The organism is Bradyrhizobium sp. HKCCYLRH3097 (assembly GCF_051167875.1).
In the GTDB taxonomy this organism is placed as follows: domain Bacteria; phylum Pseudomonadota; class Alphaproteobacteria; order Rhizobiales; family Xanthobacteraceae; genus Bradyrhizobium.
The window spans coordinates 282,971-338,458 of sequence record NZ_JBNPTX010000003.1; the positions used below are offsets into that span (position 1 = coordinate 282,971).

Annotated in this window: 55 protein-coding genes and 1 pseudogene (2 of these 56 only partly in view); 13 read left to right on the forward strand and 43 right to left on the reverse strand. The window is 66.2% G+C overall.

Annotation, left to right across the window (positions count from 1 at the left end; genetic code table 11):
* Positions 1-165: the final stretch of an MFS transporter gene (locus tag ACQR0U_RS10270; protein WP_434872136.1), read on the forward strand. 1,146 nt of this gene lie to the left of the window's left edge; the window shows 165 of its 1,311 coding nt (coding positions 1,147-1,311); the start codon falls outside the window, past its left edge; it ends in the stop codon at positions 163-165.
* 4 nt (positions 166-169) lie between these two features.
* Here ACQR0U_RS10270 and ACQR0U_RS10275 read toward each other — a convergent pair whose 3' ends face one another.
* The 7 genes from ACQR0U_RS10275 to ACQR0U_RS10305 all read right to left on the reverse strand — a co-directional run bounded on the left by ACQR0U_RS10275 (position 170) and on the right by ACQR0U_RS10305 (position 8,143).
* The gene (locus tag ACQR0U_RS10275; RefSeq protein ID WP_434872137.1) at positions 170-1,882 is read right to left on the reverse strand and encodes a thiamine pyrophosphate-binding protein; all 1,713 of its coding nucleotides are present in this window, start codon (positions 1,880-1,882) and stop codon (positions 170-172) included.
* A gap of 28 nt (positions 1,883-1,910) precedes the next feature.
* The gene (locus ACQR0U_RS10280; RefSeq protein ID WP_316192820.1) at positions 1,911-2,849 is read right to left on the reverse strand and encodes an AEC family transporter; all 939 of its coding nucleotides are present in this window, start codon (positions 2,847-2,849) and stop codon (positions 1,911-1,913) included.
* A gap of 37 nt (positions 2,850-2,886) precedes the next feature.
* Positions 2,887-4,440 (reverse strand): AMP-binding protein, encoded by a 1,554-nt coding sequence (locus tag ACQR0U_RS10285; protein ID WP_315752390.1) that lies wholly within the window; start codon positions 4,438-4,440, stop codon positions 2,887-2,889.
* Positions 4,441-4,521: 81 nt separating this feature from the next.
* Positions 4,522-5,154 carry a hypothetical protein gene (locus ACQR0U_RS10290; protein ID WP_315752389.1) on the reverse strand — a complete coding sequence of 211 codons (633 nt, stop codon included), beginning with the start codon at positions 5,152-5,154 and terminating at the stop codon, positions 4,522-4,524.
* Positions 5,151-5,681: a c-type cytochrome gene (locus ACQR0U_RS10295; protein WP_315752388.1), complete on the reverse strand. Its 531-nt coding sequence runs from the start codon at positions 5,679-5,681 to the stop codon at positions 5,151-5,153. Before ACQR0U_RS10295 ends, ACQR0U_RS10290 begins: the two co-directional genes overlap by 4 nt.
* Positions 5,682-5,748: 67 nt before the next feature.
* The gene (locus tag ACQR0U_RS10300; protein ID WP_434843159.1) at positions 5,749-7,527 is read right to left on the reverse strand and encodes a PQQ-dependent dehydrogenase, methanol/ethanol family; all 1,779 of its coding nucleotides are present in this window, start codon (positions 7,525-7,527) and stop codon (positions 5,749-5,751) included.
* A gap of 91 nt (positions 7,528-7,618) precedes the next feature.
* The gene (locus ACQR0U_RS10305; protein WP_315825301.1) at positions 7,619-8,143 is read right to left on the reverse strand and encodes a copper chaperone PCu(A)C; all 525 of its coding nucleotides are present in this window, start codon (positions 8,141-8,143) and stop codon (positions 7,619-7,621) included.
* A 140-nt stretch (positions 8,144-8,283) separates the two neighbouring features.
* Here ACQR0U_RS10305 and ACQR0U_RS10310 point away from each other — a divergent pair, with 140 nt between their 5' ends.
* A complete protein-coding gene (locus ACQR0U_RS10310) occupies positions 8,284-8,997 on the forward strand; it encodes a GntR family transcriptional regulator (RefSeq protein WP_315752384.1) in 714 nt (237 codons plus the stop codon).
* A 100-nt stretch (positions 8,998-9,097) separates the two neighbouring features.
* Entirely contained in the window at positions 9,098-9,784 is a 687-nt protein-coding gene (locus tag ACQR0U_RS10315) for a GntR family transcriptional regulator (protein WP_315825303.1), read from the forward strand.
* Positions 9,785-9,905: 121 nt separating this feature from the next.
* On the opposite strand, the gene ACQR0U_RS10320 is transcribed toward ACQR0U_RS10315, so the two are convergent.
* The 29 genes from ACQR0U_RS10320 to ACQR0U_RS10460 form a co-directional block, all read right to left on the reverse strand.
* Complete coding sequence (locus ACQR0U_RS10320; protein ID WP_315752381.1) at positions 9,906-11,273, reverse strand: sensor histidine kinase; 1,368 nt, start codon at positions 11,271-11,273, stop codon at positions 9,906-9,908.
* Complete coding sequence (locus tag ACQR0U_RS10325) at positions 11,248-12,705, reverse strand: sigma-54-dependent transcriptional regulator (RefSeq protein WP_315713484.1); 1,458 nt, start codon at positions 12,703-12,705, stop codon at positions 11,248-11,250. Before ACQR0U_RS10325 ends, ACQR0U_RS10320 begins: the two co-directional genes overlap by 26 nt.
* An 8-nt stretch (positions 12,706-12,713) precedes the next feature.
* A complete protein-coding gene (gene hypE / locus ACQR0U_RS10330) occupies positions 12,714-13,754 on the reverse strand; it encodes a hydrogenase expression/formation protein HypE (RefSeq protein ID WP_434843160.1) in 1,041 nt (346 codons plus the stop codon).
* Positions 13,751-14,878, reverse strand: coding sequence for a hydrogenase formation protein HypD (hypD, locus tag ACQR0U_RS10335; RefSeq protein WP_315752379.1), 1,128 nt, complete (start codon positions 14,876-14,878; stop codon positions 13,751-13,753). The genes hypE and hypD overlap by 4 nt, the downstream gene beginning before the upstream one ends.
* Entirely contained in the window at positions 14,875-15,111 is a 237-nt protein-coding gene (locus tag ACQR0U_RS10340; RefSeq protein ID WP_316169838.1) for a HypC/HybG/HupF family hydrogenase formation chaperone, read from the reverse strand. Before ACQR0U_RS10340 ends, hypD begins: the two co-directional genes overlap by 4 nt.
* Positions 15,111-17,378: a carbamoyltransferase HypF gene (gene hypF, locus ACQR0U_RS10345; RefSeq protein ID WP_434843161.1), complete on the reverse strand. Its 2,268-nt coding sequence runs from the start codon at positions 17,376-17,378 to the stop codon at positions 15,111-15,113. Before hypF ends, ACQR0U_RS10340 begins: the two co-directional genes overlap by 1 nt.
* A complete protein-coding gene (hypB, locus tag ACQR0U_RS10350; RefSeq protein ID WP_316184049.1) occupies positions 17,375-18,352 on the reverse strand; it encodes a hydrogenase nickel incorporation protein HypB in 978 nt (325 codons plus the stop codon). Before hypB ends, hypF begins: the two co-directional genes overlap by 4 nt.
* Positions 18,352-18,693, reverse strand: coding sequence for a hydrogenase maturation nickel metallochaperone HypA (hypA, locus tag ACQR0U_RS10355; RefSeq protein ID WP_315713490.1), 342 nt, complete (start codon positions 18,691-18,693; stop codon positions 18,352-18,354). The genes hypB and hypA overlap by 1 nt, the downstream gene beginning before the upstream one ends.
* Entirely contained in the window at positions 18,686-19,792 is a 1,107-nt protein-coding gene (locus ACQR0U_RS10360; RefSeq protein ID WP_434843162.1) for a nickel-dependent hydrogenase large subunit, read from the reverse strand. Before ACQR0U_RS10360 ends, hypA begins: the two co-directional genes overlap by 8 nt.
* Positions 19,789-20,289: a [NiFe]-hydrogenase assembly chaperone HybE gene (gene hybE, locus ACQR0U_RS10365; RefSeq protein WP_315752373.1), complete on the reverse strand. Its 501-nt coding sequence runs from the start codon at positions 20,287-20,289 to the stop codon at positions 19,789-19,791. Before hybE ends, ACQR0U_RS10360 begins: the two co-directional genes overlap by 4 nt.
* Positions 20,286-20,498: a rubredoxin gene (locus ACQR0U_RS10370; protein WP_315752372.1), complete on the reverse strand. Its 213-nt coding sequence runs from the start codon at positions 20,496-20,498 to the stop codon at positions 20,286-20,288. Before ACQR0U_RS10370 ends, hybE begins: the two co-directional genes overlap by 4 nt.
* On the reverse strand, positions 20,495-21,358 hold the full coding sequence (locus tag ACQR0U_RS10375) for a hydrogenase expression/formation protein (protein WP_315752371.1): 864 nt from the start codon (positions 21,356-21,358) through the stop codon (positions 20,495-20,497). The genes ACQR0U_RS10370 and ACQR0U_RS10375 overlap by 4 nt, the downstream gene beginning before the upstream one ends.
* Entirely contained in the window at positions 21,355-21,801 is a 447-nt protein-coding gene (locus ACQR0U_RS10380) for a hydrogenase accessory protein (protein WP_315769264.1), read from the reverse strand. Before ACQR0U_RS10380 ends, ACQR0U_RS10375 begins: the two co-directional genes overlap by 4 nt.
* Positions 21,802-22,038: 237 nt before the next feature.
* Positions 22,039-22,329: a HypC/HybG/HupF family hydrogenase formation chaperone gene (locus ACQR0U_RS10385; RefSeq protein ID WP_315736711.1), complete on the reverse strand. Its 291-nt coding sequence runs from the start codon at positions 22,327-22,329 to the stop codon at positions 22,039-22,041.
* 22 nt (positions 22,330-22,351) lie between these two features.
* Positions 22,352-22,939: a HyaD/HybD family hydrogenase maturation endopeptidase gene (locus ACQR0U_RS10390; RefSeq protein WP_315825313.1), complete on the reverse strand. Its 588-nt coding sequence runs from the start codon at positions 22,937-22,939 to the stop codon at positions 22,352-22,354.
* A 14-nt stretch (positions 22,940-22,953) separates the two neighbouring features.
* Positions 22,954-23,697 carry a Ni/Fe-hydrogenase, b-type cytochrome subunit gene (cybH, locus tag ACQR0U_RS10395; protein WP_316226173.1) on the reverse strand — a complete coding sequence of 248 codons (744 nt, stop codon included), beginning with the start codon at positions 23,695-23,697 and terminating at the stop codon, positions 22,954-22,956.
* 13 nt (positions 23,698-23,710) lie between these two features.
* Positions 23,711-25,501: a nickel-dependent hydrogenase large subunit gene (locus tag ACQR0U_RS10400; protein WP_315713498.1), complete on the reverse strand. Its 1,791-nt coding sequence runs from the start codon at positions 25,499-25,501 to the stop codon at positions 23,711-23,713.
* Positions 25,502-25,522: 21 nt separating this feature from the next.
* On the reverse strand, positions 25,523-26,614 hold the full coding sequence (locus tag ACQR0U_RS10405; protein ID WP_315713499.1) for a hydrogenase small subunit: 1,092 nt from the start codon (positions 26,612-26,614) through the stop codon (positions 25,523-25,525).
* Positions 26,615-26,847: 233 nt separating this feature from the next.
* Entirely contained in the window at positions 26,848-28,287 is a 1,440-nt protein-coding gene (locus ACQR0U_RS10410; RefSeq protein WP_316226174.1) for a nickel-dependent hydrogenase large subunit, read from the reverse strand.
* Positions 28,284-29,300 (reverse strand): HupU protein, encoded by a 1,017-nt coding sequence (locus ACQR0U_RS10415; protein ID WP_315752484.1) that lies wholly within the window; start codon positions 29,298-29,300, stop codon positions 28,284-28,286. Before ACQR0U_RS10415 ends, ACQR0U_RS10410 begins: the two co-directional genes overlap by 4 nt.
* Before the next feature lie 15 nt (positions 29,301-29,315).
* Positions 29,316-30,437: a HoxN/HupN/NixA family nickel/cobalt transporter gene (locus ACQR0U_RS10420; RefSeq protein ID WP_315752367.1), complete on the reverse strand. Its 1,122-nt coding sequence runs from the start codon at positions 30,435-30,437 to the stop codon at positions 29,316-29,318.
* Between the two features lie 176 nt (positions 30,438-30,613).
* Positions 30,614-31,930: a trypsin-like serine protease gene (locus ACQR0U_RS10425; protein WP_434843163.1), complete on the reverse strand. Its 1,317-nt coding sequence runs from the start codon at positions 31,928-31,930 to the stop codon at positions 30,614-30,616.
* Positions 31,931-32,077: 147 nt separating this feature from the next.
* The gene (gene phoB, locus ACQR0U_RS10430) at positions 32,078-32,785 is read right to left on the reverse strand and encodes a phosphate regulon transcriptional regulator PhoB (protein ID WP_315713503.1); all 708 of its coding nucleotides are present in this window, start codon (positions 32,783-32,785) and stop codon (positions 32,078-32,080) included.
* A 16-nt stretch (positions 32,786-32,801) separates the two neighbouring features.
* The gene (phoU, locus tag ACQR0U_RS10435) at positions 32,802-33,518 is read right to left on the reverse strand and encodes a phosphate signaling complex protein PhoU (protein WP_315713504.1); all 717 of its coding nucleotides are present in this window, start codon (positions 33,516-33,518) and stop codon (positions 32,802-32,804) included.
* Positions 33,519-33,548: 30 nt separating this feature from the next.
* Complete coding sequence (gene pstB, locus ACQR0U_RS10440; RefSeq protein WP_315713505.1) at positions 33,549-34,370, reverse strand: phosphate ABC transporter ATP-binding protein PstB; 822 nt, start codon at positions 34,368-34,370, stop codon at positions 33,549-33,551.
* Positions 34,367-35,248 carry a phosphate ABC transporter permease PstA gene (gene pstA / locus ACQR0U_RS10445; RefSeq protein ID WP_315713506.1) on the reverse strand — a complete coding sequence of 294 codons (882 nt, stop codon included), beginning with the start codon at positions 35,246-35,248 and terminating at the stop codon, positions 34,367-34,369. The genes pstB and pstA overlap by 4 nt, the downstream gene beginning before the upstream one ends.
* Before the next feature lie 3 nt (positions 35,249-35,251).
* A complete protein-coding gene (gene pstC, locus ACQR0U_RS10450; RefSeq protein WP_315713507.1) occupies positions 35,252-36,250 on the reverse strand; it encodes a phosphate ABC transporter permease subunit PstC in 999 nt (332 codons plus the stop codon).
* A 97-nt stretch (positions 36,251-36,347) separates the two neighbouring features.
* Positions 36,348-37,358: a phosphate ABC transporter substrate-binding protein PstS gene (gene pstS / locus ACQR0U_RS10455; protein ID WP_315713508.1), complete on the reverse strand. Its 1,011-nt coding sequence runs from the start codon at positions 37,356-37,358 to the stop codon at positions 36,348-36,350.
* Between the two features lie 949 nt (positions 37,359-38,307).
* Positions 38,308-39,237: a LysR family transcriptional regulator gene (locus ACQR0U_RS10460; protein ID WP_315752365.1), complete on the reverse strand. Its 930-nt coding sequence runs from the start codon at positions 39,235-39,237 to the stop codon at positions 38,308-38,310.
* Positions 39,238-39,354: 117 nt separating this feature from the next.
* Here ACQR0U_RS10460 and ACQR0U_RS10465 point away from each other — a divergent pair, with 117 nt between their 5' ends.
* The 9 genes and pseudogenes from ACQR0U_RS10465 (at position 39,355) to ACQR0U_RS10505 (ending at position 47,812) form a co-directional block, all read left to right on the forward strand.
* Complete coding sequence (locus ACQR0U_RS10465) at positions 39,355-39,681, forward strand: Dabb family protein (protein ID WP_315713510.1); 327 nt, start codon at positions 39,355-39,357, stop codon at positions 39,679-39,681.
* Positions 39,682-39,749: 68 nt separating this feature from the next.
* Positions 39,750-40,652: pseudogene (locus ACQR0U_RS10470) on the forward strand (NAD(P)-dependent oxidoreductase); the annotation flags it as partial.
* A 13-nt stretch (positions 40,653-40,665) separates the two neighbouring features.
* Positions 40,666-41,550 carry an intradiol ring-cleavage dioxygenase gene (locus ACQR0U_RS10475; protein WP_315713511.1) on the forward strand — a complete coding sequence of 295 codons (885 nt, stop codon included), beginning with the start codon at positions 40,666-40,668 and terminating at the stop codon, positions 41,548-41,550.
* Positions 41,551-41,613: 63 nt separating this feature from the next.
* Complete coding sequence (locus ACQR0U_RS10480; RefSeq protein ID WP_315825470.1) at positions 41,614-43,008, forward strand: FAD-linked oxidase C-terminal domain-containing protein; 1,395 nt, start codon at positions 41,614-41,616, stop codon at positions 43,006-43,008.
* Positions 43,005-44,528 (forward strand): sugar ABC transporter ATP-binding protein, encoded by a 1,524-nt coding sequence (locus tag ACQR0U_RS10485; protein WP_434843164.1) that lies wholly within the window; start codon positions 43,005-43,007, stop codon positions 44,526-44,528. The genes ACQR0U_RS10480 and ACQR0U_RS10485 overlap by 4 nt, the downstream gene beginning before the upstream one ends.
* Complete coding sequence (locus ACQR0U_RS10490) at positions 44,521-45,471, forward strand: ABC transporter permease (RefSeq protein WP_315752362.1); 951 nt, start codon at positions 44,521-44,523, stop codon at positions 45,469-45,471. Before ACQR0U_RS10485 ends, ACQR0U_RS10490 begins: the two co-directional genes overlap by 8 nt.
* Positions 45,468-46,445, forward strand: coding sequence for an ABC transporter permease (locus tag ACQR0U_RS10495; protein ID WP_315752361.1), 978 nt, complete (start codon positions 45,468-45,470; stop codon positions 46,443-46,445). Before ACQR0U_RS10490 ends, ACQR0U_RS10495 begins: the two co-directional genes overlap by 4 nt.
* Positions 46,446-46,483: 38 nt before the next feature.
* Positions 46,484-47,458 (forward strand): sugar ABC transporter substrate-binding protein, encoded by a 975-nt coding sequence (locus ACQR0U_RS10500; RefSeq protein WP_315713515.1) that lies wholly within the window; start codon positions 46,484-46,486, stop codon positions 47,456-47,458.
* A gap of 66 nt (positions 47,459-47,524) precedes the next feature.
* A complete protein-coding gene (locus tag ACQR0U_RS10505; RefSeq protein ID WP_315752359.1) occupies positions 47,525-47,812 on the forward strand; it encodes a YciI family protein in 288 nt (95 codons plus the stop codon).
* 156 nt (positions 47,813-47,968) lie between these two features.
* Here the strand turns inward: ACQR0U_RS10505 and ACQR0U_RS10510 are convergent, their stop codons facing one another.
* The 7 genes from ACQR0U_RS10510 to ACQR0U_RS10540 all read right to left on the reverse strand — a co-directional run bounded on the left by ACQR0U_RS10510 (position 47,969) and on the right by ACQR0U_RS10540 (position 55,157).
* Entirely contained in the window at positions 47,969-48,862 is an 894-nt protein-coding gene (locus ACQR0U_RS10510; RefSeq protein WP_316169849.1) for an NAD(P)-dependent oxidoreductase, read from the reverse strand.
* Positions 48,859-49,263 (reverse strand): carboxymuconolactone decarboxylase family protein, encoded by a 405-nt coding sequence (locus ACQR0U_RS10515; RefSeq protein WP_315713518.1) that lies wholly within the window; start codon positions 49,261-49,263, stop codon positions 48,859-48,861. Before ACQR0U_RS10515 ends, ACQR0U_RS10510 begins: the two co-directional genes overlap by 4 nt.
* Before the next feature lie 210 nt (positions 49,264-49,473).
* Positions 49,474-50,934: an aldehyde dehydrogenase family protein gene (locus ACQR0U_RS10520; RefSeq protein ID WP_315769591.1), complete on the reverse strand. Its 1,461-nt coding sequence runs from the start codon at positions 50,932-50,934 to the stop codon at positions 49,474-49,476.
* 360 nt (positions 50,935-51,294) lie between these two features.
* The gene (locus ACQR0U_RS10525) at positions 51,295-52,272 is read right to left on the reverse strand and encodes a HEAT repeat domain-containing protein (RefSeq protein ID WP_315825319.1); all 978 of its coding nucleotides are present in this window, start codon (positions 52,270-52,272) and stop codon (positions 51,295-51,297) included.
* A gap of 2 nt (positions 52,273-52,274) precedes the next feature.
* Complete coding sequence (locus ACQR0U_RS10530) at positions 52,275-52,508, reverse strand: 4Fe-4S dicluster domain-containing protein (protein ID WP_006609939.1); 234 nt, start codon at positions 52,506-52,508, stop codon at positions 52,275-52,277.
* Between the two features lie 21 nt (positions 52,509-52,529).
* Positions 52,530-54,272: a fumarate reductase/succinate dehydrogenase flavoprotein subunit gene (locus ACQR0U_RS10535; protein ID WP_434843165.1), complete on the reverse strand. Its 1,743-nt coding sequence runs from the start codon at positions 54,270-54,272 to the stop codon at positions 52,530-52,532.
* Between the two features lie 111 nt (positions 54,273-54,383).
* Positions 54,384-55,157 (reverse strand): ferredoxin--NADP reductase, encoded by a 774-nt coding sequence (locus tag ACQR0U_RS10540; protein ID WP_316165899.1) that lies wholly within the window; start codon positions 55,155-55,157, stop codon positions 54,384-54,386.
* Between the two features lie 254 nt (positions 55,158-55,411).
* On the opposite strand from ACQR0U_RS10540, the gene ACQR0U_RS10545 reads away from it, so the two are divergent.
* Positions 55,412-55,488, forward strand: partial view of a gamma-butyrobetaine hydroxylase-like domain-containing protein gene (locus ACQR0U_RS10545; RefSeq protein ID WP_315713523.1) — the 5' portion only. 214 nt of this gene lie beyond the right edge of the window; only the first 77 of its 291 coding nucleotides appear in the window; its start codon is at positions 55,412-55,414; its stop codon lies off the right edge, out of view.

A 55,488-nucleotide genomic window follows, 5' to 3' on the forward strand; every position in this document is an offset into this window, starting at 1 on the left:
GCCGACCTCGCCTGGCTGTTCGGCGCCGGCTTCGCGCCGCTGGCGGCATTGGTGCTCGCCGCCCATCTCGGCCTGCTGTCGGCCGGCGGCTATCTCTTGTCCGGCGCCGTCTGCACCCTGCTCGCGCTGTGGCTCAGCGCACCGCGGCAGATCCAGCAGGTGTAGGGCGCTACGAGCCCCGCCACTTCCGCTCCGCCTCGTCCCACGCCGCGAGCGGCTGCAGGTCCGGCACCCAGGCGAGGCCAGTCTTGGCATCCGACGACACCGCTTCCGGCGTAACGACCATGTCGAGCAGCGCCGGGCGGTTGGCCAGCGCGCGCTGGATCGCGGGGCCGAGCTGCTCCGCGGTCTCGACGCGCTCGGCATGCATGCCGAAGGCGCGCGCCAAGGCGGCGTGATCGGCGAATTGCAGCCTGGTGCCGACGACCTTGCCATGTGTCACCGCCTGGTCGTGCACCTCGATCTGCCAGGCGCCGTTGTTGGCGACGACGATCAGCACCGGCGCCTTGTGGCGCACGGCGGTGTCGACCTCAATCGCGTTGAAGCCGAAGGCGCCGTCGCCGGTCGCGACCACCACGGGCTTGTCCGGAAAAGCGAGGCTCGCGGCGATGCCATAGGGCACGCCGATGCCGATGCAGCCGAACGGGCCGGGATCGAGCATCAAGGGCGCGCTCAGGCCGACGCGGGCAAAGGACAGGAAATCACCGCCGTCGGTGATGACCACGGCGTCATTGCCGATCGCGTCCTGAATGGCCGAGAGCACGCGATTCGGATGCAACCGGCCGTCGGAGCCGGCCGGCGCCATCGCCATGCTCTGCTTCAGCTTGGCCGCGCGCTCCTGATGCGCCGCCCGCAGTCTTGCAGCCCATTGCCGATCGACGGCCGACTCGCGATTGCCCGCCAGCGACACCATCGCGTGCAAGGTCTCCGCTGGTGTCGCCAGGATCTCGGCCGCACCGCGACGGTTGTCGCGCAGCTCGCTGGCGGTGTCGCTGATGCGGACGAATTTGGCGTCCTTGAACACAGCCGGGGAGCCGTAGGCGAGCTGGAAGTCGAGCCGGCGGCCGACCGTCAGCACGACATCGGCATCGCCCATCACGGCGCCGCGCATGGCGCCGACCACCGAGGGGTGATCGTCGGGCACGAGCCCCCTGCTCTCGCCGGTGTCGAGATAGACGGCGCCGAGCCGGTCGAGCAGCGCGATCAGCTCAGGGCCGGCGCCGCGCGCGCCGCGGCCGGAGATGACGAGCACGCGGCGCGCCGACCACAACAGCTCGACCGCCTTCTCGACCTCGGCCGGATCAGGCCGCGCTGCCGAGCGCGGCTTCGGCGCGAGATGCTCCTCCAGTTGCAGCGCCTTGGGCACGATGCCGCGCAAAGTATCCACCGGGAAATCGATGAAAACGGGCCCGGGCTCGCCGCCGTCGCCGAAGGCGCGGGAGATCGCCTCGTCGAGCTCCTGCAGCACCAGCGACGGCTCGCGCACGGTGCGCGCATAGCGCGTGATCGAGCGCACCAGCTGAGTGTGGTCCATGTCCTGCAGGCCGCCGCGGTTCTCCTGCGGCCGCGGATTGCCGCCGGACATCACCAGCACCGGCGCGCGTGAGACGTGGGCATTGGCGATGCCGGTGATCGCGTTGGTCATGCCCGGCCCGGCGGTGACCAGCGCGACGCCGAGCTCGCCGGTGAGCTCCGTATGCGCCTGCGCCATGTGCACGGCGGCGCGCTCGTCGCGCACGTCGATGATGCCGATGCCTTCCGCGTCCAGCCGCATCCAGATCGGCATGATGTGGCCGCCGCACAGCGCGAACACGCGGCTGACGCCGCGGCGCTTGAGCAGGCGGGCGATCAGATCGGCGGCACTGTCGGGAGAGATCTTCATCTGACGACTCCTGCGGATGGTGACGTGATCAGCCCGGCGCGAGCCAGGCCACGAGCAGCGAGACGGTGAGAACGGCAAAGATGTGCGAGACGAGAATCGAGCCCGAGGTGACGCCGGCCTCCAGGCCGTAGAGCTTGGCGATCGTGAATGGTCCCGAGCCGATCGGCAGCGCGCTCAGGATCACGGCCGAATGCGACCACAGCGGCGGCATCGAGAACACGTGAAAGGCGAGCAGCGCGGTCACCGCCGGCTGCATCACGAGCTTCAGCGAGACGAGGATGACGATCGAGGTCGCATCGCGCGTCGCGACGCGCTCCTGTGCCAGGAACAGCCCGATGCAGACCAGCGCGGCCGGCGAGGCTGCGCCGCCGAGCAAGGTCGTGAAGCTGAGGAATGGCGCCGGCAGTGAGAATCCGCTGAGGCCGACCGCGAGTCCGGCGACGGGCGCGATGAACAGCGGGCTGGTCAGCAGCGAACGCGCCACCTTGGCGACCGTCGCGCCCAGCGTGGCGCCCTTCTGCAGATCCATCTCGACGACCACGATCGCGAACAGGAACAGCACGCAGGCCGTGAACAGGGTGGCGATGATCGAGGCCGGCGCGCTGTCCGGACCGAACACCAGGAGGCACATCGGAATGCCCATGAAGCCGACATTGCTGTAGCCGGCGTCCAGCCCCTCGATGCCGGCGTTGGCAACGCGACGGCCGCGCAGACGGCTGATCACGAAGCCCGTCGCGAACGTCGCGGCGATGCCGCCGCAGAACGCGCCGATGAAGCCGAACTGGCTGACCTGCTCGACGCCGATCTTGGACATCGCGGTGAAGATCAGCGCCGGCAGCGCCAGATAGACGGCAAAACGGTTGAGATTGTCGGTCGCGGTGCGATCGAACACGCCGAACCAGCCACACAGGAATCCGGTCAGGATCAGCGCGAAGATCGGAAGGGCGGAATTGAGGACGGCCTGCATCGCAACTACATATCAGACCGTAAGCCATTGCAGCGACTCACTGCGAGAATCTCTTCTTCAGCTCGCGATGCAGGATCTTGCCCGTCGCGTTGCGCGGCATCTCGGCGTCGGTGATGAAGGCGTAGGAGCGCGGCCGCTTGAAGCCGGCGAGTCGTTCTTTCGCCCATTCGACCAGGTCGCTCTCCTTCACCGCCATGCCGTCGCGCGCCACGATCACGGCATGAACGCGCTCGCCCCATTTGTCGTCGGGCAGGCCGATCACCGCGATGTCCTTGACACCCGGATGCGCGCCGACCTGCGCTTCGACCTCGGAGGGATAGATGTTCTCGCCGCCCGAGATGATCATGTTGCTCTTGCGGTCGGCGAGATGGATGTAGCCGTCGGCATCGCGGCGCGCCATGTCGCCGACCGAGCAGTAGTCACCGCGGAACGCCTCCGCGGTCTTCTCCGGCAGGCGCCAATAGCAGTCGAAGGTGTGCGCGTTCGACGAATAGAGCTCGCCCGCCTCGCCGTCCGGCACCTCGTGGCCGGCCTCGTCGAGGATGCGGATCGGTGCGGCGCCGACACACTCGCGCCCGACCGAGCCGGGCTTGGTAAACTGCTCATGCGGATGCAGCATGGTGACCCAGCCAGTCTCGGTCGCGCCATACAGCTCATAGAGCCCGGACTTCGGAAACATCTCCATCACCTCGCGCTTGGTCTCCGGGCGCGCCGGCGCCGAGGAGATCATCAGCTTGGTGACGGCGCTGAAATCATGCTGCGCGCGCACCCCGCGTGGCAGGTCGAGCATCATGATGTAGTGCGTCGGCACCAGCGAGGTGAAGGTCGAGCCGCCGTCGGCAAGCGTCGTCACGGCGTGTTCGGGATCGAAACTCTTGCGCGAATAGATCGAGTTGACGCCGCCGATATAGCCGAACGCGCCGAAGAAGTTCAGCGAGTTGGCATGGCACATCGGCATCACCAGCAGCGCGCCGTCGTTGCGGCTCAGCTTCAGTTCGATCTCGGTGACCATCGACAAGAGGACGGCGCTGCGATGGCTGCGCAGCACGCCCTTGGGCTTGCCGGTGGTGCCGGAGGTGTACATCAACGTCCAGGGATCGGACAGCGCGACCTGCTGGTCCGGCTCGCGGTCCGCAGCCGCGGCGATGACGTCCTCGTAGCCGCGATAGCCTGCCGGACGCGGCCTGGTGCCAAAGTGGATGAAGCGGTCGTCGGCGATGCCGAGATCCTTGCGCGTCTCCTCGACCAGGCCCACGAGTTCGTCCTGCACGATGACAGCGGCCGCTTCGGCATTCTGCACGATGAACTGCATCTCGGGCGCGGTGAGGCGGAAATTGATCGGCAGCGCCACCAGGCCGGCCTTGGCCGTGGCCGCATAGATCTCGCACCATTCGACACAATTGTAGGCAAGGATCGCAACCCGATCGCCCTTGGCAAGGCCGAGCCCGAGCAGCGCGTTTGCGAGCCGGCACGCGCGCTCGTTCCACAGCGCAAAGCTCATCGCACGTTCGAGATCTCGGGCACCTGTGCGCTCCGGCGACATGCGCGCATGGGCCGACAGCATCTGCCCGAAATTCAAGAGATCCCTCATCGTCGTTTCCTCCCGGCAACCGGGTTCACGACGCCGACTGGCGCGCGCCTCCAGCGGAGCGCGATGAAGGTCGGCGGCGGATTAGTTGATATCCTTGGTGATCCGCACCAGCGTCTGATCGACGAAGCTCTTGGCGTCCTGATCCGGCTTGCGGAACAGCTCGCGCTCGACCGTCAGCGTCCGGCCGGGCACCGTCTTCTTGCAGACCTCGCGCAGGAACACGCCCCCGACGGGCTGCTCGCCTGCGGTCGGCTGCTGCTCCTTGCACTCCCAGCCCTCGGCGCCATAGCGCGACTTCACCTGGTTGCCGAGCAGGAACGCCTTCTTGCGAATATAGAGCCGCGCCTTCGGATCGGTCTCGATCGTCAGGCCGGTGACGGTGCCCTTGTCGTCGACCAGGACCGTCAGCAGCACGGGATGACCGGCCACCTTTGTGCCGTCCTGGCTGGTCTCCGGATCGAAATCGAAGCGCACCGCATGCCGCGCCTGCTCGTCCGCGGGACAGTCGCGCCACGCCGACCACGCATTGAGCTTGCGATTCGGGTCCTTGGCGCAAGTCAGATTGACATAGCCCTCATTGGGCAGGTCGCCGACCGCCATGCCGACGGTGATGTCACGCAAATCGTAGTTCGGCACGGCCTGCGCGGAGGCCGCGTGCATCACGAACGACAGCACGAACGTGGCGAAGATCGCAGCGCAGGTTGACCGCTTCATTTCGATGGCTCGCTTGCAGGCTTGGTGGCATTTGCCTTGTAGATATCGCAGACCCGCGACGTGTTGCCGAAGAAGGCGGTGCACTCGTCGTAGGTCGGCTCGCCGCGCCCCTTGATGTGGGCGAGCACGTAGTCCGCGACCGCCTCGATGTCGTTCGGCCGCAGGAATACGCCGCCTTCGGGCGGCATGCGCTCGCCGACATCCTGGCGGCTCATGCCGTAGCACTTCGCCGTGTCGTAGGAGCCGCGCGCGAAGTACGGCATGCCCGTCCCGGGCCGGCCGCAGGTCACGGTCTCGATGATCTGGTCACGAGTGAGTTGCGTCCTGCGCAGCGACAGCGCGTCACCGCCATAGCCACCACCGCCATTGCCGTGCCATTTGTGGCAGCCGACGCAGTTCGCGCGCTTGAACACGGCCTTGCCGGCCTCGGTCGGATCCGCCGACGCCGCGGACTGCGCCAACGCGAGCGAAGCGGAGCCGAGGACGAGAGCCGACGTTACGGCGAACGTGATCGCACTGAGTTTCATCTGATTTTCTTGTCGAACAGGGGATGGGGGGCGGAGCGGAGGCCATGCCTCCGCTCCGCAGCCGACTTCACAGCGAGAAGACGTAGAGCATCGAGCCGGGCTGGATTTTCTTCAGCTCGGGCGTGGATTCGATGAACCACTTGTCCCAGGCGCCGCCGAGACCGACCAGGATCGCGACATACTGCTTGCCGTCGACCGAGAACGTCACGGGAGGCGCATTGACGCCGCCACCGGTGTTGAACTCCCACAGCTTCTGCAGGGTCTTGGCATCGAGCGCCATCACCTCGCCCGAGGGCTGGCCGGTGAAGACGAGATCGGGCGTCGACAGCATGCCACCGAGATTCGGGAACGGCGTCTCCATCTTGCCGGCGATCTTGCCGGTGGTGACGTCGATCGCGGTCACGCTGCCCGTGATCTTGAACGGCTGGCTCGGTCCGCCGCCGGTCCAGAACTCGCGCGGCTTCAGCTTGTCCTTGGTCGCTTCTTCCACGGTGATCCGGTTGCAGCTCTCGATGACGGGGATGTACCAGAGCTTCAGGTCCGGATTGTACGAGGTCGGCGGCCAGTTCTTGCCGCCCATGTTGCCTGGGCAGATGTCCGCGACCTTGTTCTCACGATGCGGCGACACCGACGCATTGTAGCGCTGCACCGGGTTCTTCGGGTCGTACTCGATCGGCTTGCCGGTCTCGGCATCGAGCCCCTTGGTCCAGGTCACCTTCTTGACGAAGGGCAGGCCCCAGATGAACTTGCCGCTGGTGCGGTCGATCGCATAGGCAAAGCCGTTGCGGTCGGCCTCGAGCGCGAGCTTCAGGGTGGAGCCGTTCGGCGCGGGCACATCGACCAGGACGTTCTCGGCGACGCTGTCATAGTCGAAGGGATCGTTCGGCGTGTGCTGATAGTGCCACTTGATCTTGCCGGTGTTGGCATCGAGCGCCAGCGAACTGTCCGTGTAGAGGTTGTCGCCCGGACGATAGGCGTTGTCCCAGTCCGGACCGGGATTGCCGACGCCCCAGATGATGGTGTCGGTCGCCGGGTCGTAGGTGCCGGTGACCCAAGTCGAGCCGCCGCCGGCCGCAGCCGCGTCGTTGCTGTCCTTCCAGGTCTCGCTTCCCGGCTCGCCCTTCCCCGGAATGGTGTGGGTGCGCCAGACCTCCTTCTGCGTGCCGAGATCGGTTGCCGCGATCCAGCCGCGGATGCCGTATTCGGCGCCGGCCACGCCCGAGATCGCCATGTTCTTCACGATCAGCGGCGCGCCGGTGATCACTTCGCCCTTGTCGGGATCGGCGACCTGACGCTGCCAGGCGACCTGTCCGGTCTCCTTGTTGGTCGCGATCAGACGGCCGTCGAGCGTGTGCGAAATGACCAGATTGCCCCACAGCGCGACGCCGCGATTGTCGACGCCGCAGCAGGCGATGGCGCCGGCCCAGTCGTGATCCGTCTTCGGATCCATCTTCCAGACCAGTTGGCCTTTGCCGCCGCGCGCGTCGATCTTGTAGACCGAGCCCCAGCCGTCGGTCACGTAGATCATGCCGTTCTCGACGATCGGCGTGCCTTCGAGACCGCCGTGGCTCCAGATGCCGCCGCCCTCGACGCCGCCGAGATGCATCGTCCAGGCGACCTTCAGGTTCTTGACGTTATCCTTGTTGATCTCTTTCAGCGCCGAGAACCGTGTGCCCGAGTAGTTCTTATGATGGTGCAGCCAGTTGCCGGCTTCCTTGTCGGCGTTGAGAAGCCGTTCGGGGGTCATCTCGTCGGCGGCCTGCGCCGGCGATGCAAGCTGGAAACAGGCGAAGGCTGCGCTGGCCAGCAGCACCGCCCGCAGGGTCGACCTGACGTTAGTCCTCATCGTTTCCTTCTCCCATTATATTGATTATGAGTTGGAGCGAATACCGCTCCGCCAAGCGCGACGGCGGAGGGCAGCAGGCGACAAACACGCTTCAAGGGGACTTGCGAACCTCGACCTCCGTTTCGATGGATCCTGCTTTCTGGAACACGATCGTGCAGGTGAAGCGCTGGCCTGGCTCGAGCGGCTCCCGCGTCTGCAGCAGCATCACGTGATAGGCGGTCGGCAGCAGCACCAGCGTGCTGCCCGCGGCAATTGGAATGTTGGGAATGGAGCGCATCGCCGGCGCGCCTTCGCCGCGGTCGACGGTGTGCCGCTCCGAAAAATTTGCGATCGGACAACGCACGCGCATCAACGCTTCCGGCGCGCTCGTGTCATTCTTGATCGTGATCAGCAACGGGATGTCGCGTCCCACCTCGGGCGCCGCCGGCACCCACGCATCCGACAGGGTCAGGCCTTCTCCGGCCACCCCGAGCGCAGGCGCCATCGCTGCAACCGACGCCACAGAGGCCGCCAGCAATGCGCGCGAGACCGCCGGCATCACGCCGGCGCGCACGCTGCCCTCCGAGCGCGCGGACCAAACCTGATCGCGCTCCAGACTGGTCGGATCTTCCGACAACGGAGTCCCTCCCCTATATGGCCGCCTCTTTAACTTGCCCTAGGGCGGCGCCCTTTTTTGAATTCGTACTCTGAATTCGAATACGTCGCAAATGGATTTTCTGTCTTGACATGCTAATGTCCGGCAAAATGTGATGACCCATGCGAATCGTGCCCGCCGCTCCCTCTCTGGTCGACCAGGTCGTCGAAGCCATCACTGACGAGATCGTCAGCGGCGTTCTCGCGCCGGGCTCGCGGCTGATCCAGGACGATCTGGCCCAGGCTTACGGAGTGTCGCGCCAGCCGGTTCAGCAGGCGCTGATCCTGCTGCGCGGCTGCGGGCTGGTGCAGAGCGCGCCGGGCCGCGGGTTGATCGTGGCGCCGCTCGACCCCGGCTTCGTCCGGGACCTCTATGAGATGCGGGCAGTGCTCGAAGGCCTCGCGGCGCGACTGGCCGCCGAGCGGGCGAGCGATCGCGCTGCGCGCGAAGGTCCGGCCTACATCGCGGCCGGCTACGAGGCGGTGAAGAGCGAGCTCGTCAACCGCAAGATCGAGACCGACATCGCCTTCCATCGCTTCCTCGGCGACCTCTCCGGCAACGCGCTGATCGGCGAGACGATGGCACCGCATTGGCCGTGCCTGAAGCGGGTGATGTCCGACGTGCTGCAGAAGGAGCAGAGCATGTCACGGATGGTCTGGGACGAGCATGAGGACATTCTTGCAGCCGTCATCGAGGGCCGCAGCGCCGAGGCCGAACGGCTGAGCCGGGAGCACATTTCGCGCGCGGCCAGCGTGTTCATCCATCACCTCGAAATCCAGCAGGACAGCAAGTCCAAGCAGCGGCGGACGCTCACTGCGCGGAAATTCCCGCTATGACTCCGTTCAAACCGACAGCGGCCGCAATGCGAGCGCTGGGCTCCGGCACGGCAGCCTCGCATTCGCGACCGGACATCACACCTGATCCCGTGGAGGCCGTGTGCCGCCGCTGAAGACCCAGCCGAGCCTGACCGAACGCGTCTACGAGCGCATTCTCTCCGACATCGTCGGCGGGGAGTTGCCGGAATCTGCCCGCCTCATCCAGGACGATCTGGCCCGCGACCTCGGCGTCTCGCGCCAGCCGGTGCAGCAGGCCCTGCTGCTGCTGCGCAATCAGGGCTTTGTGCGCGAGGCGCCGGGCCGCGGCCTGGAAGTCGCGCCGATCGACACCGACTTCATCCGCAACCTCTATGAAATACGCGCGGTCGCCGAGGGCCTCGCCTGCCGGCTCGCGGCGACCCGCGGCGCCAAGCGAGCGGCCGAGGAAGGCCCGAATTTGATCGAGCAGGGCCGGCGCGCCGAGCGCGAGCATTCGGTCGAGAAGCTGATCGAGGCCGACGTCAGGTTTCATGAATTCCTCTACGAGATCTCCGGCAACTCCGTCATCCAGGACACCACCCTGCCGCATTGGCTGCATCTGCGCCGGCTGATGGGCGAGGTGCTGATGCGCGACGAGACGCCGCGGCGGATCTGGGATCAGCATGAGGACATCCTGCGGGCGGTGATCGCGGGCGATGCGCAGACAGCCGAGGATCTTGCCAGGCAGCACATCACGCGAACCGCAACCGTGCTGCTGGCGCGGTTGACCAATCAGCGCGAGCGCGTGCCGGTCGCAACGGCGTCCTGATCACCTCGGGCTTGGCTTCTGCCCGCAACATCCGACGGCACCGCCGTCAGGAACCCCAGCATCGTTTCGAAGGGATACCCAGCATCCCACTTCAGCGTCGGCAGCAGCGCCGCCGCTATGGTCAAGCCGCCGGCAAGCTGAAAGAGAACGTGGCGCCGCCCTGCGGCTCGTTGCTGGCCAACAGCTCGCCGCCGTGCTCGCGGACGATGCCGTAGCTGATCCACAGCCCGAGCCCCGTCCCCTCCCCGACGCGCTTGGTCGTGAAGAACGGCTCGAAGATGTGGGTCAGATGATCCTTGTCGATGCCCGGGCCGTTATCGGTGATGCGAAAGGCGATCTCGCTGCCCTGGCGCGCCACCGCGACCAGAAGGCGCGGCAGGTCGGTCGATCGCATCGCGTCGATCGCGTTCTCCACGAGGTTGACGATCACCTGATGCAGCTGGCCTTCGTTGCCCAAGATCCACAGATCCGGCTCGACCTCGATCTGGATGTCGACACGATGCTGCTTGGTGCGCCCTGCCCACAGCACGGCCGTATTGATCAGTCGCTCGATGTTGACGCGCTCGACCTCGCCGAGCTTCGAGAACGACAGGCGGCGCAGGTTCTTGACGATCTCGCTGATGCGCACCGCGCCTTCCAGCGTGCCGTCGATCAGCGGCCCGAAATCCTCGAGGATGGCGTCGATCCTCAGATCCGAGCGAAGCGCGGCGATGTCCTCGCTGACCGGCTGCTCATGGATGGCATCGAGATAGCCGACCAGCGAGGTGCGGTAGCGCATCAGGGTGTGGATGTTGCCATAGACGAAGCTGATCGGATTGTTCAGCTCGTGGGCCACGCCGGCGACGAGCCGGCCGAGGCTCGCCATCTTCTCCTGCTCGACCAATTGCCGCTGCGCCCGCTGCAACTCCTGATGCGCCTTGTGCAGGGCCTCATAGGCGCGGCGCAGCTCGCCGATCGGACGGCCCGTCAGCACGACGCCGATGAAGCGGCCGCGATGGTCATGCCGCGGCGAGCTGTTGATCGCGAACAGATCGGAGCTGACGCCGGCTGCCGCGGCAAAGCGCAATTCACCGTCGACCACATCGGCGCTGCTGCGCGGCTTCAGCAGCGAGGCGAGCTTGGGCCGATGATCGGGATCGATCATCTCGGCGATATCGCGACCGGCGATGTCGGCCAAGGCCCGTCCCGATGTCTGCAGGAATGCGGAGTTGGCCTGCTGTACCGTGCCCCTGGCGTCGCAGACGACCAGGATGTCGGAGACGGACTCGATCACGTTGGTGACGAAGGCCTGGGCTTCCTCGAGCTCGGCGTTCTTGTGCTCGAGATCGACCTCGTAGCGCAGCAGGTCGGAATAGACCTCGTCCATCTTGCGGATCACTTCGATCCACACGCCTTCGCGCTCGCTGTCGAGTTCGAGCGTGCTGCTGCTCGCGATCAGCTTGAGCAGCGTGTCAGCCCCGGACTCAGGAGAGTGAGTGGCCTTTGCCATGTTTCTTCAGATCGTATCTCGACAATTTGTTCCGGAGCCCCACCCTTGACAGGCCGAGCTCGCTGGCGACGCGACTGATGTTACCATCATATTTCTCCAGACAGTGAACGATGATGGTCTTTTCAAGATCCTCGACCCTGTCCTTCAGGCTCCCGGAACCGTTGAGCTTGCCATTGGCGATCGCGGGCGCGGCGCGGCGGCCGTTGCGCCGGCCGGCGAACGGCGGACAGCGCAGTTCGTCGGCATCGGCCAGCACGGCCATGCGCTGGATCTCGTTCTGCAACTCGCGAACATTGCCGGGCCAGTGATAGCGGGAGAATTCCTCCAGCGCCGCCGGTGCGAACCGCAGATGCGGCCGGTTGAACGATGTCTTCACCGCCGACAGCACGCCCTCGGCGATCAGCGGAATGTCCATCGGACGCTCGCGCAAGGACGGCATGTGCACCGGAAACGCGGCGAGCCGGTAGTACAGATCGCGGCGGAAGCGGCCGGCTTCGACTTCGGCCTCGAGATCCCGGTTGGTGGCCGCGACCACGCGCACGTCGACCTGGCGCACGCGCTGCGCGCCGAGCGGCCGGATCTCGCTCTCCTGCAGCACGCGCAGCAACTTGACCTGAAAGGCAGGGGATGTCTCGCCGATCTCGTCGAGAAAGATGGTGCCGCCGTCGGCGACCTCGAACAGGCCGATGCGGTCCTGATAGGCACCGGTGAACGCGCCCTTCTTGCAGCCGAACAGCTCGCTCTCGAGCAGCTCATCGGGCAGCGCGCCGCAATTCTCGACCACGAAGGCCTTGGTGGCGCGCGCAGAGCCATAGTGAATCGCACGCGCCAGGAGCTCCTTGCCGGTGCCGGATTCGCCGGTGATCAAGACCGAGATGTCGTAGTCGGCGGCGCGCCGGCCGAGCTCGATCACGTTGCGCATCGGGCTCGCCGCCGAATGCACGATGCGGTCGAAATCATAGAGCTGCTTGGCGGCGCCGCGCTTGACCGACACCACCTTCTTGATGTGGGCCGGCGTGGCCTTCACGTCGACGCCGGCGGTCTCCGTCTCCTTCTGCAGCCGGTACAACTGCACGGCCTCGCGGACGATCTCGATCAGGCGATCCGGCTGCCAGGGCTTTGTGATGTACTGATAGATGCCGGCCTCGTTGAGGCCGGCGATGATGTCCTCGGAGTCCGAATAGCCGGAGATGATCATCCTGACAGGGTCGGGCCACATCTCGCGCACGCGCTTCAGGAAGCTGACGCCGGATTCCTGCGGCATGCGCTGGTCGCAGATCACGGCGTGCACGATCTCGCCTTCGAGCAGCTTCTCCGCGTCGTTCGTGTTGCCGGCACACAAGACCTCGAAGTCCTGGTTGAGGACGCGGCGCAGCGCCTCCTGCGACCGGACCTCGTCATCCACGACCAGTATCGTTCCCTGGATCCCCATCGCGCGTCTCAGCAGATCCGCGGCAACTGCTCGCCGGACAGCCAGTCGACGATGCGGCCGCCGCCGAAGCTCGTCGCCATCTGGACGAAGCGGTGATCATCGGCCACCGCTTCGCCGATGTCAGCCGCATCGCGGCCGAGCGGATGCGCCCTCATGGCGGCGAGCACGGCGCCGGCCAGCTCCGGCGCGACGATCGCGACGAGCTTGCCCTCATTGGCGACGTGGAGCGGATCGAGCCCGAGCAGCTCGCAGGCGGCAGCGACCGCAGGCTTCACCGGAATCGCTTCCTCCTGCAGACGGAAGCCGAGATTGGACTGCTGCGCGATCTCGTTCATCGTGGCCGCAACCCCGCCGCGCGTGGGATCGCGCATCAGCCGGATGCCGGCGCCGCCGGCTGCAACCATGTCGGCGACGAGCCCGTGCAGCGAGGCCGAGTCGGAGATGATCTCGGTGTCGAAGGTGAGGTTCTGCCGCCGCGACATGATCGCCACGCCGTGATCACCGAGGCTGCCGGACAACAGCACGCGGTCGCCGGGCCTGGCCTTGTCGGCCGAGAGATCGAGGCCGTCCGGCAGCACGCCGACGCCGGCGGTGGAAATGAACACGCCATCCGCCTTGCCGCGCTCGACCACCTTGGTGTCGCCGGTGATGATCGCAATGCCCGCCTCGCGCGCCGCCTCGCCCATCGCATCGGCGATCCGTTTCAGGTCGGAAAACGCAAACCCCTCCTCGATGATGAAGCTCGCCGACAGATACAGCGGCCTGGCGCCGGCCATGGCGATGTCGTTGACCGTGCCGTGCACCGCCAGCGAGCCGATATTGCCGCCGGGGAAGAACAGCGGCGAGACCACATAGCCGTCGGTCGTCATCACCATGCGGCCGGCGGCGACGCCGAACGCCGACTGGTCGTTGCCACGCGCCAGCCATTCATTGCCGAACGCCTCGTGGAACAGGCCGGCAATCAGTTGCGCCATCGCGCGACCGCCGGCGCCATGCGAGAGATCGACGCAGCCGTTCTTCATGTCGAGCCGGCGCTGATGCATGCTCATGATGCAAGCCTCCGCTGATGGTCGCGGAAGCGGCCATAGGTCCAATGCGCCGCGCAGGCGCCTTCCGACGACACCATGCAGGAGCCGATCGGCGTCTCCGGCGTGCAGGCGGTGCCGAACAGCCGGCAGTCCACCGGCTTCTTCAGGCCGCGCAGAATGGCCGGACATTCGCAGGCCGGATTGTCGGCCACAACCAGCTCGGACATGGCGAAGCGCAGCTCGGCGTCGAGATGCGCGAAGGCGGGCCGCAGTTTCAATGCGCTCGCCGGAATGCTGCCGAGGCCGCGCCATTCGAACTGGTCGCGCAGTTCGAAGATCTCGGCGACCTCGCGGATGGCGCGCTGGTTGCCGCTGGCGGTGACGGCGCGACGGTACTGGTTCTCCACCTCGTGGCGGCCGTCATTGACCTGCTCGATCAGCATCAGGATCGCCTGCATCATGTCGAGCGGCTCGAAGCCTGCGATCACGACGGGCTTGCCGTCATCGCGCGCGAACGGCGCGTAGGGCTCGGTGCCGATCACGGTCGAGACATGCGCCGGCCCGACGAAGCCGTCGATCTCGACCGTGTCGTCGCTGTCGAGGATCGCGCGCATCGCCGGCGGCGTCAGCACGTGGTTGCAGAACACGGTGAAGTTCGACAGCTGCTTCTTCTCGGCGGCCCGGATCATCACGGCGGTCGGGGGCGTCGTGGTCTCGAAGCCGATGGCGAAGAACACCACCTCGCGACCAGGATTCTGCTCGGCCAGCGCGATCGCATCCAGTGTCGAATACACCATGCGGATGTCGGCGCCGCGCGCTTTCGCCTTGAGCAGCGAGGACCCGCGCGAGCCCGGCACGCGCATCAGGTCGCCATAGACGCAGAGGATGACCTCGGGCCGTTCGGCCAGCGCGGTCGCCATATCGATGCGCCCGGCCGGCAGCACGCAGACCGGACAGCCGGGGCCATGGATCATGCGCACATTGTCGGGCAGCATGTCCTCGAGGCCATAGCGCGCGATCGCATGGGTATGGCCGCCGCAGAACTCCATGAAGCGATAGGCGCGCGCCGGATCGGCCTTGGCGCGGATGGCGCGCGCAAGACCTGTCGCCAGCTCCTTGTCGCGAAACTCGTCGGCATATTTCATGGTCTGACCTCCGCCACAGCCTCGCCCATCTGCCGGAGCAGGTCGAGCGTCTCGCGCGCCTCCTCCGGATCGATCTTGGCCAGCGCGTGGCCGACATGAAGAATGACGTGGTCTCCGACGGCGATCTCCTCGATCAGCGCGACCGAGACCTCCTTGCTGACACCGTCGATCGAGACGATCGCCATGTCATCGGCCAAGAGCTTGATCACCTCGGCGGGAATGGCCAGGCACATCAGACGGTCCCTCCAGACATCATGTTGTTTTGTGTGAGATGCAGACCGGCCACCCAGGCCTGCCCGAGGCTGAGGCCGCCGTCATTGGGCGGCAGACGGCGCGGCAGGAACGGATCGAGCCCTGCGGACCGGCAGCCGCGCACGATCTGTTCGGCCAGATGCGCATTGAGAAAACAGCCGCCGCTCAGCACGATCGTACCGATGCCGGTGGCACGCGAGGCTCTCACGATCCAGTCGACGCAGGCCGCGGCCAACGTGCCGTGAAACAGCCCCGCCGCTTCGACGGCGTCGAGATCACGCGCGATCAGATGCGCGAGCAGCGGCCGCAGCGACAGCACGCCATCGGCAATGGTCCAGCCGCGCTCCAGCGCCGCCGGTTCGCGCACCAGCGCCTCCAGCTTCATGGCCGCCTCGCCTTCGTAGCTCTGCACCGTACTGACACCTAGCAGTCCGGCCACGGCATCGAACAGCCGGCCGGCGCTGGTGGTGACCGGAGCATCGGCACGATCCAGCAGCATGGAGATGTTGCGCGACTGTGTCTGGGCCGCGAAACGCCGCCCGATCTCGTCACCGCGACCGATGTCGTGCAGCACGGACGCCGCCATCCGCCACGGCTCGCGTGCGGCCCGGTCGCCGCCCGGCATCTTCAACGGAGCGAGATGGCCGAGGCGCCGGAAGCCGGTGCCGTCGCACGACAGCAGTTCACCGCCCCAGGCGCCGCCATCGCTGCCATAGCCGTAGCCATCCAGCACCAGCGCGAGGGCGGGGCTGGTCACGCCATGCTCGGCCATGACCGAGGCCGCATGCGCCTGGTGATGCTGCACCGGCAGCGTCGGCAGACCGTGTGCCTGCGCGAACCGCGTCGACGCCATGTCCGGATGCAGGTCATGCGCGATCGCGACCGGCTGGACGTCGAGGATGGCGGTGAGATGCGCAATCGTCTCCTCGAAGAAGCGGATCGCCGCCGCCGTGTCGAGATCACCGAGATGCTGCGACACGAACGCCTCGTCGCCGCGCGTCACCGTGACCGTCGCCTTCAGGTGAGCGCCGACCGCGAGCACCGGCGGCATGGTGCGCGCGAGCCGGATCGGCTCCGGAACATAGCCGCGCGCACGCCTGACGAAGCGGGGAACGCCGGCCACGACGGCAAGCACGGAATCGTCGGCGCGGATGACGATGTCCCGGTCGTGGGTGACGATCAGGTCCGCAATGTCGGCAAGATCCGCGAGCGCCTCGGCGTTGTCGGTCAGCAGCGGCTCCCCGCTCGGATTGGCGCTGGTGCAGACCAGCGCCCATGGTCTGTCGGCAGCCGCACGGCGGCCCGCCTCCAGCACATGGAAGATCAGATGATGCAGCGGAGCGACCGGCAGCATCACCCCGATCTTTGCGAGGCCTGGTGCGACCGAGGACGCAACACGCTGGCGTGAGCGCAATAGCACGATCGGCCGCGCCCCCCGCTCCAGCAGCGCGCGCTCAGGCGCATCGATCTCGGCAATCTCAGTTGCGGCGTCGGCCGTGGCCAACATCACGGCAAACGGCTTGCCGTCGCGCTGCTTACGCGCGCGCAGTCGCCGGACGGCCTGCTCATCCTGGGCGTCACAGAGCAGCTGATAGCCGCCGAGACCCTTGATGGCGACGATCCTGCCATTCGCGAGCGCGGCTGCGATATCATCGATGCCATGGCTGAGCCGCGGACCGCAGCGCGGACACGAGATCGCCTCGGCATGAAAGCGGCGCCCTGCAGGATCTTCGTAGTCGGACCGACACGCCTCACACATCGGAAAGTGCTTCATCGCCGTGGACACGCGATCGTAAGGCAGGCGCTCGGCGATGGTGAAGCGGGGGCCGCAATGGGTGCAGTTGACAAAAGGATAGAGATGGAAGCGGCTGCCGGGATCGAACAGCTCGGCCAGGCATGCGGCACAGGTGGCGGCGTCCGGCACGATCCGCGTCGTGACGCGCCCGCCCACGCTCCCGGCGATCCGGAAGCCCGTGCCGATACCGGCCGCGATCGGCTCGACGGCGATGTCGTCGATGCGCGCCAGCGGCGGCGTCTGCCGCGGCAGGGACTCGACGAATTCGGCGACCTCGTCGCCCTCGACCTCGATCAGCACGCCATCGGCATCGTTGGCGACGAAGCCGCCGAGCCGATGGCGGGTTGCCAGACCATAGACATAGGGACGAAAGCCGACGCCCTGCACGGCCCCGCGGACGCGGAGCCGGAGGCACGTATGGTTCGCCGCCGATGTCCGGCCGGGCGTGCTCATCCCCGCACCGCGTTCGCTGCGCCCGCCCGCATCCGCTCAGACTGCTTCCTGATCCAGGCGTAGAACGCCGAAAGGCCCTCGCCTGTCTTCGCGGAGATCGTCAGTACCTCGATCTTCGGATTGACTCGGCGGGCATATTCGATCGTCTGCGCAAGATCGAAATCGAGCACCGGCGCCAGATCGATCTTGTTGATGAGCATCAGCGATGACGCTGCAAACATGTCGGGATATTTGAGCGGTTTGTCCTCGCCCTCGGTGGTCGAGAACACGACGATCTTGCAGGCCTCGCCGAGATCGAAGGCGGCCGGACATACGAGGTTGCCGACATTCTCGATGAACAGCAGCCCGCCGCGCAGTGACGGCAGCCGGCCAAAGGCTTCGCCGACCATGGCCGCGTCGAGATGACAGCCCTTGCCGGTGTTGATCTGGATCGCCGGCACGCCGGTGGCGCGGATGCGCTCGGCATCGTTGGAGGTCTGCTGGTCGCCCTCGATCACCGCGACGGGCCGACTCTGCTTGAGATCGGAGACGGCGCGGACCAGCAGCGAGGTCTTGCCGGCGCCCGGGCTGGAAACGAAGTTGAATGCCAGCACGTCATGCGCGGCGAAGCGCGCGCGGTTTTCTGCCGCGAGCCGGTTGTTCTTGCCGAGAATGTCGCGTTCGATCTGGATGATGCGCCCGCTGGAAAGGCCGGCAACCTCCTGCCCGGCCGGATTGGCCGAACAGTCGACGTGGTCGGCAGCATGATCATGTTGATGATCATGCGCGCGACCGTGATCATGCGGGTCATCATCGTGATGGTGACCATGCTCGTGAACATGATCATGATGATGATGGCCGTGATGGTGATGATGTCCGGACTGATCATGGCTGTGATCATGTCCATGAGCCTGATGATGCTTACCGTGATCGTGATGATGATCACCGGATTCGACGGAGGGCTTGCCGTCGCTGCAGCCACACACCGTGCACATTACTCGACCTCCAGCTCCTTGACCCGCATGTCCTCACCGCCCGTGACCTGCAGCTGATGACTGCCGCAGGCCGGACAAGACTGATAGCGTTGACTGATCTCGACGCCGCGCGAGCAGCCCAGGCACCATGCCGTGCCCGGCTGTTCGATGATCTCGAGCGCTGCCCCCTGCAACAGGGTCTTCGCTGTCACCGCCTCGAAACAGAATCGCAGCGCCTCCGGCGCGACATGGCTGAGCGCACCGATCTCCAACCACACGGTCTTCACCGTGGAGAAAGCGCCCTTACGTGCCTCCTGCTCGACGATCTCGACGATGCCTTCGCACAACGCCATCTCATGCATCGGCCATCCCCCGGAACGCCAGGTGATAGCCGACGCAGGGATCGAACGATCCGACCATCGTATGGATGGCCTGGCGATCGACGGTGCCGCGCAGCGCAACCCCCGTGAGGCTCCTCACGACAGGACCGCGCGGGTGAAAATTCCATTCCGTCGGCGCCAGATACTCGAAACGCGAGACCGCGCCGTGCGCATCCAGCTCGATCGCGTGATGCAGCCGGCCGCGCGCGCATTCGACTGCGGCGGCGCCGCGCCGCGACCCGAGCGCGTAGCTTGCGACGGCATGCGGGTCGGCCGCCTGGTCCTCCGCCTCGCCGGTCTCGATCCAGCGGAACAGCTCAGCAATCTCAGCTATCTTGGCTGAGAGACGTTCGACGGAACCAGCCGATGCCAATTGATGGCGCTCCGCATAGCGGGCCCAGACTCCGGTCTCCGGAACCCGGCCGTCGAGCTCGGGAGCCTCAGCAAAGGCAGATCCCACGTCGATCAATTGCGTGACGATGGCGCCATCATCGGCGGCCGACAGGATGTCATGCTCGGCCGGCATGTGCCTCCATCCTCCATCATCGGCGGCCTTCCGGGCCGCGTCCATCATCGATGCAAGCGGAGTTCCCGGCAGAACCGGCTCCGCTGGCAAGCCTATGCCCAGAGCCACCATGCCCGTCTTGATCTGAGACAAGGTTGCAGCGCGAGATTGCTGCGGGGCATCAGCGCCGGAATGCATCTGCAGCGACGCAACCGCTTGCAACAACCGTTGTGTCAGCGGGGCCGCACTGCGATTGTCCGCCATTGAAGCAATCAGCAGACCGCGCATGAGTTCTGCGAAGCGTTCCGTCAGCACGGCCTCGATCCGACGATGATGCGTCGACGGCTTCGCCTGCTCGCCGCGCGCCGCTTCCAGCGCCGAGAGCAGCGCGACCTGATGCGCACCGGCGCACAGCGAGAACAGCCGCGGCAGCGCCGCAAGCAGCATTTCGGCCGGCTTGCCGGCGAACAGCCGTCCCAGCGGCGGCCGCGTGCGCGGCTGAATGTCGACGCCTGTGATCCGCCGATCGGCGACCGACAGCGTCACGTCGATGCGGTTGCGAAAGCCGAGGGTCATGCGCGGCCCTCGGAGAGGGTGCCGCGCAGGAACGCGCGGCGATCGATCGTCGACGCCTTCGCGGCGCGTTCGGACAACGCCTCGTCCTCAGGTGCCGCCATCAGCGCGGCCAGCGCGGCCTCCGCCGCCGCACGCGCCGCGGCCATGTCCGCGAACTCGAACATCGGCGAGAACAGCGAGCAGCTCGCGATCCGCCCGATCCCGGCGATATCGCCGATCGTGAACTCGAACGAGCCGGCCGGAAGCACGATCTTGACGACGGATCCCGCGGAGTCCTGGGCGGCCGGAGTGACCACGTTCATGAACCAGGGCGTGACGACGATGCCGAGGATGCGGCCCTCAACCACCGAAAATCCGATCGCCTCGACGTCGAGCGCGTCGTGATAGATCGGCAGCTCGCGCATCGCACGCGCGCCGATCCCACGATAGACGCCGGCGAGACGCTCGCCCCACGCGACCGGCGTGACGTCAGACGTGCCCTGCGCGTCCGCGCTCATTGCTCGACCACCATGAACTTGGTCTTCGGCGCGTCGCAGTTCGGGCAATGCCAGTCGTCCGGCAGCGCCGCGAACGGCGTGCCCGGCGCAATCTGCGCGACGCCGTCACCGTCGGCCGGATCGTAGCGCGTCCAGCAGATGCCGCACTCCAACAGCGCGTCATCAGCGAGATCGCTGCGGACACCGTAATTCTCGAAGCCGCCGTTCATGTGAAATAGGCCTCGATGATCTGGGTCAGGCGCTCGGCCGAATCCTCGAAATCCTCGGCCGCGGCGAGCGCGACCACCGGCACGCCGCCGACTTCGAGGGTGTCGAGAATGATCGTATCCATGGCGTTGAAGAATTGCACCGACCAGACATGGCGGATGCCGGTCGCGAGCACGCGGCAGGTGCCGTAGCCGCGCGACATCAACTGGATCGGGCCGTTGCCGAGCGTCTGCTGCAGGAAGCTCATGTCGGCCGGGCTCATCGGCAGCAGCGTGAAGTTGATGGTCTGCGAGCGCTGGCCCGGTCGCCAGGACAGCGCGCGCTCGCGGATCTCGGCGAGCACCGGCAGCGCGTTCATCGTGCCCTCGGGCACCGGTCCGATCGCGATGTCATTTGCGGTCAGGTCGGCGGCCGCGCGCGACACGATCTCCGGCACGGCGCCGACTTCGATGTAGTCGTGGCGCTCATCCGCTTCCAGCCGCACCCGCCAGATGCCGGCGAGCACCGATTCCTGGATCTGGGCGAGCGTCCCGTCGGGAAGAGCCACGACGCCCGCGACCTCGCCCTCGCCCAGCACGTCGTCGATCAGCCGCCGCTCGAGATCGTTGAGGCCTTCGAGACGGAATAATTGCGTCAGTGCGCCGGCCGTCTGCGCCGCGGTGGCGGATGCAATCGTCGACAGCAGTTCGACCGCGCGCGGACAGCTCCGCGCCAGCGCCTCCGAGTCGAGCGAGGCCAGCTTGGCCAGCGCTCCGGAGGCGGTCAGCCCCTTGTGGGAGGTATCGAGCGCCTCTTCGCCGATCGGAAAGATGTTGACCGGCTCCTCGGCTCCTTCAGGCGCGATCCAGAATCCCGGCTTCATCGCTCGACTCCCGCAGGCTGATGGACTGGGACGATGCTGGCGACGACCGCCGCCGTCGCGCCCTGCGGCCGGTCGATCAGCCGCGAGATGCGATCGACATAAACAGACCAGTCCTGGATCTTGGCAATCAGGCCGAGCGTCTCTCCCCCGCGGCACAGGATCAGGCTCGGCTGCACACGCACGCCGAATCGCGCCCCGATCTCGGCCTCCGCTTCGCGCGCGACGACCGCGCCGCGCAGCCGGCCCTGAAACGCCGTGATCAGCTCCGGCAGCACGATGGCCACGTCCAGTGCCTCTGGAAACCGCGCGGGATCCCCGGCCGACAGCAGCACGGCGACAAGCCCGGCGCAATCAGCCTCGGAGAGAAAGGCATCGACGGTGCCCGTATCGACCTCCGGCAACCCGCCTCGCGCGCGCGCGGGGTCACGCTGCTGCATTTCCATCGGTGTTTCTCCCTGACCAGTTATCGTTGCCATATTCCCCATGATCAGCAATCGACGTGCCAGACGCCCACGCCGGGCCAGGAATGCTCAAGGCATTGAAATATATTAAGTTTTTATTGCAACTAAAGGATTGCGCGAGAAATTGGAAAGGTGCTTTCCAGGCAAGGCCTGCAAACTTACTTCGTCTATGGAAATCTTGTTATCAGTAATTTGGCGCCGCCCGAGGGCATGACGCCGCTACCGCAGATGCTCCGGAAGCTCCGGCTCGCGCCCGATCAGATCCGCAAAGAAGTCATCGCAATTCTCGCCGTTCACGGCCGCCTGCAGGCCGCGCAGCGCTTCGCCGATCAGCCGCGCCTCTTCGTCATCGAGCAAGCGAACGGCGTTGTCGATATAGACGAGCACCTTGGCCCCCACCGGCGGGTTCGACAGCAGCAACACCGAGACGCGGCGCTCCTCGCCGTCGAAGCTGCACAGCGCCGAGACGCCATCGGTCTCCAGGATTGTCATCGGCAGGCCAAGACACATGGCGGATTCCCTCGCGGCGCGGTCAATCGGCCGTGCGCGCCCCCAGTTCGTAGCTGTGATGGTCGATGTCGTTCGCGAGCAGGCGTTCGTCGCCGGCGAGCGGTGCACGCCGCGACACGGCCGGCGAGCCCCATTCCGCCAGCAGGGCGCAGGCCAGCTCGATCGCCGGCGCGATCTGCGCACGAACCGGCGCAGTCAGCGGGCCACCCCAATCCTCGAGGTCGAGCGGCTGGCAGCCGATCAGCGCTAGCCGCTGCGGATAGCGGCCGAGCAAGTCGGCCGCGCTCAGTACTTCCTGAAAGCCCGTCTGGTGCAGGCTCATCTTCTTGGCGCCGGTGAAGCGCGGCACCTCGTCGTCGCGGACGAGCTTGAGCTCGCCCGGCACCAGGCCATAGTCGATGGCGTCGAACACGATCAGGCCGTCGGCTTCCTCGACATAGTTGACGAGGTAAAGTCCCTGCGTGCCGCCATCGAGGATCGTGACATTGTCGGGCACGGTGAAGCGGCGGTGGAATTCCTCCACCACCCGCACGCCAAAGCCTTCGTCCGCCCAGAGAATGTTGCCGATCCCGAGCACCAGAATGCGATCGCGCCCGCGCTCATCGACCATGCCGGCCCCCCCTGCTACTCGCGGAACTGCCGCTCGCCCGAGATCATCGAGGAGATGATGCTCTGACGTGACATGATGTCTTCGCGAATGGCGGCATAGACGTGCACCATCACGAAGGTGACCAGCGCCCACATCCCGAGATGATGCCAGGTGTGGACGTCCTGGCTGTTCGGCCAGATCGCGAACACCCAACCGAACAATTTGTGCTGCCAGCTGTCGATGCCGGTGCCTTCCGAATAGAGCGCAAAGCCGGTGACGATCATGAAGGTCACGAACAGCGTGAAGCCGGTAAACATGGCTGTCTGCGCCAGGGGATTATGGCCGACATACATCTTCGGCTCACGCTCAAGGAAAGCGTACCAGCGGATCTCGTGCAGCACCTCGTTCCAGAACTGCTTGCGGTGCACCGGAATGTAGAAGATCTGCCGGGAGTGGTGGTTGCCGACGAAGGCCCAGAAGATGCGGGCAAGGAAGAACACCGCCAGCACCTGTCCGGCCGCGAAATGGGCAAAGCGGATGTAGCCCATCACGAAATTCGCCGACGCCTCGCCTTCGACGCTGGGGAGCGGAGTCCCGATCAGATAGCCGGTGATCATCAGCACGACGATCGCGAACGCATTCACCCAATGGCAGATGCGCACCGGTGCTTCGTACACGTAGACCGTGGGCCGGCCGACCGCGTGTTCACCGGCGGCGTCGGCCGCGATCGCCGCAAGGTTGGGCTCTGCCTCGGCGGGACGTGCAATGGCATCCATCATGGTGCGTCTCCCACTACCTGACCGTGACCGTCGCCATTTGCTGGCCGTCCGGGCTCATCACGTGGGTCGAGCACGCGAGGCACGGATCGAACGAATGGATCGTGCGCAGGATCTCCAGCGGCTTCTCCGGATCCGCCATCGGCGTATCCATCAGGGAGGCCTCGAAGGCGCCGATATTGCCCTTGGGATCGCGCGGCGAGCCGTTCCAGGTCGTCGGCACGACACACTGGTAGTTGTCGATCTTGGTGTCCTTGATCTTGATCCAGTGCGCCAGCGCGCCGCGCGGCGCCTCGGTGAAGCCGTAGCCCTTGGCCTCCTTCGGCCAGCTCTCCGGCTTCCACTTCTCGATGTTCGCGGTCGAGGAATCGCCGGCCTTGATGCGTGCCACCAACTTGTCCTGGAAGTAGCGCATCTGGTTCGCCGCCCATTCGCATTCGAGCGCCCGTGCCGCGGTGCGGCCAAGCGTGGAGAACAGCGCTGTGACCGGCAGGTTCAGCGTCTTCAGAAGCCTGTCGGTCGGCTCCTTGAACTCCGGTCGCCCTTGCGCATAACCAATGATGTAGCGCGCCAGCGGTCCGACCTCGACCGCGTTGCCGCGCCAGCGCGGCGCCTTGATCCAGGAATATTTTCCGCCCTCGTCGAGCTCCTTGATGTCCGTCTTGGTGCCCTTGGCGTTGGGGCCGAGCTGGTAGTTCGGCTCAGTGACGCCGTCCCAGGGATGCAGGCCCTTGCTCTCGTCGGGATATTTGTACCAGGAGTGGGTGACGAACTCCTGGATCTGCTCGGGGTCGCCATGATCGATCGGCAGGATCTCGTTCAGATTCCCGTTGAGGATCACGCCACGCGGCAGCTTGAGATTCTTCCCTGAATAATCGTTCGCATTCTCCGGAATGTCGCCGTAGGACATCACGTTCTTGCCGGAGAGACCGCCGCCATAGAGCCAGTCCTTGTAGAAGGAGCCGATCGCCGCCACGTCGGGCAGATAGACCTTCTGCACGAACTCGATCGAGCGATCGATGATCGAGGAGACGAGGTTCAGCCGCTCCATGTTGATCGCACCGACCGCGCCGGTGCCGTCGACATTGATCGCACACGGCACGCCGCCGACCAGCCAGTTCGGATGCGGGTTCTTGCCGCCGTAGATGGTGTGGATCTTGACGATCTCCTTCTGGAAGTCGAGCGCTTCCAGATAGTGCGCCACCGCCATCAGGTTCGCCTCCGGCGGCAGCTTGTAGGCCGCATGACCCCAATAGGCGTTCTTGAACGGACCGAGCTGACCGGACTCGACGAACTTGGTCAGCCGGATCTGCAGGTCCTTGAAATAGCCCGGCGAGGACAGCGGCCAGTCCGAGACCGACTGCGCCAGCGCCGAGGTTGCCTTTGGATCGGCCTTGAGCGCCGAGACCACATCGACCCAGTCGAGCGCATGCAGATGATAGAAGTGCACGAGGTGATCGTGCACCTGCAGGCAGAGCTGCATGATGTTGCGGATCGAGTTGGCATTATCGGGGATCATGATCCCCAGCGCGTTCTCGACCGCGCGGACCGAGGTCAGCGCGTGCGTGCCGGTGCAGACGCCGCAGATCCGCTCGGTGAAGGCCCAGGCGTCGCGCGGATCGCGGTTCCGCAGGATGGTCTCGATGCCGCGCCACATGGTGCCGGTCGAGACCGCGTTGCGGATCACGTTATTGGAATCGACATTCACCTCGACGCGCAGATGGCCCTCGATGCGCGTCAGCGGATCGACGACGACACGCTTGCCGGAATTGTCGAGATTGAAGCCGTTGGGAGTCTGGATGCCCATCGTTGCCTGCCCTGAATTCGATTAATGATCTTGCTTGGCGTCGTCGCGCTTGCCGGCGAGCCGCTTCACGGCCGTCACCGCCGCATGCGCCGCAACCGCTGCGCCCACCGTGCCCGCAGCCACCATGCCGACCTGGTCGGCGTTGTGCTCGATGCCGAACTGCTTGATGTTGGTGAGGCGGTCGTAGAACGAGCCCTTGTCCCAGAAGCCGTCCTCCGAGCAACCGATGCAGCCGTGACCGGACTGGATCGGGAACGACACGCCGCCGTTCCAGCGCACCGTCGAGCAGGCGTTGTAGGTGGTCGGACCCTTGCAGCCCATCTTGTAGAGGCAGTAGCCCTTGCGCGCGGCCTCGTCGTCCCACTCCTCGACGAACTGGCCGGCGTCGAAATGCGGTCGGCGATAGCACTTGTCGTGGATACGCTGTGAGTAGAACATCTTCGGCCGACCCTGGCGGTCGAGCTCGGGCAGCTTGCCGAACGTGGTGATGAAGGTGACGACGCCGGTCATGACCTCGGCGATCGGCGGGCAGCCCGGCACCTTGATGATCGGCTTGTTGGTGATGACCTTGTCGATCGGCGTCGCCTGCGTCGGATTCGGCTTCGCCGCCTGCACGCAGCCCCAGGACGCGCAGGCGCCCCAGGCGATGATCGCCATGGCGTCCTCGGCCATCATCTTGAGCTTCTCGACGAACGGCTTGCCGCCGTCGATGCAGAACATGCCGCCCTCGTTCAGCGGCGGATTGCCCTCGACTGCAAGAATGTACTGTCCCTTGTACTTCGCACGCGTCTCTTCGAGGATGGCCTCCGCCTGGTGGCCGGCCGCCGCCATGATGGTGTCGTCATAGTCGAGCGAGATCATCGACAGCACGGCATCCTTCACCAGCGGATGCGCCGAGCGGATGAAGCTCTCCGAGCAACACGTGCATTCGAGCCCGTGCATCCAGATCACCGGCGTGCGCGGCTTGGTTTCGAGCGCGTTGGCGATGCGGCTGGCCGCGAGCGGCCCGAGGCCGAGGCTCGTTGCGGTGAGGCTGCAGAACTTGTGAAAGCTGCGCCGCGTGATGCCCTGACGCCTGATGACGCTGTAAAAAGTTTCCGTTGCCGCGCCCATGAGTCCTCCCCTGACATCGCGTTGGCGATCATCTGATCGCGTTCTGGCGAGAAGGACAGCAAGATGCGGGCCAGCATCATTGCTGGATTTGAATCATAATGATTCCAGATGCTTGCAGCAGCGAGGCCGCGATCGTGGATCCTTGGAAGGCGGATCGCGCGCGATAATCGGAAATCACGCGCTTTGCACCGACAAGCTTGTTTCCGCTTGCTGCCTGCCTGTGTGCAGCGCGCTCAATGGGCCGTGCAGACCATGCAGGGATCGAACGACCGCACGACGTGCTGAATGCCGACCGCACGCGCGCCGGCAGTGCCGACCTCGGTGCCGACCAGCGCCTGTTCGAGCGGGCCCGCGACCCCATCCGCGTCGCGCGGAGAGAAATTCCAGCTCGTCGGCGCGATGATCTGATAACGCTCGATCCGGCCGGAGCGCACCGCGAGCCAGTGGCCGAGGCTGCCGCGCGCAGCTTCCACGAGCCCGACGAAATTGCCGTCGACCGCGCTGGCGCTGTTTTCGCAAAACGGCTCGTTGAGACGCAATGCCTTGATCCAGTGCTCGATCGACAGCGCGAGCTGCGCGGTTTCGATCAGCCGGGCGATGACACGATTGCGGACATTGCTGCGACCGCTCGCGAGCAGCGCGGTGATCAACGGCTGACCGTCGATGGCCTGCCTTGCGAGAGCGCCGACCTCGACCGGTTCTCCCGCGAGACGCGGCGCCTTGCACCAGCTATAGGCGTCGGCTTTGTCGGCATCGGGCACGGTGCGGCTCTCGGCCGGATCGAGCGACGTATCGTGCATCCAGGCGTGCGAGACGTCCTCGGTGATGCCGTCCGACGGCAAAGCCTGGACCTCGCCACTGCTCGTGCGGACGCCAGCGCGAAAACGAGCCCCATTGAAGTCGTGATACGCGCCGAAGCTCATCAAGAGACCGGGTCCGCTTCCGAGGTCGGCCAGCGCGAGCGCATCGGCCAGCCGAAGGAAATGCGCGAAGTCGCCGGCGCGGCCCTCCCGCCAACGGTCGAGCTCGTCCGATGTCGACAAGGCGAGCACGTTCTCCAGCTTGTCGGCAAACACGACGCGTTCAAGGAAGCCGCGAAACGACGCCGCGATCGCGTTGAGCCGCACGCGCTCGCCGAGCTCGATCGCGCGCGTCGTCCCGCCTGGCTGGAAGGCGAGACTGTGCGGCCATTTGCCGGCGATCAGGCCCATGATCTCGAGCAGCCGCGCGCGGGCAGGCAACGCATCGCGGGCCGCGCTGCCCTTCGTGGCCGCGAAGCGCTCGGCCGTAGCCGAATGCCAGGCATGCGAGGCGTAGACGTCGCGGGCGAAGTCCGGCATGAAGAAGATGTAGAAATGCGTCAGATGGTCGGCTGCGTTCTCGGCCGCGTGCGCGATGTTGGCCGCGAGGACGCCGTTTGGCGCTGCCGCAATACCCATGGCCTGGCGCAACGCCGCGGCGGCGGCGATCGATTGCGACACCGAGCAGATGCCGCAGATTCGCGGTGCGATCACCAGGGCGTCCAGCGGCGGCCGCCCCTCCAGGATCTGCTCGAAGCCGCGATAGAGCGGCGCCGTCACCTCCGCCCTGGTGACGCGACCGCTCTCGATATCGAGCCTGACCTCGAGATCGCCTTCGACACGATTGAACGGTCCGACCGTGATCCGCGTCATGGACGGCGCTTGTCGCCGGCACGGCCCGGCGGCACCACGACGTGATCCGCCGTCGCATTGACTCGGACGCGACGCGGCGTGGCCGATTTCGACAGCGCTGCGAGCGCGACGAACCAGGCCTTGGGCATGTCGGTCGGAAGCCCCACGGGAATGCCGGCGAGCTTGGCCGTCTGCAGATAGTTCTGCGCGCTCTCGAAGCCCGGCGAGGTGCAGGCGATGCAGGCGTAGCCGCCCTTGGTGCAGGAGCCGCCGCCGTTCCACGAGCGCTGATTGCAGTCGCCGACCGCTTGCGTCGCGCGGCAGCCGAGATGCTCCATCAGGCAGCCGCGCTCCGACATCGTCTCCGCGCTCGCCTTGAACTCGTAGAACTCGTTGCGCGAGCAGCCGTGATGCGCCAGGTGATTGGCGATGAAGGTCGGACGGCCGACCGCGTCGAGGCCGTCTGCCGACAGATCGCCCGAGGTGAGCGCCAGCAGGCTTTCCATCATCCAACCCGGATGCGGCGCACAGCCTGCGACGTTGATCACCGGCAGCCCGCGTTTCGAGCGGAAGCCCGCGCCGAGCGCGCCGCCGATGTCGCTGCCCTCGAACTGCAATCCGACCGCATCGGTCGGGTTGATGCCGGCAGCAGGAATGCCGCCATAGGCGGCGCAACTGCCGACGGCAACGACGTAGTCGGCCAGCGGCGCCAGATCGAGCAGCCAGTGATAGATCGAGCGGTTGGTGCCGGCGAGCATGTTGAAGCGGCCGGTCAGACCAGGTCCGCGCGCCACCGAGCCTTCGAGCACCAGCAGATCGAGCCGCTCGCGGCCGTCGCGGATCGCCTCCAACAGCTCCACGACCTCGTCCCCTGTCTGCTCGCTGACGGAGGGATGCCACACCAGATCGATGCCGGATTGGCGCAATTCGTCGAACCAGCCGGACGCGCCGCTTTCCAGGATCGACATGGTGCAGCCGCCGCAGCTCGCACCCTGCAGCCATAGCATCCTGATCGTTCCCTCAGAGCCGACCATCATAAGGCCCCGCTCCTAGCCCGTCTTAAGCGTTCCGCTTCGTATCACCGGCGGGTTTAGCGCCCCCGCATGAACACTGGCAAGCGCTTCCCCGGGGATAGCCTCGGAACCGCGCTGGCTGCGACCGAGCAGCATGGCGACCGCCCAGATCAGTCCGAACAGGCCAATCGCGACGATCCCGAGATTGGCGACATCGTCGCCCAGCGCGGTGGCGACCCCCGTCCATCCCCCGGTCAGGCCAAGCCGCGGCGCCAACAGCGTGATCGCCTCGAAGCCGCCGATCACCAGCGCGATGGCAACGGATGCGCCGGTGATCACGAGGTTATAGCGCAGCTTGCGTGCGGGATCGGTCAGCGCCCAGCGATAGGCGCCCGCCATCAGCATGCTGTCGGCGGTGTCGACGGTGGCCATCGCAGCCGCGAACAGCGCCGGAAACACCAGGACATGGGCGAGGCTCGCGCCGCGCGCTGCCTCGGTTGCCGACAGGCTGAGAAGCCCGATCTCGCTCGCAGTGTCGAAGCCGAGACCGAACAGGAAACCGAGCGGATACATGTGCCAGGCGCGTCCCACCAGGCGGAGCACCGGGCGCAGCAGGCGGATGAGGATGCCCCGTCCGGAGCTTCCGGCGGTTTCCATCTCGGACTGCGGCTGTGCGGCGCGGCGCCAGAGGTTCACGAACAGAATGAGGTTCGCCAACGCGATCAGCAGCAGGAAGCCGGCCGACACCGACGTGCCGATGACGCCGCCGATCGCCCTGATCGCGCTCTCTTCATCCAGGAGGTCGGCGCCGGCGATGAGGCTCACGACGATGGTGGCGATGACGACGACGCTGGAATGGCCGAGCGCAAAATACAGGCCGGCGGCGCGCGGGGCGCTACCGTCCTGCACCAGCTTCCGTACGACGTTGTCGATCGCCGCGATGTGATCCGCATCGACCGCATGGCGCAGTCCGAGCAGCCAGGCCAGCATCGCGGTGCCGACGATGGCGGGCCGGTCGGCATAGAGCGCGAACGCCCAGGCCCAGGCGAGCGCGTTGGCGGCGACCAGCCCGCCGACGAGCGCAACGTTGCGGCCGGGCTGCGATCGCCACCACAGCAGCCGAGGGGCACGAGGATGATCAATTTGAACAATCGTCATACTCGGACTATAGCAAGAGCCAGGCCAGTTCGGTAAAGCCCCCCGCTGCAGGCAAAAGCTGCGGGAAAACGTGGGCGGCCCTTCCCGGATTGCCCTCTTGCTTGGCAACCCGCTATCCAGTCACGCACAGATCATGACCAGCGGCGGGACATCCTCTTCTCTCGTCCCTCCTTCGCTCACCGCATCGAGGCACTCTGTGCCGCGATCTCGCGCCGCACGACCGCCTCGAACTGGCTCGCGGGGGCGGCGAACATCAGCCGGGTCTCCTCATGGAACGCCGAGAAGATGCCGACCACGGCCGGCTGTCCGCCGACTTCGGCCATGATGGGGGAGCCCGAATAGCCGAAATTGGCGAGGCAATGCACCGTCAGCAGCATCCCGTCCTTGGTCATGCCGGCGCTGCAATTGCGCTGGCCGGTCGGCGAATAGCGCCGCTCCTGGCCATAGCCGATCTCGGAGATGGTTCCGGCCGTGGTCGCAGCCTGCAATTCCTCGCGCGTCAGCGCCCTGACCTCAACCGGCTTCGACGGCAGCGCGTCCTTCAGCACGATCAACGCCCAATCGGCGGGCGAGCGGTCGAGCGACCACCTGTCGTGCCGGGTCGGGACGAAATCAGGCGCCACGATCAGCTTGTCGGCGACAGACGATGCCGCCGGCGTGCCCCTGTTCATGCCGGCCAGGAAGCGGACGTTGCCGGGGCTGACCTGCGCCACGCCGTTGAACACGCAATGTGCCGCGGTGAGCACGACGCGCGGCGCGACCAGCGTGCCGGTGCACCAGCCGCCGGTCGAGTATTGCGCGACGGTGACGACGCCGATCGACGACGCCGGCCACGAGGTGGGATCGACGACCTCGCCGATGTGGCGGTCGAGCCCGAGCAGTTGCTCCGGACGCGGAGCGGCGATGCCGGCCTCCGCCGATTCCGGCTTCGGCCGCCAGGCCGCAATGGCACTCTGGGCCTGGACGCGCTGCGGCTCGGTCAACTTGACCCGCTGCACGTCGCGGCCGGCCGATCGCACGCCGCTACGGCCCGCCATCACCAGCCAGGCATAGCCCTGCACGACGTCCTGTTTCACACCGCGGCCGTCGAGCAGCATCAGGCCGAGCATGTATTGCGACTGGGCGAAGCCCTGCGCCGCGGCGCGGCTGAACCAGCGGCCGGCTTCGCCGTAATTGCTCGCAACACCTTCGCCATTGACGTAGGCGATGCCGAGATAGTGTTGCGCGACAGCGAGCCCCTGATCGGCGGCCTTGCGGTACCACGCCAGCGCCTCGGCGGGGTTGCGCGGTTGGCCCCAGCCGAAGGCGTGCATGAAGCCGACGTCGAACTGCGCCCGCGCATCGCCCTTGGCGGCCAGCGGCAGCAGCCGTCGCATCGCCGCCGCATGCTGCCCGTTGCCTGCCGCCGCGACCGCGTCTTCGAGCTCGGCGGCCGTGGCGCCCGCCGCGCCGCCGAGCAGCACGGCAAGAGATATGATGATGGTCTTGATCAAGGGCGTCCGCTGGGACCGAAACATCGTGACGGGCCACGAAGCAGACACGATCAAGACGGCGGCGGCGTGGCGGAAAGCGGACCGCGATCTCCTCAATCGGGCCGCCTCGCGCCTCACACCTGCTTCGTGCTCACGCCGGATCGCCCCTTACACCTGCTCGCTCTTGGCGAAGCGGTCATCGAGCGCATAACCGGCGCCGCGCACCGTGCGGATCGGGTCCTGCTCGCGGCCGGGATTGAGCAGCTTGCGCAGGCGGCCGATATGGACGTCGACGGTGCGCTCGTCGATGTAGATGTCGCGGCCCCAGACACTGTCGAGCAGCTGCTCGCGGCTGAACACGCGGCCGGGATGCTCCAGGAAGAACTCGAGCAGGCGGTATTCGGTCGGACCGAGATCGATCGGCCGCCCCGAGCGCGCCACGCGGCGTTTCTCGCGGTCGAGCTCGATGTCGCCATAGGACAGCACGGTCGCCAGCCGCTCCGGACTCGCCCGCCGCAGCAGGCCTTTCACCCGCGCCAGAAGCTCCGGCACCGAGAACGGCTTGACGATGTAGTCGTCGGCGCCGGTCGCGAGGCCGCGCACGCGCTCGCTCTCCTCCCCGCGTGCGGTGAGCATGATGATCGGCAACTGCCGGGTCTCGGTCCGCGCCCGCAGGCGGCGGCACAGCTCGATGCCGGACAGGCCCGGCAGCATCCAGTCGAGCACGACGAGATCGGGAACACGCTCCTTCAGGCGCGTGTCGGCTTCGTCGCCGCGCGCCACGGTCTCGACCTCGTAGCCTTCGGCCTCGAGGTTGTAGCGCAGCAGCGTCGTCAGCGCCTCCTCGTCCTCCACCACCAGAATTCGGGCGCCCATGTCTGAACCGTCTCTCTCAGTTGCCGGGGATCGTCGATGCGAAGCTCGTCATGTCGCCCTTCGGGCGCTTGTCCATGATCTGCTGGCCTTCGATCATATAGAACACCGTCTCGGCGATGTTGGTCGCGTGATCGCCGATGCGCTCGATATTCTTGGCGCAGAACATCAGGTGGATGCAGAACGAGATGTTGCGCGGATCCTCCATCATGTAGGTCAGGAGCTCGCGGAACAGCGAGGTGCAGATGGCATCGACTTCCTCATCGCCCTTCCACACCGTCATCGCGGCCGGCAAATCGTGCGCGGCATAGGCGTCCAGCACCGTCTTGACCTGCGACTGCACGAGATCGGTCATGTGCTCGAGCCCGCGGATCAGCTTCAGCGGATGGAAGTCGCTCTCCAGCGCCGCGACGCGCTTGCCGATGTTCTTGGCGAGATCACCGATACGCTCCAGATCGGTCGCCACGCGCATCGCGCCGACGATCTCACGCAGGTCGACCGCCATCGGCTGTCGCCGGGCGATGGTAAGAACGGCGCGCTCCTCGATGATGCGTTGCAGCTTGTCGACCTCGGCGTCGGTGGCGACCACCTTCTGGCCGAGCGCGATGTCGCGCCGCACCAGCGCATCGACGGAATCGACGATCAGCCGTTCCGCGAGGCCGCCCATCTCCGATACCAGACGGGTGAGGTCCTGCAGATCGCTGTCGAACGCCTTGGCGGTATGTTCACTGGCCATGATGATCTCCTGAAGACAATGTCGTCGGCGTCAGCCGAACCGGCCGGTGATATAATCCTGGGTCCGCCGATCGCTCGGCGAGGTGAAGATCTTGCTGGTGTCGTCGAACTCGATCAGCTCCCCGAGATACATGAAGGCGGTCTTGTCGGAGACGCGCGCCGCCTGCTGCATGTTATGCGTCACGATGGCGATCGTATAGTTTTCGGCGAGTTCCTGGATCAGCTCCTCGACCTTGGCGGTCGAGATCGGATCGAGCGCCGAGCACGGCTCGTCGAACAGGATCACCTCCGGCCGGACCGCCACGGTACGCGCGATGCACAGCCGCTGCTGCTGGCCGCCGGACAGCGACAGGCCCGAGGCGTTGAGCTTGTCCTTGACCTCGTTCCACAGCGCGCCGCCGCGCAGCGCCTTCTCGACCCGGTCGTCCATCTCCGACTTGGAGATCTTCTCATAGAGGCGGATGCCGAAGGCGATGTTCTCGTAGATCGTCATCGGGAACGGCGTCGGCTTCTGGAATACCATGCCGACCCGGGCACGCAGCAGGTTCAGATCGAGCTTGGGATCGAGGATGTTGGTGTTGTCGAGCATCAGCTGCCCGGTCGCCCGCTGCCCCGGATAGAGATCGTACATCCGGTTGAAGATGCGCAGCAGCGTGGACTTGCCGCAGCCGGACGGGCCGATGAACGCGGTGACGCGGTTGGTGCCCAGCGACAGGTTGATGTTCTTCAGCGCGTGATGGTCGCCGTAGTAGAAGTTGAGGTTGCGCGCGGTCACCTTGGCCGGCGCATCCGGAAGCGCCTTGCCGTGAAGAGCGTGATTGGGCTGACTGACGGAGACGGACAGTTCGGTCATTTGGTGTTCCTCTCGGCGCCGAGAATGCGTGCACCGATGTTCAGGGCGAGCACGGCCAGAGTGATGAGAAGGGCTCCGCTCCAGGCCAGTTGTTTCCAGTAGGCATAAGGGCTCTGGACGAAATTGTTGATGGTGACGGGCAGGTTCGCCATCGTCTTGGAAAGGTTGAGGCTCCAGAACTGGTTCGACAGCGCGGTGAACAGCAGAGGCGCGGTCTCGCCGGCGACGCGGGCGGTCGCCAGCAGCACGCCGGTGATGAGGCCCGAGCGCGCCGCCCGATAGGCGATGCGGCGGATCACCAGCGAGCGCGGCAGGCCGAGCGCAGACGCCGCCTCGCGCAGCGGGTTGGGCACGAGCAGCAGCATGTCCTCGGTGGTGCGCAGCACCACCGGGATCACGATGACCGCCAATGCAAGGGAACCCGCGAGTGCCGAGAAGCCGCCCATCGGCACCACGACCGCACCATAGATGAACAGGCCGATGATGATCGAGGGCGCCGACAGCAGGATGTCGTTGATGAAGCGGATCACCGAGGTCAGGCGGTCGTTGCGGCCGTATTCGGCGAGATAGGTGCCGGCAAACAGGCCGAGCGGCGCGCCGATGCCGACGCCGATGATCGTCATGATCAAGGAGCCGACGATGGCGTTGCGCAGGCCGCCTTCGCTGGAGCCGGGCGGTGGCGTGTCGGCGGCAAAAACCTGCAGGCTGAGGCCGGCGAGTCCGTTATAGAACAGCGTGAACAGGATCAGCGCCAGCCAGGTGACGCCGAACATCGCGGCGGCAACGCAGAGGCCGCGGATCACGATGTCTCTGCGGCGCCGGCGCGCATAGATCGGATTGACCGGCGCATCGAGTGTAAGCGTGTCAGCGCTGGACATGGCTTATTTTCCCGCCTTGGCTTCGAGCCGCATGAGCATCAGCCGCGCGCTCGCCAGCACGAAGAAGGTGAGCACGAACAGCAGCAGGCCGAGCAGGATCAGGCTCGACTGGTGCAGCCCGTCGCTCTCCTGGAATTCGGAGGCGATGGCGGCCGAGATCGTGGTGCCCGGTGCGAAGATCGAGGATGAGATCCGGAACGAGTTGCCGATGATGAAGGTCACCGCCATCGTTTCGCCGAGCGCACGTCCCAGCGCCAGCATGACGCCGCCGATCACGCCGACACGGGTGTAGGGAATGACGACGCTGCGCACGACCTCCCAGGTGGTGCAGCCGACCCCGTAGGCGGCTTCCTTCAGCACCGGCGGGACCGTCTTGAACACGTCGACCGAGATCGAGGTGATGAACGGCAGCACCATGATCGCCAGGATCAGCGAGGCGTTGAACAGGCTGAGATAGGACGGCGGACCGGCGAAGATGTCCTGCAGCACGGGGATGCCGGCGCAGAGATTGATCATGAACGGCTGGAACGTATAGGCCAGGAACGGCCCCAGCACGAAGAAGCCCCACATGCCGTAGATGATCGAAGGAATGCCGGCGAGCAGCTCGATGGCAAGTCCGATCGGACGGCGCAGCCATTGCGGGCACAGCTCGGTGAGGAAGATCGCAATGCCCAGACCGACCGGAATGGCGATCAGCATCGCGATGAAGGACGTGACCAAGGTGCCGTAGATCGGGCCGAGCGCCCCGAGCACCGGCGGATCGGCCGACGGCGCCCAGCGCCGCGTCCACAGGAATTCGAAGCCATATTCTCTCATGGCCGGCCATGCGCCGACGATGAGCGACAGGATGATGCCGCCCAGGATCAACAGGACGGAGATCGCGGACAGCCGCGTGATCCAATAGAAGGTCACGTCGCCGAGCTTGAAGGCGCTGAGCGCGCGTGCCCGGTCATAGGGTCCGGCAGCAGCCGCGATATCGCTGACTTCGGTCTGAACCGCCATCTCTGCCAATTCTGCCCCCTGTTCCTTGGACACGCCTCAACCCCGGTAGCGCCCCTCCCCCGGAGGCCGGGAGAGGGGGATTTTCGATACGTCCGGATCAGCTCTTGATGTCGGCCGACCAGGTCTTCTCGATCAGCTTCACGACGCTGTCGGGCATCGGGATGTAGTCGAGCTCCTCAGCCATCTTGGCGCCCTTCTCGAACGACCACTTGAAGAACTTGATGGCTTCGCCGGACGCCGCCTTGTCGGCCGGCTCCTTGTGCATCAGGATGAAGGTCGCCGCCGTCATCGGCCAGGACTTGTCGCCGGGCTGGTTGGCGAGGATCACGTAGTAGCCCGGGGCCTTGGCCCAGTCGGCATTCGCGGCCGCGGCCTGGAAGGCCTCGACGGTCGGCTGCACGGTCTTGCCGGCCTTGTTGATCATGCCGGTGTAGGTGAGCTTGTTCTGCTTGGCATAGGCGTACTCGACATAGCCGATCGAGTTCTTGGTCTGGCCGATGTTGCCGGACACACCCTCGTTGCCCTTGGCGCCGACACCGACCGGCCACTCGACGGCGGTGTTGAAGCCGATCTTGCTCTTCCAGTCGGCGCTCACCTCGGAGAGGTAGTAGGTGAAGTTGAAGGTCGTGCCCGAACCGTCGGAGCGGCGCACCACGGCAATCGCGTCGGACGGCAGCTTGACGTTGGGGTTCAGCTTCTTGATCGCGGCGTCATCCCACTTGGTGATCTTGCCAAGATAGATGTTGGCGAGCGTCTCGCCGTCCAGCACCATCTCGCCCGGCTTCACGCCCTCGAGGTTGACGACCGGCACGATGCCGCCCATCACCATCGGCCACTGCACCAGGCCGTCCTTCTCGAGCTGCTCGGCCTTGAGCGGCGCATCGGTGGCGCCGAAGGTGACGGTCTTGGCCTGGATCTGCTTGATGCCGCCGCCGGAGCCGATCGACTGATAGTTCAGACCGTTGCCGGTCTCCTTCTTGTAGGCGTCGGCCCACTTGGAATAGATCGGGAACGGGAACGTCGCGCCCGCACCGGTGATGTCGGCAGCGAACGCCGACGTCGATGCGGCGACCAAGCCGGCAGCGACGATAGCTTTGATGAAATTCATAGCTGGTCTCCATGCTTGGGAAGCGAAGCGCCATCTGCGCCCGATTGCGCTTCCCCGGCCGCTTTACGGGGCCTCAGTGTGGCTTTTATAAAGGTTCGATGACAGTCGGATGACAGTCACAAGCCGTTGATAATTCTAGGTATTTAGATTTTTATCCGAGTTTTTACGGATCGAGGGCGGTCGTTCGGGGAGGCATCGCCCCTGGCCTTTCGCAAGCATCGCTCAATCAAGATGGGCCTCCTTTGCCCGTGTCGCCCGCCGCACCTTTCGGTGTCGTCCCGGCCTTGCGCAGGGACCCATAGCCACCGGCGGATGTGGCCGGGCGGGATCGGTCGACCATCGTGCCTCGCACGCCTCCCTGGAGTTTTCGGTCCCGGATCGGCGCACGCGGTGCGCGCTTGTCCGGGACGACGCCATGAGGATTGGGTTGGCGCCGTTGGCCAACGAGACACGATCTCGCCGTCTCGCGGCTGGTGAGACCCGAGTGATGCATTCGTCGTGTCCCTCTGAACAACAAGAGGGCGCGAGGAAGGCCGGACCTCGGCTGAGGCCCGTGGCCCGCCTGCTCAAAAGAATGCAGGCGGCAGGTACCACAGGTACAGCCGGACAGACCCGGCCTTCCCCGCGCGACGGTGTTAACGGTGTCCTTCGTGCTCTCCCTGGGGATCGGCTTTCTTGCCCCCATCGCCCGCGCGTGCCGTCAAGCAACGACCACGGACTTGACCTCAGCATCGAGAGGCCAGGACCACACGACTTCGCCGTCCGTGCCGCCTGCGCTCGTCTGGCACAGCCGTCACGTCCATCGCAGCCCGCCTCCACGTTCGTGACGACGCGTACGTCCCTCTGCTCGAGGCGGGTTGCACGCAAGAGACCACGATTTCCGAAAAATAGCAAGATAATTATTTTTCTCAGAACATGATCCGCCCTCCCCCCGCACGCGGGCATCGGCTCAATCCGGCTTGGGCGGCTCGATCCAGATCCCCGGGTCGGAATGGGCGCGGATGTGGTCGACGAGGAAATCGGCGAACACCCTGATCTTGGCCGGAAGCCTGACGCGGTTCTGGTAGGCGATGTTCATCGTCAAGAGCGGCAGCTCCCAGTCGAGCAGGACCGGCACCAGCCTGCCGGCCAGAATGTCGCTCTGCACGATGTAGAGCGGCTGGATCAGGATGCCGAGCCCGGCAAGCGCCGCCCCCTTGATCACCTGGCCGTCATTGCTGTCGAGCGTCGGCGCGATCCGAATGCTCTGGGCTGTCGCGCCGTTGCGCAGGGACAGGGAATACGGATCATTGGCAAGATTGTAGATCAGCATGTCGTGGCGCACGAGATCACCGGGAACGACGGGACAGCCACGGCTCGCGAGATAGGACGGCGCCGCCGCCAGCACGCGCCGCATCTGCCCGATGCGACGGACGACGATGCCCGAGTCCGGCTCATGCTCGCGGGTGCGGATCGCCACGTCGATGCCCGCCTCAATGAAATCCGGATAGCGGTTGGCGGCGATGATCTGCAGGTTCAGCTTCGGATACATCGCGCGGAACGCCGGCAGCATCGGCGCGAGATAGATCGTCGCGAACGACAGCGAGCTGGTGACGCGCAGCATGCCCTGCGGCGACAGCGCGCGATCGCTGACGGCATCCTCGGCCTCGGCCAGCTCGTTGAGCAGCGGGCCGCAGCGCTGCAGCAGCTCCTGCCCGGCTTCGGTCAGCCAGAGACGGCGCGTGTTGCGCTCGATCAGGCGCACCGCGAGCCGTTCCTCCAGCGCGCTGAGATGCCGGCTCGCCGCGGCGTTGGACATCCGTAAGGACTCGGCGGCCTTGGACAGGCTGCCCAGCTCGGCCGTCCGGGAAAACACCTCGAGCTGGAGCAGACGGTCCATTGTTACGCTGAGCGGAAAACAGAGTTACAATTTTTGGCCTTTATTTCCATTTCCTGCAAGGCAAAATCGTCCGACAAGAACAAAGCCCAAGAACAAAGCTCAGGTGAGGACGCTGGAATGACGGGGCCGATCAGGCACATCGTGATGTGGCGGCTGCGCGCCGAGACGGCCGCCGAGCGCGCGGCGGCCCGGCTCAAGGTCAAAACCCTGTTCGAGGGCCTCAAGGGCCGCATCGACGGCCTGACCCACATCGAGGTCGGTCTCGATGTCAGCGACGTCGACTATGCCTGCGACGTCGTCCTGTTCTCCGAATTTGCCAGCAGCGCCGCGCTGCGGGCCTATGCCTCGCATCCCGAGCACCTGCGCGTGCGCGAGGAGCTCGGCGACCTCAGGATCGGCCGCTTCCAGGTCGATTATCCCATCGCTGCAGCGCCCCGCGCGTGACGGAGGCGTTCACCTTCGACGGCCTGCCCGGCCGCGGGCCCGGCACGTGAAGCAAGCAACGGACGGCATCGATGTCATTTCCTGATAAGCGCCTCGCCTTCATCGGCATCGGCAAGATCGGCCTGCCGATCGCGGCGCGGCTTGCCAAGGCCGGCTATGACGTCACCGCGTTCGATCCCAACGCCGCCCGGCTCGATGAGGCACGTGCGCTCGGCATGGCCGCCGCGTCGTCCGCGACGGAGGCGGTGCGCGACCATGCCGTGGTCATCTCGTCGCTGCCCGACGACGCCGCACTGCGCGCGGCGATGCTCGGCAGCAACGGACTGATCGCAGCCATGGCGACCGGCGCGATCCTGATCGAGACCAGCACCGTGGGCGTCGATGCGTCGAGCGAGGTCGATGCCGCCACGGCCGCCCGCGACGTCGCTTATCTGCGCACGCCGATCTCCGGCAATGCCAGCATCGCCCACACCGGCGAGCTGACCTGCTTCGTATCCGGACCGAAAGCGGCCTTCGCGCGGATCACGCCGCTGCTGGCAAGCTTCACACGCGCGCAGACCTATCTGGGTGCGGCGGAAGAGGCACGCTACGCCAAGCTCGCCGTCAACCTGATGATCGCGACGACCGCGGCGATGATGGCCGAGAGCCTCGCATTGGCACGCAAGGGCGGCATCGCCTGGCCGGACATCTTGCAGGTGCTGCACGACAGCGCGGTCGCCTCGCCGATGGTGAAGTACAAGACCGCGCCGCTGCTGGCACGCGACTTTGCCGCCACGTTCTCCTGCGCGCAGATGGCCAAGGATCTCGATCTCATTCTCGGCGCCGGCCACGCCGTCGGCGTGCCGCTGCAGCTCGCGGCGCAGGTGCGCGAGACCTATGCCGCGCTGATCGCACAGGGCGATGCCGCAACCGACTTCCTCGCCACCGTCCGGCATGTCGAACGGCTGTCCGGGCTCGGCGAGCCCCTCTGAAAGGAGCCGCCTCTTGCGCAACTTCAACGAGACCACGATCACAGATGCCGTGCTCGAACGCCTGGCGGGCGCGCGTGATGCGCGGATCAAACAGGTCAGCGCGGCGCTGGTGCGCCATCTCCATGCCTTCGTGCGCGAGGTCCGTCCGACCCAGCAGGAATGGGAATACGGGATCGACTTCCTGACCCGCACCGGCCGGATGTGCGACGACAAGCGCCAGGAGTTCATCCTGTTGTCGGACACGCTCGGCGTTTCGATGCTGGTCGACGCCATCAATCATCCGGTGCCGGAAGGCGCCACCGAGACCACGGTGCTCGGCCCCTTCTTCGTCCAGGCGGCGCCGGAACGCGCCAACGGCGACGACATCTCGGGCCCGATGAAGGGCGATCCGCTGCTGGTGACCGGCTCGGTGTCGAGCGCGGACGGCGCGCCGCTCGCAGGCGCCGTGGTCGACGTCTGGCACTCCGACGACGACGGCTATTACGACGTTCAACGACTCGAGCAGATCGGCGATCTCGCCATGCGCGCGCGCTTCCACACCGACGGCGACGGCCGCTTCCATTTCTGGTCGATCAAGCCCGCCGCCTATCCGATCCCCAATGACGGGCCGGTCGGCGACATGCTGGCAGCGCAGGGACGGCATCCGTGGCGGCCGGCACATGTGCATTTCATGATCTCGGCGCCGGGCTTCGAACGGCTGGTGACGCATGTGTTCGTCGCCGGTGATCAGTATCTCGATTCCGACGTCGTGTTCGGCGTCAAGGACAGCCTGATCCGCGACTTCGCGCGCTGCCCGCCGGGTCGTGCGCCAGATGGCCGCATGGTGGCGCAGGGATATTTCCATCTCAACTATGATTTCGGCCTGAAACGGCTTGCGGAGCGCGCCAATCGGGTTTGAGCTGAGCGGACGACAAGGACCGTCAAGAGTCCGGTATCGTCGAGGAAGCGGACGGGAGGAATGATGGAGTTGCGGGTCGGCACCGGTGCATTGGCCGAGCGGCTTTCGAGCCTGATCGGGCCACGCGCGAGTCTTGCGCGCGGCGTGCTGGATCAGCACGGCCGGAGCGAGTCGTACTATCCGGCGATGCCGCCCGACATCGTCGTGTTTCCCGAGACGACGCAGGAGGTCGCCGACATCGTCAGGCTGTGCGCCGAGGCCGGCATGCCGATCGTGCCGTTCGGCGCCGGCACGTCGCTCGAAGGCAACGCTGCGGCTGTCGCGGGTGGGGTCTGTTTCGACTTCGCCCGCATGAACGAGGTGCTGGCCGTGCACGACGCCGACATGGACGTCGTGGTGCAGCCCGGCATCACGCGCAAGCAGCTCAATGCGGAGCTGCGCACGACCGGCCTGTTCTTTCCGATCGATCCCGGCGCGGACGCCTCGATCGGCGGCATGAGTTCGACCCGCGCCTCCGGCACCATGGCGGTGCGCTACGGCACCATGAAGGACAACGTCCTCGCATTGGAGGTGGTTCTGGCCGACGGCAGGGTGATCCGCACCGCGAAGCGTGCGCGCAAATCCGCCGCCGGCTACGACCTGACCCGGCTGTTCGTCGGCGCGGAGGGGACGCTCGGCGTGATCACCGAGATCACGCTGAAGCTGCATCCCGTGCCGCAGGCGATCTCGGCCGCGACCTGCAGCTTCCCCACCCTGCATGACGCGGTCGACACCGCGATCACGCTGATCCAGTCGGCCGTCCCCGCCGCCCGCATCGAGCTCGTCGACGACGTCATGATGCGCGGCATCAACGCCTATTCCAAGCTCGGCTACCGGGAGACGCCGACCCTGTTCCTGGAATTCCACGGCTCCGAGGCCGCCGTCGCCGAGCAGGCGCAGACCGCCGAAGCGATCGCGACCGAGCATGGCGGCCGCGGCTTCGCCTGGGCGAAGGCGGCCGAGGACCGCAGCCGGCTGTGGCACGCGCGCGACAACACGCTGTATGCCGGACTGGGCCTGCGGCCCGGCGCGCGCGCCGTCATCACCGATGTCTGCGTGCCGATCTCGCGGCTGGCCGAATGCCTGACCGAGACGCACCGGGACGCCGACGTCAACGGTTTCCTTGCGCCGATCGTCGGCCATGTCGGCGACGGCAACTTCCACATGCTGATCCTGGTCGATCCCAACGATGAGAACGAGCTCGCCGGCGCCAAGGCGCTGCAGGCGCGCATGGTGGCGCGCGCGATCGCGATGGACGGCACCTGCACCGGCGAGCACGGCATCGGCCTCGGCAAGGTCGACTATCTCCGGGACGAGCTCGGCGAGGCCGTCGCGGTGATGCGCGCCATCAAGGCCGCGCTCGATCCCGAGGGCCTGATGAATCCGGGCAAGATCTTTGCCGGCGGAGCGCAGCCATGAGCGCGGCAGCCGCCACCGCAGCTCCATCGCCCGCGCCGCTGCTGGAGCTACGCGGCATCAGCAAGTCGTTTCCCGGCGTCAAGGCGCTGGACGACGTCTCGTTCGCCATCTACCCGGGCGAGGTCCACATGCTGCTCGGCGAGAACGGCGCCGGCAAGTCCAGCCTGATGAAGGTGCTGTGCGGCGCCTACAGCGCCGATGCGGGCGAGATCACCTACAAGGGCGAGAAGGTCGAGATATCATCGACGGCCGACGCGCAGAAGCTCGGCATCGCCGTCATCTTCCAGGAATTCTCGCTGGTGCCGTTCCTCGACATCGCGCAGAACATCTATCTCGGCCGCGAACCCAGAGGCCGGCTCCCCGGCACCATCGATCGCCGCAAGATCCTGGCCGACGCCAAGCGCGTGCTCGACAGCATCGGTTTCGACATCGATCCCTCTGTCATCGTCGACACGCTCGGCGTCGCGCAGCAGCAGATGGTCGAGATCGCCAAGGCGATCAGCCAGAACGCGCGGATCCTTGTGATGGACGAACCGACCGCGGCGCTGTCCGACCGCGAGGCGGAGCTGCTGTTCGCACTGATCAGGCGGCTGAAGGCGGACGGCGTCGCCATCGTCTACATCTCGCACCGCATGGCCGAGGTGTTCGCGCTCGGCGACCGCATCACCGTGCTGCGCGACGGCCGCCGCATCGACGATATCAGGCCCGCCGACGTCACCCCCGACCAGCTCGTGCGCATGATGGTCGGGCGCACTATCGACATGAGCTATCCACGCCATTTCGCGGCAACGCCCGGCGAGCTCGTGCTCGAGGTCAGGGGACTGAGCGCGCCGACCGGCATTGCCGACATCAACATCGAGGTGCGGCGGGGCGAGATCGTCGGCCTGTGCGGTCTCGTCGGCTCCGGCCGCACCGAGGTGGCGCGCGCGATCTTCGGCGCCGATCCCGTCAGCGAAGGCGAGATCATCTTCGACGGCAAGCCGATCGCGGGCGAGCCCGACATCGCGGCCCGCCGCGGCATCGCGCTGATCCCCGAGAGCCGCAAGAGCGAGGGCTTGGCGCTGCTGCGCTCGGTCGGCGACAACCTCGTGGTCTCGGCGCTGAAGAAGCTGTTTCCCAGCGGGCTCCACGATCCCTGCGGCGCGCAGCGCACGGCGGACGGGCTGATCCGGCAATTGCGCATCGCAACACCGAATGCGCGGCAGACGGTCGGCCTGCTCTCGGGCGGCAACCAGCAGAAGGTCGTGATCGGCAAGTGGCTGGCGGCAGGCGCCAGGCTGTTCATCTTCGACGAGCCGACGCGCGGCATCGACGTCGGCGCCAAGTCCGAGATCTTCGCGCTGATCGACCGGCTGGTCGCCGATGGCGCGGCCGCGCTGATGATCTCATCCGAGCAGATCGAGATCTGCCACGTCTGCGACCGCGCCTATGTCATGCGCGAAGGCCGCATCGCCGGGCACCTGGCGCGCAGCGAGCTGACCGAGGAGAATATCGTGCGACTGGGGATGCATGATGAGTGACGCCACCATCGTCTCGCCGCTCCGGACCTTACAGCGCATCCCGGGCGTGGCGATCGTGCTGGTGCTGTTGATCGCGCTGTTCGGCGCGATCGCGCCGGGCTTCCTGTCGGCCGCGAACCTGTCCAACGTGCTGGTGCAGTCGACGATCCTGACCATGCTCGCGCTGCCGATGACCCTGATCATCATGACCGAAGGGCTCGACCTCTCGATGGGCGCGGTGCTGACGCTGACATCGCTCTGCGTCGCCATCGTCTCGCTCGCGACCAAGTCCGTGCTGCTGGGCCTCGGCGCCGCGGTGCTGGTCGGCGCGGCGTTCGGCACCGTCAATGGCTGGCTGGTCGCGATCGTCGGGATTCCGCCGTTCGTGGCGACGCTCGCCACGCTCGGCATGGCGCAGGGCCTGTCGCTGATCGTGAGCGACGGCCAGAGCGTGGTCGGCATTCCCCACGGCGTGCGCGACATCTATTCGGCGACGCTGCTCGGCATCCCCGTGCCGATCGTGATGGGGCTTTTGACCTACGCTGCGTTTCACGGCCTGCTCTATCACACCAGGTTCGGCACCTACATCTTCGCGCTCGGCGGCAATCGCGAAGCGCTGCGCTATGCCGGCCTGTCGCCGACACGACTCCTGATCGCGGTCTACGCGATCGGCGGCACGATGGCGGGCATCGCCGGTCTGCTGATGACCGCGCGGATGAATTCGGGACATCCGACCGCAGGGCTCGGGATGGAGTTCGACGCCATCGCGGCGGTCGCGGTCGGCGGCACCTCGTTCGAGCGCGGCAATGGCTGGCTGCTCGGCACCGTGCTCGGCGTCGTCGCCGTCGGCGTGCTGCGCAACGGTCTCAACCTGGTGTCGCTGCCGTCCTCGGTGCAGGTCGCAAGCGTCGGCGCGCTGGTCATCATCGCGATGTTCCTCGACGGCCTGCGGAGCCGGTCATGACCGACATCGCCAAGGACACGCTGCCGCCGCCGCGCTCGCTCCTGTCGCAGAACGCCGCGCAGGTGTTCTATCGGATGCTCGCCGCGCTGCTGATCTGCGCGGCGCTGACCGTGCTGAGCGACTCCTTCCTCAGCCTGGGCAACATCCTCAACGTGCTCAGGCAGGCGAGCCTGACCTTCTTCATCGCCTCCGGCCTCACCCTGGTGGTGCTGACCGCCGGCCTCGATCTGTCGGTCGGCGCCAACGTTGCCTTGTCGGCGTGTCTCGCCGGCACCGTGATCCATCAGACCGGCTCGCCCGCACTCGGGATCCTGACCGGGCTGCTCGCCGGCGGCAGCGTCGGCTTCCTCAATGGCTTCATGGTCACGGCGCTGCGCATCCCCTCCTTCATCGCCACCTACGGCATGCTCTGGGTGCTGAACGGCGTCACCTACTGGTACATGGCGGGCGAGACGATCCACGGCTTTCCCGCGGGCTTCCGCCAGATCGGCAGCGGCTATCTGCTCGGGCTGCCGATCCCGGTCTATCTGCTGCTGGTGTTCCTCGCGATCGGAACGTTCTTCGCGCAACGCACGATCTGGGGCCAGGAGATCTACGCGATCGGCGCCAATCCGGTCGCGGCCCGGTTGTCCGGCATTCCGGTCGCGCGCCGGCTGCTGCTCGTCTACACCGTCTCCGGCACCATGGCCGGGCTCGCCTCCATCATCTTCCTGTCGCGGCTCAACTCCGCCGAAGCCGACATCGGCGAGAGCCTGACCTTGCCGGCCATTGCCGCGGTGCTGATCGGCGGCACCTCGCTGTTCGGCGGCGTCGGCACGGTGTTCGGCACCTTCATCGGCGCCCTGATCCTGACGCTGGTGCTGAACGGCATGAACCTGCTCGCGATCAGCGCCAACTGGCAGCCGCTCGTCACCGGAATCATCGTGATCGTCGCCGTCTGGCTCGACATGAAGACCCGGCGCCGGGCGCAATGAACCTGGAAGACAACCAAAAAACGAGGGAAGGAAACGACATGCAACAAAGGATCACGCGCTGTCTCGCTCTGTCACTTCTGATCGCCGCAGGCGCGACGCAGGCCCGCGCCGACGGCGAGACCATCGCCGTCTTCACCAAGAACCAGACCAATCCGTTCTTCCAGACGGTGCGCGTCGGCGCCGACAACATGGCGAAGGTCCTCAACGCCAAGATCCTGCACTACATCCCGACCAAGCCGGACTCGATCCCCGAGCAGCTCAGCCAGATCGAGGACGTCGTGGTGAAGAAGCCGAGCGCGATCGTGTTCACGCCGGTCGACTACAAGGCGATGGTGCCCGGGGTCGAGAAGATCAACGACGCCAAGATCCCCGTCGTCAACATCACCGACCGCTCCGCCGGCGGCAAGTTCGTCGCCTTCGTCGGCGCCGACGACTACAGCCTGGGCCTTGAGACCGGACGTTTCCTGCTCAAGACGCTCGGCGGCAAGGGCAACATCGTCATCATCGAAGGCGTCAAGGGCTCGCTGACCAATGTCGACCGCGTCCGCGGCTTCAACGACGCGCTCAAGGAGAACCCCGGCGCCAAGCTGCTGGCGTCGCAGCCCGGCAACTATCAGCGCCTGCAGGCCCTGCAGGTGATGGAGAACCTGATGCAGTCCAATGCGCAGATCGACGGCGTGCTCGCCGCCAACGACGCCATGGCGGTCGGCGCGATCGAGGCGCTGGACGGCGCCGACCGCAAGGCGCAGGTGATCGGCATCAACGGCACCAAGGAGGCGATCGACGCCATCAAGTCCGGCAAGCTGCTCGCCAGCGGCGACTACAACGGCTTCGCCCAAGGCTGCCTCGGCACCATGATGGCCGTCCGCGCATTGCGCGGCCAGCCCGTCATCAACGAGATCGTGCTGAAGCCGACCGTCATCACCAAGGACAACTATCAGCCGTTCGACGTGACGCTGGAGCAGCGCACCTGCCCGAGCTTCGAGGATGCAGGCAAGCTCAGCGCGAAATAGGATCAGCCATCAGTCGGGAAGCAGGCCGGCACGCAGCCGTCCTGCTTCACTTTGCGGAGAGAATTCATGCTGTTTGCGATTCACGCGCTCGACAAGCGGGACGCGCTGCCGGTCCGGCTTGCCAACTACGACGCGCACAAGGCCTATCTCGGCGACAGCGCCCGCCTGCCCGTCACCATCGTGATGTCCGGCCCGCTCGTCTCCGACGATGGTTCGACGATGATCGGAAGCCTGTTCCTGGTCGAGGCTCCCGGCCGCGCCGAGGTCGAAGCGTTCAACCGCGCCGACCCGTTTGCCGCGGCCGGGATCTGGGAGAAGGTGACGATCACCGGGTTCCTGCGGCGCCAGGGTTAATCCGACTGCGTCACGCGGATCTCAGCAGTTGCAGTTTCCGCCGTCACCCGGAATCTGGAAATTGTCAGGTGTGGACGCAAAACAATCTCGAGATTCCGGGTTCAAGGCCCGCGGCCTTGCCCCGGAATGACGGTGGTTGCGACGCAGTAGCACCAGTCACCCCTTCAGCTCGACGCCGGCCAGCGCCTCGCTCAGCTTCGCCAGCGCGGTGTGATCCTGCCCGGGTCCGAGCATCCCCTGCGCGCTGGCGCTGAGCTCGCGGCAGAGGTTGGAGAACGGCGCGGCGACGCCGGCGGCACGCGCGACCTCGAGCGCGATCGACAGGTCCTTCACCATCAGGTCGAGCCCGAAGCCGCTGTTGAATTGGCGCGACAGCACGAACTGCTTGAACTTCTTCTGCGTCGAGTTGTTCATGCCGGTCGAGGCGTTGAGCACGTCGGTCATCAGGCCGGGGTCGATGCCGAACTGCTGGCCGATCAGCAGCGCCTCGACGCCGATCAGGAAGCCGCCGGCCGAGACGAGGTTGTTGAGCGCCTTCATCGCCTGGCCCGAGCCGAGGCCGCCGATGCGGTGGATCGTGGTGCCCATGGCGCGCAGCAGCGGCTCGACGCGGTCGAGCGCGCCCGGCTCGCCGCCGGCCATGATCGCGAGCTCGCCGGTCACGGCGCGCGGCACGCCGCCGCTGACGGGCGCGTCGAGCATGGTGACGCCGAGCGGGGCGAGATCGGCGGCGATCGCCTGCGTCGCCGCCGGCGCGCCGGAGCTCATGTCGATGACGATGTGATCGCGCGTCAGGCCGGCGCGCAGTGCGCCGACGGCCTCCGCGACATGTTTGCTGGTCGGCAGCATCGTGATGATGACATCCGCCTGCCCCGCCGCGGCCGCGAGGTCGCCGGCCTCGACACCGCCAACCTTGGCGACAAATTCCGCAGCCCGCCCGGGCACGGCGTCATTGACGGCGACCGCAAAGCCGGCGCCGAGCAGGCGCGCGGCCATCGGCCAGCCCATGTTGCCGATGCCGACGAACAGGACCTTTTGCGGCGCGCTCATGCGCCGTCCTTCTTGGCGATGGCACCCTCCGCGACCAGCACCTCATGCGCGGCCTTGAACGCCTCGAGGCCCGCGGGAATGCCGCAATAGACGGTCGCGTGCAGCAGGATCTCCTTGATCTCGTCGACCGTGACGCCGTTGGTGAGCGCGCCCTTGACGTGCAGCTTCAGCTCGCTCGGCTTGCTGAGCGCGGTCAGCATCGCGAGATTGATGATGCTGCGGGTGCGGCGATCCAGCCCTGGCCGGGTCCAGGCATAGCCCCAGCACATTTCGGTGGTGATGTGCTGGAAGGCCATCATGAAGTCGTCGGCCTTGGCGAGGCTGCCATCGACATAGGCCGCGCCGAGCACCTCGCGGCGCACCTTCAGGCCCTTCTCGAACAGTTCTTTTTCGTCGCTCATCCGCTCGTCTCCTTCTGCAAACCCTGATGTCATCTCGTTGTTTGAGCATGATCTCCGCGCAAACGCCTTCGGCGTTTGTCGCGAGGGAAAACCGGCTTCCACTTTTCCGGATCATGCTCTGGCGCCTCGCCGCGCGGACTGACAACAACAACGCCGGGCGGCGTTGTCAGTGACGTCCGCACGGCGGAATTGATCGGAGATGCGAATCCGCTAGCCGTGCTTGACGATCAGGGTCTTCATCGCGGCAAGCTCGTACAGCGCCTCGAAACCCTTCTCGCGGCCGTGTCCCGATTTCTTCATGCCGCCGAACGGCAGCTCGATGCCGCCGCCGGCGCCGTAGCCATTGACGAACATCTGGCCGACCTTGACCTTGCGCGCGACGCGCATCGCTCGCGAGCCGTCGCCCGACCAGACGCCGGCGACCAGGCCGAAATCGGTGGCGTTGGCGAGCCTGACGGCGTCGGCCTCGTCGTCGAACGGCATCGCCGCCAGCACCGGACCGAACACCTCCTCGCGCGCCAGCTCGGAGTCGCGCGCGACGTGCTGATACAGCGCCGGCGCCACATAGAAGCCCTCGCTCGGCACGCCCTCGGCGATCCTGCCGGTCGCCACGCGCCTGGCGCCGCCGCTTTCGGCACGCGCCAGCATGTTTTCGATCCGCGTCTTCTGGACCGCGCTGATGACCGGACCAAGATCGAGATCCATCTCCGGCGTGCCGGCCGTGATCTTCTCGAAGCGGAGCGTGAGGTCGGCCAGGAAGCGGTCCCAGATCGAGCGCTCCACCAGCACGCGCGAGCCGGCCGAGCAGGTCTGGCCAGCGTTCTGCACGATCGCCGCGGCCACCGAGGTCAGCGCGGCATCGAGATCGGCGTCGGCGAACACGATCTGCGGCGACTTGCCGCCGAGTTCGAGCGTGCAGCCGATGTGGTTCCTCGCGGCCGCCGTCTGCACGAGCGTGCCGACCTCCGGGCTGCCGGTGAAGGAGATGAAATCGATGCCGTCATGCGCCGACAGCGCCGCACCTGCCTCCTCGCCAAGACCCGGCACGACATTGATCGCACCGGCCGGGAAGCCGGCTTCCGCCGCGAGCTCGGCAAGACGCAGCGGCACCAGACAGGCCTCCTCGGCCGGCTTGATCACGGTCGCGTTGCCCATCGCCAGCGCCGGCGCGACGGTGCGACCGAACATCTGGCCCGGATAGTTCCAGGGAATGATGTGGCCGGTGACGCCGAGCGGCTCGTACACCGTGGTGACGAAGAAGCCGTCGAGGAACGGGATGGTGTCGCCATGCACCTTGTCGGCGGCGCCGCCGTAATATTCGAAATAGCGCGCGACGGCGACGACGTCCGCCTTGGCCTGCTTCATCGGCTTGCCGGTATCGGCCGCTTCGAGCTTCGCGAGCTCCTCGGCATTGTCCTCGACGAGGCGGCCGAGCTTCGACAACAGGCGCCCGCGGTCCACCGCGGCGAGCCGGCCCCACGGGCCTTCCAGCGCGCGGCGCGCCGCCGCCACGGCAAGATCGATGTCGGCCGCGTCACCGGCGGCAATCGAGGCGATCACCTGTCCGGTCGCCGGCGCCAGCATCGCAATGGTGCGGCCCGACTGCGCGGGCTGCCACTTGTTCTCGATGAAGACGCCCTTGGCGGCAGGCAGTTTGACATTGGCGTTCATGGCAGCTCTCCGACTTCCTTTGCAGCTCGTCCGCGGGTCATATCAGACCTCGGCACGGCGCATCCCCTCGCGGCCGCGCGACAGCCGGTCGGCAATGGAGGCGTGTCACCAGGGCCGGACTGACCGGCCCCTCTCTCCGTTTGCGCTGCAGCGGTCATGATGCCCGATGGATGCGTCCGACGTTTCTGTCAGACAATCCGGGAGCCGTCCAGAACGGGACGTGGGGCGCACGAGAACGTGCGGCGCGCGGCCCTGCGGGGCTCGCGCGCGATCGGCCGCGACATGATCGTCGCAAGGCTCGTCATCTGGCTGACCGCCCGGTCCGCCATGCGGTCGGGAACGCTCGTGGCCGGCGCGCGATTACGCGCCGGTTCTCGCCTTGCTCGCCGCGATCTGGTGCAGCGCCCATCTCGCATTCTTGCGCACGTCGGGATCGAGATCGTCGGCGACCAGCGCGAGGTACGGCTCGCCGTCGGGCGCGGCGATCTCGCCCAGCGCAGCCGCCGCCTCCTTGCGCAGATTGGCCTGCTCGTGGGTGATGCATTGGCCGATCGGCCGCACCGCATGCGGCACCTTCATGCGTCCGAGGCTGCGGATCGCCTTCAGGCGCACCTGCCAGAACTCATCCGCCAGGCAGGCGATCAACGGATCGGCGGCGACTGCACCATTGACGTTGAGCCCGAGCGTCTCGGCCGCCATCTCCCGCACCATCCAGTCGGAATCCTTGAGCGCGCGTGTGATGGTCTCCGCGGCGATCTTCATGTGCGAGAAGGCGAGCGCGCTGACCGCCGCGCGCCGGACATGCGCATCGGGATCACTGATCAGCGCCGTCAGCGCCGGAATCGACTCCTCGAGCTTGAGGAAGCCGATGACGCCGATCGCCTGCACGCGGACCGCGGCATCCGGATCCTGCAGCGCCTCCAGCGCCGGCTTGAGCGTGTCCTTGCGCCGCAGCTCCTTCAGCGCGCGCAACGCGCCCATCCGGACGAAGGCGTGGGCATGCTTCACCAGCGGCAGGATGGCGTCGGCCGAAGCGGGATCCTTGAACTCGGCGAGACTGTCGGCGGCTGCCGATGCAACGATCCGCTCGGGATCGACGAGCAATTGGACCAGCGCCTCCGCCGCCTCCGGCCCGTCGAACTCGCCGAGCGCCATGGCGACCTGCTGGCGCACGCCGGCGTCGGGATCGGCGACCATCTTCGCCAGATGCGCGACCGCGGCGGGATCGCCGGAATGTCCCAACGCGATGATCGCGACCCGCCGCTCCGCCGGATCGGCGGCGCCGAGCCGCTCGTCGGCGTCGTCGAGATCGTCGTAGGATTCGAACGGGCTCGACATGATCACCTCAACAGATAGGGAATGTTGACGGTGACGGCGCCGGTCGGGCAATCCGCCTCGCAGGGCATGCAGTACCAGCATTCATCATAGGCCATGAAGGCCTTGCCGGTCATGTCGCTGATCCGGAGCACATCGAGCGGGCAGACGTCGACGCAGACCGTGCAGCCCTTGTCGGCGATGCATTTGGCGTCGTCAACGACGACCGGGACCGACGTCTGATAGGTCGCAAGAGGCATGTCTCGTTCTCCTTCTGATCGTCAGGCGCTGGCGCGGATGCGCTGCTTGTCGTAGAGGTCCTTCTCATCGTCCGCGATCGGCACGACATAGGGCTGCACCGCCCGCTTCTCGCTGGTCATGCGGCCGTCCAGCTTGCTCAGCAGCGTGTGACAGAACCAGTTCTCGTTGTCCTTCTCCGGAAAATCGGTGCGCCAGTGATAGAGCCCCCAACGGCTCTCCTCGCGGAACAGCGAGGCATGGGCGGCCATGTCCGCGCAATCCATGATCGACTGTACCTCCAGTGCGCGCAGCAGTTCATGCGCGTTGCGTGCGATCATGCGCTCCTGCATGTCCTCGCGGACCTCGGCGAGCCGGCGCATCCCGAGCTCGTACTTCCGCGTCACCTTCGGCGGCTGCAGATAGTCGTTGACCAGGCGCCGCGTCTTGTACTCGATCTGGTTCGGCGGAATGCCATCCTCGCGCTTGGTCGGCGCAAGCACGCGCTCGCGCTCCAGCGCGATCTCGGCGGCATCGATGTCGCCGAAATCATGATTGTCGGCGAACTCCATCGCGTCGAGCCCGGCGAACGAACCGTTGGTGAATGCGCCCAACATATAGTTGTGCGGAACGCTGGCCATGTCGCCGGCCGCATAGAGCCCGGGGACGGTCGTGCGGGCATTGTCGTCGACGAACACGCCCGACGCGCTGTGGCCGGAGCAGAAGCCGATCTCCGAGATGTGCATCTCGATCGATTCCTTGCGGTAGTCGACGCCGCGGCCCTCCTGAAACAGCCCCCGCGTGGGCCGCTCGACCTTGTGCAGGGTGTGCTCGATCTCCCCGATGGTCTTGTCGTGCAGGTGCTTGAGCTGCAGGAACACCGGCCCCTTGCCGGACAGCAGCTCGTTGTAGAATTCCAGCATCATCTGGCCCGACCAATAGTCGCATTCGATGAAGCGGCGATCCTCGTTGTTGGCGGTATAGGCGCCGAAGGGACCGGCGACATAGGCGCAGGCCGGACCGTTGTAGTCCTTAATCAGCGGATTGATCTGGAAGCATTCGAGATTGGCGAGCGCCGCGCCCGCGTGATAGGCCATCGCATAGCCATCGCCGGAATTGGCCGCATTCTCATAGGTGCCGAACATGTAGCCCGAGGTCGGCAGGCCGAGCCGTCCCGCCGCGCCCATGCACAGGATGACGGCCTTGGCCTTGATCACCAGCATTTCGGCGGTGCGGGTGTTGACGCTGACGGCGCCGGCGATGCGGCCATCGCTCGACTTCAAGAGCCGCGTCGCCATGTAGCGGTTGGAGATCAGGATGCGTGCGCGGCGCAGTTGCCGGTACAGCGCCTTCTTGACGGTCTCGCCGTTCGGCATCGGCAGCACGTAGGTGCCGATGTGGTGCACCTTCTTGACGGCATAGTCGCCGTTCTCGTTCTTGAGGAAGCGGATGCCGAAGCTGTCGAGCTCCTCGATGATCCCGTAGCAGCTCTGGGCGTATTTGTAGACCGCCTTCTGATCGACGATGCCGTCATTGGCGATCGTGATCTCCTTGGTGTATTGCTCCGGCGTTGCATAGCCGGGGATGACGGCGTTGTTCAGGCCGTCCATGCCCATCGAGATCGCGCCGGAGCGCTTGACGTTCGCCTTCTCCAGCAGAACGACGTTCGCCTTGGGATTCTTCAACTTGGCCTTCAGGGCAGCCATCGGACCGGCGGTGCCGCCGCCGATCACCAGCACGTCGCAGGACACCTCCGAGAGGCCGTCGACGATCTCATCCATTGCCATTCTAAGCTCCTGCTTGGCCGGGGTCACACCGGTCCGGATCAGACTTGTTCAGCGGGGCACCCGGCGATAGCAATTAGTTGTCGCCTGAGCGCATTTCTTCGCGCCGGCCAGTCAGCGCTCGACGAACGCCTTCTCGACCACGAAATGGCCGGGCGTGCTGTGGTTGCCTTCGACGAAGCCGCGCCCCTCCAGCATGGCCTGGAGCTCGGCCAACATCGCCGGGCTGCCGCAGAGCATGACGCGGTCGGTCTCGACATCGAGGTCGGGCTCGCCGATGTCGGCGAACATCTGCCCCGATGCGATCAGGTCGGTGATGCGGCCGCGGTTGCGGAACGGCTCGCGGGTCACCGTGGGGTAATGAAGCAGCCGGTTCCGGACCAGCGGTCCAAAGAATTCGTGGCCGCGCAGGCCATCGACGAGCTGCTCGCCATAGGCGAGCTCCGAGACCTGGCGGCAGCCATGGGCCAGCACGATGGTCTCGTAGGTCTCGTAGATGTCGGGATCCTTGACCAGGCTGGCGAACGGCGCCAGCCCGGTGCCGGTCGACAGCAGCAGCAGACGCCTGCCCTGAATCAGGTTGCCCGCGATCAGCGTTCCCGTCGCCTTGCGCCCCACCAGGATGCGATCGCCCTCTTTGATCTTCTGCAGCCGGGAGGTCAGCGGCCCGTCCGCCACCTTGATGCTGAAGAATTCCAGCTCCTCCTCGTGATTGGCGCTCGCCATGCTGTAGGCGCGCATCAGCGGCCGGCCGTCGACCTCGAGCCCGATCATCGCGAACTGCCCGTTCTGGAAGCGGAAGCCGGGATCCCGCGTGGCGGTGAAGCTGAACAGCGAATCGGTCCAGTGCCGGACCGACAACACCGTCTCGGTCTGAAAAGCGCTCATCGTCGTCTCCTGAGGCGCGGGGCGCGCCGTGTGGCGGTTGCTGACGACGATGTCGCGGAAACGGCGCGGTTCGGCAATTTCGAACGCGCCGCGGCGGTGGATTAGTTGCAAAGATTGTTCCGCGGGAAGGCGAGCGCGCGGCAACGAAGCACCTCGCGCTCCACATTCCGTCGAACGAGGCAATTAGTTGCTGGGGGCCCCGGTCCGTCTCCCCTAGCGTGACGACGCCGGCTTCGGCACAACCAGGAGGCGCCATGATTCCAGCCGATACCCTCAACAGCGAAGTCAGTCCCGACCTGGCGTCGTTACGGCTGCGGAATGCCGGCGGCGC

What these genes read in the sequence shown, in the direction of transcription:
- ACQR0U_RS10275 (WP_434872137.1), bottom strand. Translation starts at nt 1,882, where the DNA reads ATGAAGATCTCTCCCGACAGTGCCGCCGATCTGATCGCCCGCCTGCTC.
- ACQR0U_RS10280 (WP_316192820.1), bottom strand. Translation starts at nt 2,849, where the DNA reads ATGCAGGCCGTCCTCAATTCCGCCCTTCCGATCTTCGCGCTGATCCTG.
- ACQR0U_RS10285 (WP_315752390.1), bottom strand. Translation starts at nt 4,440, where the DNA reads ATGAGGGATCTCTTGAATTTCGGGCAGATGCTGTCGGCCCATGCGCGC.
- ACQR0U_RS10290 (WP_315752389.1), bottom strand. Translation starts at nt 5,154, where the DNA reads ATGAAGCGGTCAACCTGCGCTGCGATCTTCGCCACGTTCGTGCTGTCG.
- ACQR0U_RS10295 (WP_315752388.1), bottom strand. Translation starts at nt 5,681, where the DNA reads ATGAAACTCAGTGCGATCACGTTCGCCGTAACGTCGGCTCTCGTCCTC.
- ACQR0U_RS10300 (WP_434843159.1), bottom strand. Translation starts at nt 7,527, where the DNA reads ATGAGGACTAACGTCAGGTCGACCCTGCGGGCGGTGCTGCTGGCCAGC.
- ACQR0U_RS10310 (WP_315752384.1), top strand. Translation starts at nt 8,284, where the DNA reads ATGCGAATCGTGCCCGCCGCTCCCTCTCTGGTCGACCAGGTCGTCGAA.
- ACQR0U_RS10320 (WP_315752381.1), bottom strand. Translation starts at nt 11,273, where the DNA reads ATGGCAAAGGCCACTCACTCTCCTGAGTCCGGGGCTGACACGCTGCTC.
- ACQR0U_RS10325 (WP_315713484.1), bottom strand. Translation starts at nt 12,705, where the DNA reads ATGGGGATCCAGGGAACGATACTGGTCGTGGATGACGAGGTCCGGTCG.
- hypE (WP_434843160.1), bottom strand. Translation starts at nt 13,754, where the DNA reads ATGAGCATGCATCAGCGCCGGCTCGACATGAAGAACGGCTGCGTCGAT.
- hypD (WP_315752379.1), bottom strand. Translation starts at nt 14,878, where the DNA reads ATGAAATATGCCGACGAGTTTCGCGACAAGGAGCTGGCGACAGGTCTT.
- ACQR0U_RS10340 (WP_316169838.1), bottom strand. Translation starts at nt 15,111, where the DNA reads ATGTGCCTGGCCATTCCCGCCGAGGTGATCAAGCTCTTGGCCGATGAC.
- hypF (WP_434843161.1), bottom strand. Translation starts at nt 17,378, where the DNA reads ATGAGCACGCCCGGCCGGACATCGGCGGCGAACCATACGTGCCTCCGG.
- hypB (WP_316184049.1), bottom strand. Translation starts at nt 18,352, where the DNA reads ATGTGCACGGTGTGTGGCTGCAGCGACGGCAAGCCCTCCGTCGAATCC.
- hypA (WP_315713490.1), bottom strand. Translation starts at nt 18,693, where the DNA reads ATGCATGAGATGGCGTTGTGCGAAGGCATCGTCGAGATCGTCGAGCAG.
- ACQR0U_RS10360 (WP_434843162.1), bottom strand. Translation starts at nt 19,792, where the DNA reads ATGACCCTCGGCTTTCGCAACCGCATCGACGTGACGCTGTCGGTCGCC.
- hybE (WP_315752373.1), bottom strand. Translation starts at nt 20,289, where the DNA reads ATGAGCGCGGACGCGCAGGGCACGTCTGACGTCACGCCGGTCGCGTGG.
- ACQR0U_RS10370 (WP_315752372.1), bottom strand. Translation starts at nt 20,498, where the DNA reads ATGAACGGCGGCTTCGAGAATTACGGTGTCCGCAGCGATCTCGCTGAT.
- ACQR0U_RS10375 (WP_315752371.1), bottom strand. Translation starts at nt 21,358, where the DNA reads ATGAAGCCGGGATTCTGGATCGCGCCTGAAGGAGCCGAGGAGCCGGTC.
- ACQR0U_RS10380 (WP_315769264.1), bottom strand. Translation starts at nt 21,801, where the DNA reads ATGGAAATGCAGCAGCGTGACCCCGCGCGCGCGCGAGGCGGGTTGCCG.
- ACQR0U_RS10385 (WP_315736711.1), bottom strand. Translation starts at nt 22,329, where the DNA reads ATGTGTCTTGGCCTGCCGATGACAATCCTGGAGACCGATGGCGTCTCG.
- ACQR0U_RS10390 (WP_315825313.1), bottom strand. Translation starts at nt 22,939, where the DNA reads ATGGTCGATGAGCGCGGGCGCGATCGCATTCTGGTGCTCGGGATCGGC.
- cybH (WP_316226173.1), bottom strand. Translation starts at nt 23,697, where the DNA reads ATGATGGATGCCATTGCACGTCCCGCCGAGGCAGAGCCCAACCTTGCG.
- ACQR0U_RS10400 (WP_315713498.1), bottom strand. Translation starts at nt 25,501, where the DNA reads ATGGGCATCCAGACTCCCAACGGCTTCAATCTCGACAATTCCGGCAAG.
- ACQR0U_RS10405 (WP_315713499.1), bottom strand. Translation starts at nt 26,614, where the DNA reads ATGGGCGCGGCAACGGAAACTTTTTACAGCGTCATCAGGCGTCAGGGC.
- ACQR0U_RS10410 (WP_316226174.1), bottom strand. Translation starts at nt 28,287, where the DNA reads ATGACGCGGATCACGGTCGGACCGTTCAATCGTGTCGAAGGCGATCTC.
- ACQR0U_RS10415 (WP_315752484.1), bottom strand. Translation starts at nt 29,300, where the DNA reads ATGGTCGGCTCTGAGGGAACGATCAGGATGCTATGGCTGCAGGGTGCG.
- ACQR0U_RS10420 (WP_315752367.1), bottom strand. Translation starts at nt 30,437, where the DNA reads ATGACGATTGTTCAAATTGATCATCCTCGTGCCCCTCGGCTGCTGTGG.
- phoB (WP_315713503.1), bottom strand. Translation starts at nt 32,785, where the DNA reads ATGGGCGCCCGAATTCTGGTGGTGGAGGACGAGGAGGCGCTGACGACG.
- phoU (WP_315713504.1), bottom strand. Translation starts at nt 33,518, where the DNA reads ATGGCCAGTGAACATACCGCCAAGGCGTTCGACAGCGATCTGCAGGAC.
- pstB (WP_315713505.1), bottom strand. Translation starts at nt 34,370, where the DNA reads ATGACCGAACTGTCCGTCTCCGTCAGTCAGCCCAATCACGCTCTTCAC.
- pstA (WP_315713506.1), bottom strand. Translation starts at nt 35,248, where the DNA reads ATGTCCAGCGCTGACACGCTTACACTCGATGCGCCGGTCAATCCGATC.
- pstC (WP_315713507.1), bottom strand. Translation starts at nt 36,250, where the DNA reads ATGGCGGTTCAGACCGAAGTCAGCGATATCGCGGCTGCTGCCGGACCC.
- pstS (WP_315713508.1), bottom strand. Translation starts at nt 37,358, where the DNA reads ATGAATTTCATCAAAGCTATCGTCGCTGCCGGCTTGGTCGCCGCATCG.
- ACQR0U_RS10460 (WP_315752365.1), bottom strand. Translation starts at nt 39,237, where the DNA reads ATGGACCGTCTGCTCCAGCTCGAGGTGTTTTCCCGGACGGCCGAGCTG.
- ACQR0U_RS10465 (WP_315713510.1), top strand. Translation starts at nt 39,355, where the DNA reads ATGACGGGGCCGATCAGGCACATCGTGATGTGGCGGCTGCGCGCCGAG.
- ACQR0U_RS10480 (WP_315825470.1), top strand. Translation starts at nt 41,614, where the DNA reads ATGGAGTTGCGGGTCGGCACCGGTGCATTGGCCGAGCGGCTTTCGAGC.
- ACQR0U_RS10485 (WP_434843164.1), top strand. Translation starts at nt 43,005, where the DNA reads ATGAGCGCGGCAGCCGCCACCGCAGCTCCATCGCCCGCGCCGCTGCTG.
- ACQR0U_RS10490 (WP_315752362.1), top strand. Translation starts at nt 44,521, where the DNA reads ATGAGTGACGCCACCATCGTCTCGCCGCTCCGGACCTTACAGCGCATC.
- ACQR0U_RS10495 (WP_315752361.1), top strand. Translation starts at nt 45,468, where the DNA reads ATGACCGACATCGCCAAGGACACGCTGCCGCCGCCGCGCTCGCTCCTG.
- ACQR0U_RS10500 (WP_315713515.1), top strand. Translation starts at nt 46,484, where the DNA reads ATGCAACAAAGGATCACGCGCTGTCTCGCTCTGTCACTTCTGATCGCC.
- ACQR0U_RS10505 (WP_315752359.1), top strand. Translation starts at nt 47,525, where the DNA reads ATGCTGTTTGCGATTCACGCGCTCGACAAGCGGGACGCGCTGCCGGTC.
- ACQR0U_RS10510 (WP_316169849.1), bottom strand. Translation starts at nt 48,862, where the DNA reads ATGAGCGCGCCGCAAAAGGTCCTGTTCGTCGGCATCGGCAACATGGGC.
- ACQR0U_RS10515 (WP_315713518.1), bottom strand. Translation starts at nt 49,263, where the DNA reads ATGAGCGACGAAAAAGAACTGTTCGAGAAGGGCCTGAAGGTGCGCCGC.
- ACQR0U_RS10520 (WP_315769591.1), bottom strand. Translation starts at nt 50,934, where the DNA reads ATGAACGCCAATGTCAAACTGCCTGCCGCCAAGGGCGTCTTCATCGAG.
- ACQR0U_RS10525 (WP_315825319.1), bottom strand. Translation starts at nt 52,272, where the DNA reads ATGTCGAGCCCGTTCGAATCCTACGACGATCTCGACGACGCCGACGAG.
- ACQR0U_RS10530 (WP_006609939.1), bottom strand. Translation starts at nt 52,508, where the DNA reads ATGCCTCTTGCGACCTATCAGACGTCGGTCCCGGTCGTCGTTGACGAC.
- ACQR0U_RS10535 (WP_434843165.1), bottom strand. Translation starts at nt 54,272, where the DNA reads ATGGCAATGGATGAGATCGTCGACGGCCTCTCGGAGGTGTCCTGCGAC.
- ACQR0U_RS10540 (WP_316165899.1), bottom strand. Translation starts at nt 55,157, where the DNA reads ATGAGCGCTTTTCAGACCGAGACGGTGTTGTCGGTCCGGCACTGGACC.